This window comes from Arthrobacter sp. 8AJ, from assembly GCF_902506025.1.
Taxonomy (GTDB): Bacteria; Actinomycetota; Actinomycetes; order Actinomycetales; family Micrococcaceae; genus Arthrobacter.
Genome location: NZ_LR733289.1, coordinates 3,121,801 through 3,176,818, shown reverse-complemented (window position 1 = coordinate 3,176,818; position 55,018 = coordinate 3,121,801). Strand labels below are relative to the sequence as shown.

Genomic DNA, 55,018 nt, shown 5'->3' with positions numbered 1-55,018 from the left:
CCGGGTGCGGCGCCCCCTTCGCGCTGCTGGCGGGCGAGAGGCTGACGGTGGGAAACCCCACGGCAGGGCTCCGCTCCTACCTCGGCGTCCGCGGCGGGATCGGCGGCCCCGACGCGCTGGGGAGCCGGTCCACAGACACCATGTCCGGGATCGGGCCCGAACCGCTCCAGGCTGGAACCATCCTTCCCGTGCTCGCACCGAAGCCGGGCAGCATCGTGGGCCACCCCGAGTCGTCACCCCTTCCGGACCAGTCCGCGCCAACCGTGCTCCGCGTGGTGCCCGGACCCCGGCAGGACTGGTTCAGTGCCCAAACCCTGCAGGACTTCCTGGAACAGGACTGGACCGTCACGCCGCAGTCCAACCGGATCGGACTGCGCCTCAACGGCAACGCCCTCACTCGGAGCCGCGACGGTGAACTGGCCAGCGAAGGAACGGTCCGGGGCGCCATCCAGGTGCCGCCGGAAGGCCAGCCTGTCCTCTTCCTCTCCGACCACCCGGTGACGGGCGGATACCCGGTGATCGCCGTCGTCGTCCACGCGGACCTGGACAAAGCGGCCCAACTTCCCCCGGGCGCCGCCGTGCGGTTCACCGCTGCAGCACCCCCGGCAGAACTGCCCGAAACAGCTAAGGAAAGCCCCCATGCGTAAAGTCCTCATAGCCAACCGCGGCGAGATCGCCGTCCGGATCGCCCATGCCTGCGACGATGCAGGCCTGGAAAGCGTGGCCGTCTACGCCGACCCCGACGCCGACGCACTGCACGTCTCAGCAGCCACTGAGGCATACTCGCTGGCCGGATCCAGGCCCCAGGAAACCTACCTGGACATCGACAAGATCCTGGCCATTGCGGCCAAGAGCGGCGCCGACGCCGTCCACCCCGGCTACGGCTTCCTGTCCGAGAACGCAGGCTTTGCCCGGGCCGTGCTGAACGCCGGCCTGACCTGGATCGGCCCCTCCCCGGACACCATCCGCCTGCTGGGCGACAAGGTCAGCGCCCGCGAGGTGGCCGTCCGGGCCGGCGCCCCGCTGGCACCCGGCAGTGACGGGCCCGTGGACAGCGCCGACGAGGTCCGTGCCTTCGCCGAGCAGGTGGGCCTCCCCGTGGCCATCAAGGCTGCCTTCGGCGGCGGCGGACGCGGCCTCAAAGTCGTCCGGAACCTGGCCGATATCGAGGAAAGCTTCGACTCGGCGGTCCGCGAGTCCCTTGCAGCCTTTGGCCGCAGCGAGTGCTACGTGGAGAAATTCCTGGACCGCCCCCGCCACGTGGAGGCACAGGTCATCGCTGATACCCACGGCAACGTGGTGGTGGTGGGCACCCGAGACTGCTCGCTGCAGCGACGCCACCAGAAACTCGTGGAGGAGGCCCCCGCACCGTTCCTCACCCCCGACCAGCGGGCGGCCATCCACGCCTCGGCCAAGGCCATCTGCCGCGAAGCCGGCTACGTGGGCGCCGGCACGGTGGAGTACCTGCTGGACGGCAGCGGTTTCCTGAGCTTCCTGGAGGTGAACACCCGGCTGCAGGTGGAGCACCCCATCACGGAGGAGACCTCGGGCGTGGACCTGGTGGCAGCCCAGCTGGCCATCGCGGCGGGGGAGGAACTGCCCATCCGGGAGGACCCGGAACCGCGCGGCCACGCGTTCGAGTTCCGGATCAATGCCGAGGATCCGGGCCGCGGCTTCCTGCCGTCCCCGGGCGCCGTCACGGAGTTCGAAGTGCCCACCGGGCCCGGCATCCGCGTGGACGCCGGAGTCCGCGCCGGGTCCGTGGTGCCCGGGCAGTTCGACTCCCTGCTCGCCAAGCTGGTGGTCACCGGCGCGGACCGGCAGCAGGCCCTGCGCCGCGCCCGCCGCGCCCTGCGCGAGTTCCGCATCGGCGGCCTGGCCACCGTGCTGCCGTTCCACCGGGCCGTGGTGGAGGCCCCTGATTTCACCCGCACCGGCGGGCTGGACATCTACACCACCTGGATCGAAAGCGAATTCGCCACGGCTTTGGAGGCGGACCCTGCCTTCAGTCCCGCCGCCCCGGAGGAGCCCCGCCGCACCATCGGCATCGAGGTGGACGGCAAGCGCATGGAACTGGGGCTGCCCAAGGCGCTGCTGGATTCACTGCTCGACGGCGGCGGCCGCCGGGGTGCGGACGCCCCGCAGCAGAAGGCCGAGGAAGAAGCGGAACAGAACGACGGCGACCTGCTGGCCACCATGGCCGGCACCGTGGTCAAGTGGCTGGCCCAGCCCGGAGCCTCGGTCGAGGAAGGGGAAACGGTCCTGGTGCTCGAAGCCATGAAGATGGAGACCGCCGTCGCCGCCCACCGCGCCGGCACGCTGGGCAAGCAGTTCGCAGCGGCGGGGGACCCCGTGGCGCCAGGCCAGGTGCTCACCAGCATCGGGTGAGCGGGGACGCCGGCGCGCCGGCACAGGCCTGGGCCGATATCGTGGTCCCATGACGTTTGACGAGGTGCTGGCCGATCTCCAGGCCCAGGCCAGGACCACAAAGCACGCCGAAACGGGCCTCTGGGTGGCCGCCCAGCTCCGCAGCCGCATCGAGGCCGGCAAGCTGAAGCCCGGCTCCAAGCTCGCGGAGGAAGCCCTCCGCGAGGCCCTTGGCGTGTCCCGCAACACCCTGCGGGAAGCATTTACCGCGCTCCACGCCGAGCACATCGTCACCCGCATTCCCAACCGGGGCGTTTTCGTGGCCCACCCCACGGCGGACGACATCCGCGAAATCTACCGCGTCCGCCGCTTCCTGGAACCTGCGGCGGTGCTGTGGTCCGGCGAGACCTCCATCGAGCCGCTGCCGGCCATCATCAAGGCCGCCAGGGCCGCCGCCGCGGAAGGGGATATCCCCGGCATGGCCGGCGCCAACCAGCACTTCCACCGCGCCCTCGTTAACCGCGCCGGCAGCGAACGGCTCAACAGCCTCATGGACCAGGTCCTGGCCGAAATGCGCCTGGTGTTCCATTCCATGGCCGCCAACCCCGCATTCCACGAGCCGTACGTGGAGGACAACGCCAGGATCGTGGAGCTCATGGAAGCCGGCGACCGGGCCGCGGCAGCGGACTTCCTGTCCACCTACCTGGACCGAGCCGAAGCGCAGCTGCTCGCCGCCGTCGAACGCTGACCCAGGCCCTTACCGGGGAGGGGTTGCAGGATTGTTGAACAAAACGGTATGCTGTGGATCACACCGTTGTTCTGCAGCTCACTACATCCTGCAGCTCTGACGTAACCGGGGCTCCCGCCCCTCGGCGCCGCCCAACCACGCAACCGGGCACGGACGCGCCGGCCCCCACTTTCGCAGACCCGTCACGGGTCCCCTGGGAAGGGATAATCATGCTTGTACTCATCGGGGTGCTGCTGGTGATCGTTGGCTTCGCCATCCGCCTGAACCCCCTGATTGTCGTCACCGTCGCCGGCATCGTCACCGCACTGCTGGGCGGGATGAACCCCGCACAGATCCTCGACTCGTTCGGCACCGGCTTCGCCAGCAGCCGTTCGGTCACCATTTTCGTGGCGGTGCTGCCGGTGGTGGGCATCATCGAGTACTTCGGACTGCAGGAGCAGGCCAAGGTCCTCATCGGCCGCCTGGCCAAGCTGACGGCGGGCCGCGTCCTGATCGGCTACCTGGCCGTCCGCCAGATCACCGCCGCCGTGGGCCTGAACAGCATCGGCGGCCACGCCCAGACCGTCCGCCCGCTGGTGTTCCCCATGGCCGAGGGCGCCGCGCTGCGCCGCTACGGGCACGTTCCGGAAAAGATCAGCGAGAAGATCAAGGGCCACTCCGCCGGCGCTGACAACGTGGGCGTGTTCTTCGGCGAGGACGTCTTCGTGGCCGTGGGCTCCATCCTGCTGATCACCACGTTCGTGGACACCACGTACCACCTCCACCTGGAACCGCTCCAGCTGGCCCTCTGGGCCATCCCCACCGCCATCGCAGCCTTCCTCATCCACGGCTTCCGGCTCCTGCGCCTGGACAAGCAACTGGACAAGGAATACCGCGAATACGAGCTCACCGCCCAGAAGGAAACCGCAGGAGAAGCCAAATGATCAACGTTGAAGCCGTCTACTGGCTGATCGGCATTCTGTTCGTCGCCTGGGCATCGCTGATTGCCGCCGATGCCAACCACCCCCGCCGCTGGGGCAGCTCCGCCTTCTGGGGCCTGCTGGGCCTGTGCTTCTTCTACAGCACCTGGGTCCAGGCCGGCACCGCGCCCGGCTGGATCCTGGGCATCGCGGTCCTGATCCTGGTTGTCCTGGCCTCCACCGGCCTGCTGGGCCACGGCAAGCACCGCACCTCCACCGGCCCGCAGCGCGAGGCCTTCGCGAAGCGCTTCGGCAACAAGCTCTTCATCCCGGCCCTGACGCTGCCCCTGGTCACTGTCATCCTGGTCCTTGCGGCGCCAGTTCTGAACATCGGCGGCGCCCCGCTGCTGGACCCCAAGAACACCACGCTGGTAGCCCTGGCCATCGGCGCCGTGGCCGCCGTCGTCGTCGCCCTCCTGATCCTCAAGCCCAAGAACCCGGCCACACCCATTTTCGAAAGCCGCCGCATCCTCGAATCCATCGGCTGGGCCGCGCTGCTGCCGCAGATGCTCACCACGCTGGGCATCCTCTTCACCAAGGCCGGCGTGGGAACCGCCGTGGGCACCCTGGCCTCCGGGCTGCTGCCCAAGGGCTCGCTGATCGCAGGCGTGCTGGTCTACTGCATCGGCATGTTCCTCTTCACCGTGCTCATGGGCAACGGCTTCGCCGCCTTCCCCATCATGACCGCCGCCATCGGCTGGCCCGTGCTGGTGCAGACCTTCCACGGCGACCCCGCCATCATCTTCGCGATCGGCATGCTCGCCGGCTTCTGCGGCACGCTCTGCACCCCCATGGCCGCCAACTTCAACCTGGTGCCCTCCGCGCTGCTGGAAATGAAGAACAAGTACGGCGTCATCACGGCGCAGGTGGGCACGGCCATCCCGCTGCTGGCGGTCAACATCGCACTGATGTACTTCCTGGCCTTCCACTAAACCCCTTCGCAAAGGAGCACCATGGACAACGATCTTCGCGCACAGGCGGCACCGGATTACGCGGCCGTGGTGCTGGGCAACCTTTCCGAGCCCTTCCCGCACTCGGCCCACCACACCCAGGTGTCCGCCGACGACCGGCCCACCCCGGAGCAGATTCACCCCGCCTTCTACACCTCCTTCGACTGGCACTCCTGCGTGCACATGCACTGGCTGGGGGCCAGCCTGCTGGGCGGCACCCCCGGGTCACCTTCTGCCGGGGCTGCCCCGGCGGGAGCGTCCGACGGCGGCACGGCGGCCTGGGTGGACAGCTCCACCGAAGCGTCGCTCCGGGCGGCCCTGGGCGCCAACCTGACGCAGGCCAAGCTGGCGGTGGAACGGGACTACCTGGTGGCCAACCCGTCCTGGGAGCGGCCCTACGGGTGGGCGTGGCTGATGCGGCTGGCCGCCACATGTTCCGCGTCCTCCGATGCGCAGCTCCGGGAATGGGGCACCGCCCTGGAGCCGCTGGTGGACGCCGTGGCGGAGCTCAGCGTGGCGTGGATGGCCAAGGCCCAGTACCCGGTGCGGCACGGGCTGCACACCAACGCCGCGTTCGGCGTCGGCTACATGCTGGATGCCTTCCGGTCGCTGGGCCGGGCTGATGCTGCCGCGGCGTGCGAGGAAGCGGCCCGCACCTGGTTCGGGAACGACCGTGGCTGGCCGGGCGACTGGGAGCTCAGCGGCCAGGACTTCCTCTCCGCCGGGCTGAGCGAGGCGGACCTGATGCGCCGCGTCCTGACCGCCGACGAGTTCTCCGCCTGGTTCGCGGCGTTCCTCCCAGGCCTCTCCGCTGAGTCGCGGATCCTGCAGCCTGTCAGCGTCACGGACGAGACCGACGGCTACCTGGTGCACCTCCACGGGCTCAACCTGACCCGCGCCGGGCAGGTGGCCCGGATCATCGCCACGCTCCGGGAATCCTCCACGTCCGGGGCGTGCGCCTCGGCAGCTGTGCTCAACGAGGCCCTGGACCCGCTGTTGAAGGCCGGCCTCCGCGGGCTGGAGAGCGGCGACTTCATGTCCACGCACTGGCTGGCCAGCTTCGCCTGGGATGCGCTGGGCTCCGTGGCGGCGCTGGACTGACCATCCAGCAGGTGACCTGATGAACCAGTCACACTCGGTGTGAAAGGACGCGGCGGTGCCCATATGGGCGCCGCCGCGTTAGTCTTTTCCCACCACGCCCAGTGCGTGACCTGGGAGCAGCGGGCAGGGTCGTAATGAGCTGACCGTCCGCCCGCGAGCCCAGAGGAATCCCATGCGCCAGCACGCCAGCACCTGCACGCCAGACCCTGCAACGGCAGGGCAAACCGCCCTCAAGCCCAGGAGGAAGCGGACCAGGCATCCCCGGATCGCCGTGGGGGACAGGGTCCGCTTCGCCGAGGGAACCATCTCCGGCACCGGGGTGGTGGACGCCGTGACCTCCGACTATTCCGTTATCTGGGTATGGACGGACGAAGGCCAGGGCCGGCGGATGTTCCTGCAGGGGTACGGAAGCATCGTCACCGCAGTGGAGGCCTAATTCAGCTGTTCGGAGCGCGCGGCGCGCCGCCCGTCCGCTTGGAGGATGCCGTCCCGGACCCCCGCGCGGATCACGCCGTACAGGATGTAGAAGAAGACGGCTCCCACGAGGACAAACAGGACCAGCCCGGTAAAGTCACCCATTGTTTTCCTCCTCCGGCCAGTACGGCTGAACGGAAGCCGCTGCCTGACGCAGGGCCCCGCCGTCGAGCATCAACGACGTTTCCTCCAGGCCGAAGTCGGTCCATTGGCAAACCAGCCGGAGATCCCCGGCTGGGGGCAGCGGCCACAGCCAAAGGGTGCCGCTGCCGGAGAACTCCTCATCGCCCCCGCCGCCACCGCCGCCGTTCAGGGCGAGGACCGGAGGCTCCGGGTTGGTGCCCGGTTCCATCAGCCCGTAGGGAATTTGGCTGCCGGTGCTCGCTTTTGAACCGTCAGGAAATTCGACGCCGAACATCAGCCCGGTCTGCCGCTCGCTGCGCCCGCGAAAGCCCCTGCCGGGCTGGAAGAACAGCGGCTGCAAATCGTCCCAGTCCCTATCGGATTGATCGGTCCGGCGGAAGAGCCAGGACAGACTGAACAGGCACCCGGTAGAGAAGACTTCGGCGCCTTTGACCGCCACCACCATTCCCGGTGTCCGGCTCACGAACGTGCCCAGATGGACAACGGCAGGCAGTTCGTAGGCGGGTGCAGCCACCCAAGGGGGCGGGACGTGCCTGGTTGACCGCGGCCGGGGCGGCAGGGGAGGGACGGGAAAGTCCTGGAAGAAGGTCATGATGGTCCTTGGGTCCGCTGGCTGCGACCGACCAGCGGAACAAGCGGCTGCGCCGCCCTGGATCCCCCAATCCGTCCTTGCCCGGCCAGTCTAGCGGGATGCCTCAGGGCCGGGTGGCCTCCTCGAGGATTTCCAGCAGGTGGCGGTAGGAGTGGCCGGTCGCCTTGGACATCCCCAGCTCGCAGGTGCGGTTGGTGGAGGCATAGGCATCGAACTCCCGCTCGTTGATCTCGCCGGCCTGCCGGTTGGTGGCGGAGTCGGTGAGTTCAGGGTGGAGCAGGCCCCGGTCGCCGGCGAACGCGCAGCACCCCCAGTTGACCGGCACGAACACGTCATCCGTGACGGCCCCGGCGATGTCGAGCAGCGCGGGGTTGGTTCCCAGCTGGGTGGATGAGCACGTGGGGTGCAGGGCCATAGAACCCAGGGGAGCGGTTACCGTGAGCTGGCCCAGGACGTGCTGGTGGACGAACTCCACCGAGTCAACGAAGCGCAGTCCGGCATACCGTTCCCCGTCCGCGCCGGCAAGACGCTTCATGGTCTCCAGGCCTTCCGTGCAGGAAGCGGCATCGCACACCACGGGCAGCCTGCCGCGGCCGCTGGCCTCGTACAGCTGGTCCAGGACCTTGGCGGTCATGGCGTCGTAGCCCTGGGAGAAGCCCTTGGATTTCCACGGCGTGCCGCAGCACAGGCTCTGGATGCCTTCGGGGACGGTTATGCCCACTCCGGCACGTTCGCAGAGGTCCAGGAATGCCTGGGCTGAGCCCTTTCCCTTGCCTTCCGGTCCCTCCGCGGGGCCGAACATGGTGCCGATGCAGGCCGGGAAGAACACCGCCACGCTGCCTGGGTCCCGGCGTTCCCGGCGCCTGGAACCGCCGCCGGGCAGCACGTCGGCGTAGGCGGGCACCGCCTCCGGTCCCAACAGCGCACGGCCGACGGCGGTCGCGGCCTTTGGCAGCGGCGCCGGCATGGCCTTGGCTACAGTCAGGGCCAGGCCGCCGCCGGCGGTCACGGCGCCCCAGTTTTCGGCGGCCTTGTTCCAGCCGGCCGCGGCGACGGTGTTCGCATTTTCCTTGCGCAGCCGACGGACCAGGTCCCCGGTGTTGATCAGCACCGGGCAGGCGGTGACGCACATGCCGTCCGCAGCGCAGGTCTGCATGCCGTCGTAGTCATAGTCCTTGCGCAGGCTGCCGGCGAGGGCGTGGTCGCCGCGCTGCTCAGCGGCAGCAATGTCGCGCCGAAGCACGATGCGTTGGCGCGGAGTAAGCGTGATGTCCTTGCTGGGGCACACCGGTTCGCAGTACCCGCACTCGACACAGCGGTCCACCTCCTCCTCGACGGTGGGAGCCACCTTGAGGTTTTCGATGTAGGAGAGGGGGTCGTCGGCGAGCAGCACACCCGGGTTCAGGAGGTTGGCCGGGTCGATCAGCCGCTTGATCTCCTGCATGACTGCGTAGAGCTCGTCGCCATACTGGCGGCGGACGAAGGGGGCCATGATGCGGCCTGTCCCGTGCTCGGCCTTGAGTGAACCGCCCGCGCCGAGGACCAGGTCCACCATCTCGTCGGTGAAGGCCTGATAGCGCAGCAGTTGGTCCGGATCGTCGAAGCGCTCGTTGAGCATGAAGTGGACGTTTCCGTCTTTGGCGTGCCCGAAGATCACCGATTCCTTGTAGTGGTGCTCGTGGAAGAGCCGTGTCAGTTCGCCGCAGGTGCCGGCAAGGGCGGGAACCGGGACAACGATGTCCTCCAGCAGTGCGTTGGTTCCGGAGGGGCGGGCGCCTGCCACGGCCGTGTACAGGCCCTTGCGGACGTGCCACAGGGCAGCCCGGTCTTTCGGGTCGGAGGTCAGCGCGAAGGGTGTTGCAAGGTCCAGCGAGTCGAACAGCTGCTGCGAGCCTGCGCGCTTGCCGGACAGTTCGGCGGCGTCCGAGCCCTGGTGTTCCACCAGCAGCGCGGCGTGTCCTTGGACCGGCAGGGTACGGATCGCGGCGGGGGCGTCGGCGGCGGCCTGGGCCACCTTCAACGCTGCCGCGTCCATGAGTTCAATGGTGGCAAGGCCGGTGGACACCAGGTCCGGCAGGACTCCCATCGCCGCGTCGAGGGTGTTGAAGACCAGCAGACCGGTGGCAACGGCAGGTTTGACCTCGACGGTGCGGAAGACAGCCTCCGCCACGAAGCCGAGGGTTCCCTCGCTGCCGATCATCAGGTGCATCAGGATGTCCACGGGGCGTTCGTAATCCAGGAAGGAGTTCACGCCGTAGCCCATGGTGTTCTTCATCGAGAACAGTGAACGGATGATGCGGACGGACTGGTCGTTTCCCACCACCCGCCGGCGCAGCTTCAGGAGCCCCTCGTGGAGTTCCGGTTCCAGCTCGCGCAGCCGCCGGTCTGCGTCGGCGTCGGCGGTGTCGATGACCGTGCCCGAGGGCAGCACCAGCACCATTGATTCCAGCGTCCGGTAGGTGTTGAGCTCAGTGCCGCACGCCATTCCTGAGGAGTTGTTGGCGATGACACCGCACACGGTGCAGGCGATTTCGCTGGCGGGATCCGGGCCGAGCTTGCGTCCAAAGGGGGCAAGCCTGGCGTTGACGCTGCGCACCGTGGCGCCGGGCTGGACACGGACCCGGGCGCCGCCGTCGAGCACCTCAACGCCGCGGAAATGCTGGCGGGTGTTGATCAGCAGGCTGTCACTCAGGGCCTGACCGGACAGGCTCGTGCCACCGGAACGAAAGGTGGCGGGAAGCCCAAGCTCCCGGCTGCGCCGGAGCAGGGCGCCAACGTCGGCGGCATTGCGTGGGGTGGCCACCCCTTGCGGGACCAGGAGGTAGTGCGAGGCGTCATGTGCCATGGCATGGCGGTCCAGGTCCCGCGTGCTGACGGTATCCGGATCCAGCAGGTGGACGGGGGATTCGGCTCCTGCGGCTGTGGTTCTCATGCGTGGCTCCAAGAAATCAGGTAATGGGGTGGGGCGGGGTGGCGTCCCCGGCCCGCTGGTAGAACCATTCGATGTGTTCGCGCAGCAGGCGTGCGGCGAGTTCGCCGTCACGGGACTGGACGGCATCAAAGATTCCGTGGTGTTGGGTGCGCAGGGCTGCCAGGACCGCCGGCCAGTCCTCCATCGCGTCCATGGCTCCCTTGACGTAGCCCACGATCGAGCCGCTGAGGGACTCCATGATGGTGGCCATGACTTCGTTGCCTGCAAGCGAACTCAGCGCCACATGGAACCTGGCGTCCAGCTCGTGGAAGGTTGCCCGGTCCAGCTCGGGTTGGTCCATGGCCTCCAGCAGTTGGGCCGCCTGTTTCCGCTCCGCGTCGCCGCCTTCGCGCGCGGCACCGGCGCGGGCAGTCCACGTCTCCAGGAGGATACGGGTTTGGACGATGTCCTGGACCGGCAGCCGGTTGCTGGCTACATGCAGCCGGAGGGCGGAGGAGAGTCCGGCGGACGGATCGGAGACCACAATGGCACCGGAGGTGGGACCGGAGCCTACCGAGCTGCGGACCACGCCCATGGCGTCGAGGATACGGATGGCCTCGCGTACGGACGCCCTGGATATTCCATAGTTTTCCGCCAGGGTCCGTTCGCCCGGGAGCCGGTCTCCGACCTTGATTTTGCCGGCCCGCAGGTCCGCTTCAATGTCTTTCAGGAGCGCATCGTGGGTTCGACGTCGGGGGGCTGCTCCGGCTGCGGCGGGTGTCACGGGCGATCCTCTGGAGTGGTGGAGTGCGGGCCGGGAGGGCCCGCACCCCGGTTGTGCGCGGGTGGAGGGCTACGGGAGCATCCAGCCCAGGACTGGGGTGGATTGCAGGTAGACGATGGTGCACAGCACCAGAAGCAACCCCACGCTCCATCCGACTACCTTACGCAGAAGGACCGACTCCTGGCCGTCAAGGTTCACGGCGGTGGCGGCAATGGCGAGGTTCTGCGGGCTGATGAGCTTGCCCACCACACCGCCCGCCGTATTGCCGGCCACGAGCAGGTTCGGGTCGATGCCTGCATTCAGGCCGGCGGTCTGCTGCAGCTTGGCAAACAGTGCGTTCGCGGAGGTGTCCGAACCTGTCACGGCCGTGCCCAGCCAGCCGAGCACCGGGGAGAGGAACGCGAAGAAGCTTCCGGTGCCGGCCAGCCAGACACCGATCGAGACCGTCTGGCCCGAGTTGTTCATGACGTAGGCCAGGGCGAGCACCGTGATGATGGTCAGGCCGGCCCAGCGCATCTTGAAGATGGTCCGTCCGATTTCGGCCACGGCGTTGCCAACTGTCATGTGGAAGCGGCCGCCCTCATCGAAGCGGGCGTAGACGGCCGCGACGATCAACCCCGTGATCAGCAGGAGCGTGCCCGGGCTGGACAGCCACTGGAAGACGTAGACGGTGGAGGACAGCGGCTTGCCGTCGGCGCCCACCAGGGCGTCGTGCAGGACAGGCCATGGAACCTTGACATCGGTGGCGGCGAGGGCGGCCGGAAGGTCGACGCCGAGCTTCCACAGTTTGGCGATGCCGAACACCACGATGACCAGGAAGTAGGGAAACAGTGCCAGCCACGTGCGTGCCGGGGTGAGGCTTTCGCCGTCGGCCGCCTCTATGGTGGCGACGCTGCCGGACCGGGCGATTCGCGGACCCTGGCCTGCCGGCGTGGTGCCGGCCGCAGCGGCCTCCGCGGCGACGCCCAGCCGGTCACGCGCTGCTGTGGTGCCCCGGGGCTTCCAGAAGCGGAAGAACAGCACAGCCGCGCCCAGGCCCACCAGCGAGGCCATGATGTCGGTGAGTTCGTAGGAGAAGAAGTTCGAGCAGAGGAACTGCGCTGCGGCAAAGGAGAATCCGATGACCAGCGCGGCAGGCCAGCAGTCCTTCAAGCCCTTGCGTCCGTCCAGGATGAAGAGCAGGATCAGCGGGACGAAGGTTGCCAGCAACGGCGCCTGGCGGCCCACCATGGCACCAATGTCCGTGGCGTGCAGGCCCGTGAGTCCCGCAGCGGTGGTGATCGGGATGGCCATGGCACCAAAGGCGACCGGGGCGGTGTTTGCCACCAGCACGGCAGCAGCGGCGCGGAGCGGGGGCAGGCCCAGGGCCAGCAGCATGGTGGCGGTGATGGCCACCGGCGCACCAAAGCCGGCAAGGGCCTCGAGCAGCCCGCCGAAGCAGAACGCGATCAGGACGCCCTGCAGTCGGACGTCGCCCCCGCCGATGACGTCGAACACCCGCCGGAGGTCTTCAAACCGGCCGCTGAGCACCGTGACCTGGTAGAGCCAGACGGCCATGACCACGATCCACAGCACGGGGAAGGCGCCGAAGACCCCGCCCTGGGTGGCGGACAGAAGCGCCAGTCCGGCGGGCATCTTGAAAGCCAGGATGCCTACCGCCAGGGCCACCAGCAGGGCGAAGGCCCCGGCCACGTGGGCTTTGGTCCTGACGACGGCGAGAAGGACAAAGAAGGTCAGCAGCGGCAGCAGGCCGACGATGGCCGACCAGGCAACGCTGTTCAGCACCGGGTCTGTGCTGGGGGTGAAGTGGTCCACGAAGTTCCTCCACGATGAGGGCGATGGGGATGGCTTTGGTCAGACCACAATGGTCCGACCACGGAAGTGTAGCCCACTTTCGGCCAAAGTGTGAGCCGGTTCACCCTTCGCCGGTGGGGTTGTCAGTGGCCGCCATCACGTGGTCTACTGTGGTCAGACCATACCCTCACCCTTCCGGAAGGCCGTCATGAGAATTGCCTTGTTCGCCACCTGCATCGTGGACGCGATGTACCCGGCCACGGCGAAGGCCACCGTCAGGATCCTGGAGCGGCTGGGACACGAAGTGGTGTTCCCCGCCGGCCAGGCCTGCTGCGGCCAGATGCACGTCAACAGCGGCTACCTCAAAGAAGCCGTCCCGGTGGTCGCCAACCACGTGGCCGCATTCGATACCGCGGACTACGACGTCGCGGTCGCCCCGTCCGGGTCCTGCGTGGCCTCGGTGAAGCACCAGCACCCCATGGTGGCGCGCGCCTGCGGCGACGCTGCCCTGGAAGCCCGGGCCACCGCCGTCGGCACCAAAACCTACGAGCTGTCCGAACTCCTGGTGGACGTGCTGGGCGTGACCGACGCCGGGGCGCAGCTGGGTTCCTACTTCCCGCACCGGGTGACCTACCATCCCAGCTGCCACGGGATGCGGCTGCTGCGGCTCGGGGACAGGCAGTCCCGCCTGCTGCGGACCGTGCAGGGAATCGACCTTGCCGAGCTGCCCGAACAGGACCAGTGCTGCGGCTTCGGCGGCACGTTTTCCATGAAGAACGCCGATGTTTCGTCGGCCATGCTCCAGGACAAGGCAACCAACATCGAGTCCACGGGGGCCGAGCTGTGCACCGGCGGGGACGCCTCCTGCCTGATGCACATCGGCGGCGGACTTTCCCGCCAGGGCAGCTCCACCACCACCCTCCACCTGGCTGAAATCCTCGCCAGCACCTTGGAAGAACCGGCGTCCGTCACCGGCGAAGTCCGCGTCTCCACCGGAAAGGCCCTGCGATGACCACCTTCCTGGGAATGCCCTCCCTGCCCGCCTTCGGCTCGGGCAACCTGTTCGCCGGGGAGTCCTTCCCCACGGCGGCGCACCGTGAACTGGGCAACGCGCAGTTGCGCGCCAACCTTGGCCATGCCACCCACACCATCCGCGACAAGCGCCAGGCGGTGGTCTCCGAACTGCCTGACTGGGAACAGCTGCGTGATGCGGGGTCCGCCATCAAGCAGGCGGTGATGGCCAGGCTGCCCGAGCTCCTGGAGGAGTTTGAAACGAACTTCACCGCACGCGGCGGCGTGATCCACTGGGCACGCGACGCCGGGGAAGCCAACGAAATCGTGGCCGGACTGGTCCGGGACACCGGCGAAACCGAAGTGGTCAAGATCAAGTCCATGGCCACCCAGGAAATCGGGCTCAACGAGTACCTCGAGGAGCAGGGCATCGGGGCCTTCGAAACCGACCTCGCCGAGCTCATCGTCCAGCTGGACCACGACAAGCCCAGCCACATCCTGGTTCCCGCCATTCACAAGAACCGCACCGAAATCCGGGACATCTTCCTCCGCGAAATGCCCGGTGCCGATCCTGCGCTGACCGACGATCCCTCCGTCCTGGCCATGGCTGCCCGCGAGCACCTGCGCCGGAAGTTCCTCACGGCGAAGGTAGCCGTGTCCGGGGCCAACTTTGCCCTTGCCGATTCCGGCACCCTGGCAGTCGTGGAATCCGAAGGCAACGGCCGCATGTGCCTCACGCTTCCGGAAACGCTGATCACGGTGATGGGCATCGAGAAACTGCTGCCCACCTGGCAGGACCTGGAAGTGTTCATGCAGCTGCTCCCGCGTTCTTCCACCGGGGAACGGATGAACCCGTACACCTCCCTGTGGACCGGAGTAACGGAGGGCGACGGGCCGCAGAACGTGCACCTGGTGCTCCTGGACAACGGCCGCAGCGCCGCGCTCGCCGATGAAATGGGCCGCTCCGCCCTGCACTGCATCCGCTGCAGCGCCTGCATGAACGTCTGCCCGGTGTACGAGCGCACGGGCGGCCACGCCTACGGCTCCACCTACCCGGGCCCCATCGGCGCGATTCTTTCCCCGCTGCTCACCGGCATACAGGCGGAAGAAAACAACTCCCTGCCGTACGCCTCCTCCCTGTGCGGTGCCTGCTACGATGCCTGCCCCGTCAAGATCAACATCCCGGACATCCTGGTGCACCTGCGCAGCGTGGATGTGGACAGCAAACGCGGCAAGAAGAAGGTCCCCAGCCAGATGGACGTGGGCATGAAAGCCGCATCCTGGGCTTTGTCCTCCGGCAAACGGCTGGGCCTGGTGGAGAAGGGGCTGCCGCTGGGCCGCCTCGCCGCGGGGCCGGACAGGAAGATCACCAAGCTGCCCGGCATCGCCGCCGGATGGACCCAAAGCCGCGACATCCCGGCGCCCCCGGCACAGTCATTCCGGGACTGGTGGGCCAAGGAACACCGGAACGCCGGCGACGCTCCCGGCACACCGGAAGCCGGTCCGTCCCGCACGCCGTCCCCAGACACAAAGGAAACCCCGCAATGACCGCACGCGACGACATCCTCTCCCGGATCAGGGCCGCATTGCAGGACAGCCCGCAGGCGCCGCAGATTCCGCGGGACTACCGGGCAGCATCAGACCTGGACACGGACGCACTCATCGAGCTCCTGGTGGACCGGCTGGTGGACTACAAGGCGCAGGTGGCGGTGGTTCCGGAAACGGAGGTGCCCGCACGGATTGCCTCGCTCCTTGACGGGGCGCGCAGCTTCGTCGTGCCCGAAGGGTTCGACGCCGGGTGGCTGGCAGCGACCGGCAGCGGGTCCGGCCGCCGCGTCGACTCTCCGGCGGCACCGCTCAGCGTCGCCGAGCTCGATGGCATCGACGCCGTGGTGACCGGCAGCGCCGTGGCCGTCGCCGAAACGGGAACCATCATCCTGGACGGCAGCGCCAACCAGGGCCGCCGCGCCATCAGCCTGGTCCCGGACCACCATATCTGCGTGGTGAAGGCCGCCGATATTACCGGGATCCTGCCCGAGGCGCTGGGCCGGATCGACGGGACCCGGCCCATCACGATGATCAGCGGACCGAGTGCCACCAGCGACATCGAGCTTGAGCGCGTGGAAGGCGTCCATGGCCCGCGCAGGCTGGACGTCATCATTGCCCGCTAGAGTCATCCCATGACCACTGCTGCTCTACGGCCTGTCTACTTCCTGTCGGACAGCACCGGCATCACCGCGGAAACCCTGGGGAATACGCTGCTGACGCAGTTCCCCGTGGACAACTTCGACCGCGTCACCATCCCCTTCATCACCACGGCTGAACAGGCCCGGTCCGTAGTGCGGACCATTGACGGCCTGGCTGCCAGTGGGCCGCAGCCGCTGGTCTTTTCCACCGCCGTCAGCAGCGAGATACGGCAGATCCTGGCCGGCTGCAAGGGTGTCATCGTGGACCTGATCGGTACGCACGTGGGGGTCCTGGAACAGGCGCTGGGGGCACCGGCCAGCGGCGAACCGGGCCGGGCGCACGGGCTGGGGAACGCCGCGCGCTACCAGTCCCGGATGGCCGCGGTGGAGTACGCGATGGAGCACGACGACGGGCAGAGCCTGCGTGCGCTGGAGAAGGCCCAGGTGATCCTGGTGGCCCCGTCCCGGTGCGGCAAGACGCCCACCACCATGTACCTGGCGCTGCAGCACGGGATCTTCGCCGCAAACTTTCCGCTGGTGGATGAAGACTTCCAGCACGACGGACTGCCCAAGCCGTTGCGGCCTTTCGTGTCGAAGTGTTTCGGCCTGTCCTCCAACCCGCTGCGCCTCAGCCAGATCCGCACCGAACGGCGGCCCAGCTCCCCGTATGCGTCCCTGCGGCAGTGCGGTTTTGAGCTGCGCAGCGCCGAACAGCTGTATGTCTCGCACCGCATTCCGTACCTGAACTCGGCCACCGTCTCCGTGGAGGAGATGGCGGCCACCATCCTGCAGCGGATGAACCTCAAGCACTAGCCCGGAATTTCACAAACGTGGCGTAGCGCACATCATGTGGAAAGTCCGCTGCAGACCTGAAACTGTTAGCTGGATCTTTCTTCCGGCCGGCACTACCGTGCGCGGCCGGCGATGCCTACGCCACCCTCTGCAAAGGAGCAGTAACTATGACGACAGACGTTCTGTGGTTCTCTGAACTCGGACTCAAGGACCTGGACAAGGTGGGCGGCAAGAACGCCTCCCTGGGCGAGATGGTGCAGAACCTGACCTCTGCCGGCGTCCAGGTTCCGGACGGGTTCGCCACCACGGCGGACGCGTACCGCAGGTTCCTGTCCGATTCCGGCCTGGACCAGAAGATTGCCGACCGGCTGGTGGGGCTGGACACCGATGACGTGACGGCCCTGGCCGCCGCCGGCCAGGAAATCCGCTCCCTGGTCCGCGATACCCCCTTCCTGCCGGACTTCGAGGCGCAGGTCCGCGAGGCGTACCAGCAGCTGGTGGACAAGCACGCCGGCTCCGCCGACCTGTCCTGGGCCGTCCGGTCCAGCGCCACCGCGGAGGACCTCCCCGATGCCTCCTTCGCCGGGCAGCAGGAAACCTTCCTGAACGTCCGCGGGATCGATAACATCCTGCAGGCCATCAAGGACGTCTTCGCCTCGCTCTACAACGACCGCGCCATCGCCTACCGCGTGCACCACAAGTTCGAGCACGCCGAGGTGGCACTCTCCGCCGGCATCCAGCGCATGGTGCGTTCCGACGTCGGTGCGTCCGGTGTCATGTTCACCATGGACACGGAGTCTGGCTTCCAGGACGCCGTGTTCGTCACCTCCTCCTACGGGCTGGGCGAAGCCGTGGTGCAAGGTGCCGTGAACCCGGACGAGTTCTACGTCTACAAGCCCGCCCTGGAGGCCGGCCGCCCGGCGATCCTCAAGCGCGGCCTGGGCGAGAAGGCCTTGCAGATGACGTACACCAACAGCAGCGAGATCGGCCGCACCATCGATTTCGTCCCCGTCGAGGACTCCCTGCGCGCGCGCTTCAGCCTGACTGACGACGACGTGGAGCAGCTTGCACGGCACGCCGTCGCCATCGAGAAGCACTACGGCCGTCCCATGGACATTGAGTGGGGCAAGGACGGGACCGACGGCGGCCTGTACATCCTGCAGGCACGCCCGGAAACCGTGCAGTCACGCCGTGCCCCCGGCAGCATGAGCCGGTTCCGCCTGAACGACAGCGGGCCCGTGCTGGTGGAGGGCCGCGCCATCGGCCAGCGGATCGGCGCCGGCAAGGTCCGGATCCTCACCTCCATCGACCAGATGGCCTCCTTCCAGACCGGCGACGTCCTGGTGGCTGATATGACGGACCCCGACTGGGAACCCATCATGAAGCGGGCCTCCGCCATCGTCACGAACCGCGGCGGACGTACCTGCCACGCTGCCATCATCGCCCGCGAACTGGGGATTCCCGCCGTCGTGGGCACCGGCAACGCCACTGACTCGCTGTCCGACGGCCAGGAGGTCACTGTCTCCTGCGCCGACGGCGAGACCGGCACCATCTACCAGGGCCTGCTGGACTTCAGTGTTGAGGAAACCGGCATCACCCAGATGCCTGAGGCGCCGGTGAAGGTCATGATGAACGTCGGCACCCCGGAGCAGGCGTTCACCTTCGCCCAGCTTCCCAACCACGGCGTGGGCCTGGCACGGCTGGAGTTCATCATCAACCGCCAGATCGGCATCCACCCCAAGGCCCTGCTGAACCTGGACAGCCAGCCGGAGGACGTGGCTGCCGAGATCCGTGAGCGGATCAGCGCCTACGACAGCCCCCGCGACTACTACATCAAGCGGCTGGCCGAAGGCGTGGCCACCATCGCCGCCGCGTTCGCGCCGGAGCCGGTGATCGTGCGCATGTCCGACTTCAAGTCGAACGAGTACGCCAACCTGATCGGCGGACCGGCCTACGAGCCGCACGAAGAGAACCCGATGATCGGCTTCCGCGGCGCGTCCCGGTACCTGGAGCCGTCTTTCCGGGACTGCTTCGACCTCGAGTGCGAGGCCCTGTCCTTTGTCCGCAACGAGATGGGCCTGACCAACGTCAAGCTGATGATCCCGTTCGTGCGGACCCTGGACGAGGCGCAGGGCGTCATCGAACTGCTCGCTGAGAACGGCCTGCGCCGCGGCGAAAACGGCCTCGAAGTGATCATGATGTGCGAGCTGCCGTCCAACGCGCTGCTGGCCGACGAGTTCCTGGAGTACTTTGACGGCTTCTCCATTGGCTCCAACGACATGACCCAGCTGACCCTGGGCCTGGACCGCGACTCGGCCATCGTGGCCAACAGCTTCGATGAGCGGGACGCGGCCGTCAAGAAGCTGCTCAGCATGGCCATCAAGGCCTGCCGCGCCCGCGGAAAGTACGTGGGCATCTGCGGCCAGGGCCCCAGCGACCACCCGGACTTCGCCGAGTGGCTGGTGAAGGAAGGCGTCAACTCCGTCTCGCTGAACCCGGACACCGTGGTGGACACCTGGATCCGGCTCGCCGGGGCGTCGGAGGAGACGCCGAACGTCGCCGCGGCTGCCGGCGTATAGCGGGTGGCCCCTTACCCCTGGGCCGGCTCGGGCAGCAGCCCGAGCTGGCCCAGGAGTTCCATCTGGTCGAAGTAGGCGTGGTGCGAGGTAATCACGCCGTCCTTCACCGCAGTGACGTCGCAGCTCCTGACCCTGAGCTGCCGTCCGGTGGGCGGCAGCGTTCCGCCGGTGGGCAGGCCCAGCTGCCCGGTGTTCGTGCCCACCACAAAGCCTTCGGCGACGGCCACGTCTCCGGCCTCGTGCGTGGCTGTTCGTTCGTACCTGACGTCAGGCATGGCTTCCCAGAAGTGCGAGTAATAGTCCGCGATGGCTTGTTGGCCGGTGATCGCGTCGTGGTCCGGGGTGCGGACCACGGCGTCCACGGCGTAGCAGCCCGCCAGTGTTTCCCTGTCTTTTGCGTCCATGGCCGCCATCAGCCGGTCCATGACGTCGCGTGCCTGTCCCATTACAGCCTCCATTGATGTGTCGGCGCCGGGCCCGGTGCCCGGCGTCATAAACGGAATTTACGACGGCGGAATGCACCGCTGCGATCCCCTCGCCGGGGGTTTCGGGGCACACCGGAAACCCCCAAATTAGGGGATTGCCGCGCTGGCCGCCGGGACGATACTGGAGGTATGTGGGAGGAGCGCGCGGAGCGTGCCCGGCGTGACATCGCCGCCATGGCCGCAGGCGGGATGGACCTGGCCGACCTCTACGCGGCGGCGCTGGCCATCGTGCAGCGGGAGGTGCCGTTCGAGCAGGGCTGCTGGGCCGCCGTCGACCCCGACTCCATGGTGATGACCTCCATCACCAACTGGCAGCCGTGGCCCGTGGCCAGCCATCAGTTCGAGGAATATTTCCTGCGTTTTGCCCAGTCCGAGTACACCGGCCGGGAGCCGAACACGTTCGTGGAACTGCTGCGGCGTCCCCGCCCGATCGCCAGGATTTCGGACGCGCCGCACCGGGAGGTGGTGCGCAGTGTCCGGATCAACGATCTGCTCAAGCCCCTGGGCCTGGAACATGAGCTGCGTGCCGCGTTCCGGGTGGACGATGCGTGCTGGGGAGTGGGCAGCATCTTCCGGGAAGGCGGCCGCGACTTCACCGACCGGGAGGTGGAATTCCTGGGCGCGGTGTCCGCCACCCTGGCTGCGGCGACCAGGGCGGCCGTCCGCGTGGCGCACCCAGCCTGGCCCGCCGCCGTCGGGCCCGTCATTGTCCTGGCCGGGCTGCACGGGGACCTGCGTGCAGCCACGCCCGCGGCTGCGTCCTGGTTGGCCGCGGTGGAGGACGCGGCGCCCGGCCGCTTCAGCCAAACGCTCCTGGGGGTGGTGGCGCAGGCGCACGCCGCAGCATCCGGGACGGCCCGGGCGAGGATGCGCGGCGCCGGGAACAGCTGGGTGGTGCTGCAGGCCAGCCGGTTGATCACCGGCGATGACCCGGAGCAGATGGTGGTGACCGTGGAACCTGCCACCACCCATGAACTCGCCAGCCTGCTGCTGATGGCGTACGGCGTCACGGCACGGGAGCGGGACGTCTGCCTGGAGGTGTTGTCGGGCGGTTCCACCGCGGAGATCGCCGGGCACCTGTTCATCTCCCCGCATACCGTGCACGACCACCTGAAATCGGTCTTCGAAAAAGTGGGCGTCGGGAGCCGGGGCGAGCTGGTGGCCCGGCTCGTGGCGTGAGGGAAGGGAGGACGCATGCATGCGCTGGCGGATTCCATGCGCAGGCACCCGTTGCCGTGGTACTCCGCCGTGACCTTCCTCCTGTCCTGGGGAGCCATCGTGGCGGCCGTGTGGATGGTCACCGGCGGCCTGTCGCCCACACCCGAACAGTTCCAGCGCACCATCCCCGCCACCGTGCCGGCCATGCTGCTGGGGCCCGCGGTGGCAGGCCTGGTCCTGACAGGAATCGTGTCGGGACGGGAAGGGTACCGGGAGCTTTGGGCGCGGCTGCTGATCTGGCGGGTCGAGGGGCGCTGGTACCTTTTCGCCCTGCTGGCCGCTCCGGTGACGCTGGCCGCACCCGTGCTGGTGCTCTGGATATCGTCCCTGGATTATGCCCCGCGGATTGCCACGGAGCCGGACAGGGTTGGAACACTCGTCACGGGATTGGTCCTGGGGCTGGTGGCCGGGCTCTTCGAGGAGATCGGGTGGACCGGGTTCGCCATTCCCAGGGCCAGGCAGCGCTACAGCGTTCTCTGGACGGGAGTCCTGGTGGGGGTGCTGTGGGGCGCCTGGCACTTCTTCGTGAACTACTGGGGTGGTGGCGGGACGAACGGCGGCGTGCCGCTGGCGGTCTTCATGCCGCTGTGGGTTGCCGGTGTCCTGGTTGGCCAGCTGACGGCCTACCGGGTGCTCATGGTCTGGGTCTACGAGCACACGGGGAGCGTGTTCGTGGCGGCGGTGATGCACGCCAGCCTGGCGGCATTCCAGTTCATCCTCAACCCCCTGGCACCGGGAGTTCCCCAGCAGGTCTACCCGTGGGGGCAGGCGGCCACCATGTGGCTGCTGGTAGCCGCCGTGGCACTGACCAGCCGGGGCGAGATGACGGGTCCGCGGCGGTTCCTGCCGATCCACGTCCGGTCCCGGCACCGGCCGCCGCGGCGGCGGAGGTAGCCTACGGGGTCCGGCGGGTGGTGGCGGGAAGATGCTGCGCGGGATCGAACCGGTCGAAGGACGAGGCGCCAATCACGAAGATGCCGCGCTGGGGGATCCAGAAATCACCCAGCCTGGTCTGCACGGTGAGTGGCTGCGGGGTGCCGAGGTCCTCACCGCCGAGGGTTGCCGTGCTGCGGGAGATGAACCACATGCGCCGGGGTTTGGCCCGGAAGCCCTGTTTATTGGGAACACTGCCCGTCAGTCCGAGGTGTCCAGCGCTGAGCATGGGGCCTGCGGCGGAACCCATCGACTTCAGGAATGCCTTGTTGGACAAAAGCTTGTTGGGCAGCGCCGTCATCACCGCGCTCATGGCAGCGGTGATGGGCGTCGATCCGAGTTCCACGTCCCAGGTGAGGTCCACTTCCTGGCCGATGGTCACAGTGAAGGATGTGTCGCCGGTCCAGTCGACGCCGACGTCGCACTGGACGGCATCGGTGAGGCCGGCGCTGAAATAGCGGGCGCAGGAGACATCCGGTGCTGCATTCGCGTAGATGGTCCAGGAGCCGGAGGGCCTGCGCAGCCAGACCGAGGTGTAGCCCGGGCCCACGCTGGTCACGGGGAAGCGCCGCATGGCCAGGACGTGGCCGGTGCTGAACGTCAGCCCCATCACGCCGTATCCGGAGAACCGTTCGTCGTCGCCGGGAGTGAGCGTGGCCTGGTGTTCCGCTTCGAGGGCCCGCGTCCGGATGGTCTTCATGGCTATTCGCCTCCCCATGGATGGTGGGCTGAGTTTACGCCCGGCCCCGCGCGGCTACAACGGAATGTGCTGACAGACCGGCCGGTTCATCCCGCGTGCGCCTCCGCCATGATCTGCTCGCGCAGGATGTCCGCATGGCCGCAGTGCTGGGCCAGTTCGCGAAGCATATGGAGGTAGACCCAGCGCAGCGGCACAGGCCCCCGCCGGTTTCCTGTCACCACGTCATCCAGGCCCAGGGGAGCAGCCGCAGCACGGGAAGCGGCGCAGGCTTCCCGGTGGGCTTCCCGGACTGAGCCGATGGTGTCGCGGTCGTCCAGGATGAATGACTCGTCCGGCGTGGCGGGAATGCCGATCTCGCGGCGCCGGCGTCCCGTGAAGGCCTCATCGAACCAGACCTTTTCCACGAACGTGGCATGCTTCACCAGGCCCAGCAGGGTGGTGCGGGACGGGACCAGCCGGCGCCGTGCCTGCTCCTCGGTCAGTCCGTCCAGGCACGCGTCCAGCGCGGCCCGGTGCTCGTCCAGGAAGTACTCGAACTGGACGCGCTCAGGCTCGTTGATGACGTCGTCCATGGAGTGGGAGTGGGAGGCCATACGCAGACCCTACCAAGCAGGGGGATGCCGCCGTGGCCCGACTAATCGGCGCTTTAGTTGTGCCTCGCCCATAGCTGCAGCCACACGAGCAGGCGTGTCTCGGGATCGTCGAGCTCGATGCCGAAGAGCGTCTTCACCCTGGACAAGCGGTAGCGGACTGTATTGACGTGCACCTTCAATGCATTGGCCGTTTCCATGGCGTTGCCGCCGCAGCTCAGGTAGGCCCGGATGGTCTCCTCAAAGGATTTCCTGTGCTGTTCGTCGTACTCTGCAATCCTCATGGCGTGCACTCCGGGCAGCTGCCCGGCCGCGGTCAACGAGGATACAATCCGGCGCAGCTGCAGGCGCGAGCCCAGCGATTCATCGTCGGCCACCACTTGGTCCGAGTCCGGGTCGATCTGTCCTTCCGCAACGGTGCGGACCAATTCGGACAAGACCATCTCGGCATTGATCCGGGACTCTGCAAGCCGGTTTACGGTAGCCGCGCTGCCCAGTGCGGCCAGGACGGGGCGGCCGAGGGCCCGCCGCGCATTCCTGACAATGGCCAGGATGGCGCCGCGCTGAAAGTGCCAGTCGGAATCGGTTCCCTGTGGAAGTACGACATACACAATGTTGTCCGAGAGGCCGCAGACCGCGGAAGGCAGCCGGATCGCGCAGGCGGTTCGGATGGTGTCGAAGAGGCGGAGGCGTGACTGCAGTGTTTGGGCAGCGACTGCGTCCGCGGGCCACGCCGTGAGCGCCGCCACCCGGATGGAGTCCGCGGAGATACCGAGCCGGATAGCTGCCAGCTCGGCGCGTTTGGGTTCGAACAGCAGCGGCTGCACCATATCCAACTGCCGCGTGAGGTTCGAAACGTAAGTGGTGCGCTTGTGCAGGATATGGAGTGCAGCCACATTCGCCGCTTCCCGCAGGATCCGGGCTGCATCCTTATTCTGGTGACCGGCCCGTTCCAGGAGCCAGAGAGATCCCAGCACGCCCGCTCCCGCGCGGATGGATATGGCGGTGCGGCGCAGCTCCGGGTCTTCGGTCTTCACGTCCACCACATCGCTTGCAGCATGGACGCGCCGGTAGTCCCTGTCGGTCTCGGGCGAGCGCGGTACCTGCAGGCGCAGGATGGAACTGCGGCGGGTCTCATCGATGGGCTGGTCCGGGAGTGTTGAATAGGCAAGGATGGTTTGGTCGGGATCCACAATGGCCACGGCCCCTCCTGCCTGCGCGGCCACTGTATTGGCGAGATCGAAGAGATCGCCGGGACGGATGTCCACCAGTGTCCGTCCCGACTGGCGGTGCGGTATGACGGCCGCATCCATGATCTCTGCCAGCTGGTTCCATGGCACTGAATCCGAGGCCCGGAAGAGCGCCATTCCCGTTTCGCGGGCGGCTGCCCGGAGCACTGTGTCCGGTTTTCCATTGGTCTTGTAAACGATTCCCACATAGCCGGCGTCGGCGAGGTCCTGGACCTTGGCCCGCAGGCGCTTTCCGGACAACGAGAGGCCGATGGCCAGTGCAACAGCCCCGGGGTACTTCGCGGGCGGGGCCATGGAGTCGTACAGGACTGAGCCCGCCACCGCCTGCTGGTCATTTGCAGGCATCTCCACCAGGCTCACAATCTCCGAATCCGTGGAGCGTGCCACGTCTGAAAGTGTGGGCAGGGAGAGGGGCTCGACGGCGGGCACTCCGACAGAGCCGAAAGAGGCACCTTGGTAGTTTGTGCTAATCCGATGACTCCTGACTTGTGAGTTTCTCCATAGTCGCACAGTCCGCGGCTTCCTACGCTGAAGTCAACGAACGCAACGCACGCAGTGGAAGGCCGTCATTGAAAATCGGCGAAGCCAAGGAGCTCATCCAGGTCAAAGCACCCGTATTCTCCCGGCGGCGCCGCGTACTTGCCAACGCATACAACGTGGAGGAGTACCGGAAGTCCGCGCGCAAAGTCCTGCCCGCCGGAATCTTCGACTACCTCGACGGCGGGTCAGAGGACGAGGTGACACTACGCCGCAATCGCGCTGTATTCGACTCCTGGGCCCTCATGCCCAGCTGGGGGCCGGTCGAGGGACCTGATACCAGTACAGCCCTGCTTGGCAGGACCAGCGCCCTGCCACTGACGCTGACCCCCACCGGTGCCACCCGTTTGTTTCACCCCGAGGGGGAGGCAGCCGTCGCGGCGGCAGCCGACCGTGCCCACATCCCTTACGGACTCGCCGGGCTAAGCACCGTGGCTATGGAGACCATTGCCCGAAGCCACCCAGGCCTGGACCGCTGGTTCAACTTTGGGCTCGGCTCGGAGCCGAAGGCCGCGAAAGACAAACTGGCACGCTGCGAAGCTGCGGGATTCACCACACTGATTGTCGGCGTCGACACCCGTGCACTCGGTGCAAGGGAACGCGACCTCCACAACGGCTTTACCGCTCCGCCCGCCTTGACCCTTTCGACTATTGCCGACATTGCCCGACGCCCATCCTGGTGGGTCAACTTCCTGAGGTCAGAAGGCATCAGCTTCCCCAATCTGGATCCGCACAGTGCTGCCGCCACCTCCATGGTCACCCCATCCATGTGGCAGCACATCCTGGGCCATTCGGACGCATCCAGCGGCTGGAAGGAACTCGAGGAACTGCGTCAGGCCTGGCAGGGCAAGATCGTACTCAAAGGCTGCGTCAACCCATCCGACGTCGACAAGGCAGCCCGGATCGGGCTGGACGCCGTGCAGCTGAGCAACCACGGCGGCCGCCAGTTGGACCACATGCTGAGCCCCATGGACGTCCTCCAGGAATCGCGGCAGCGGGTGGGTGACTCGCTGGAAATCTACGTGGATTCGGGAATCCGGCGGGGCAGCGACATCCTCAAGGCACTGGCGCTCGGAGCAGACGCCTGCTCCATCGGCCGCGCCTACCTCTACGGTCTGGTCGCTGCCGGCTCTCCTGGAGTAGGCCGCATCATTGACATCCTCGCGGACGAACTCAGGCGTACCATGACGCTGGTAGGTGTTTCCAGCGTCCCTGAGCTGAAAGCCAGGGGTGGGGAGATCCTCCGGGACCTCCGTTCTTCCGGCGAAATTCTTGAGACAACGAAGTCAGGCAACAACTAAAGAAGATCCCTGAAAGCTAAGGAAGCCATGCGCACCAGATACGTACTCCCCGTCCTTACCGTAGCCTCGGCACTCGCGCTCTCCGGATGCGTGGACAACAGCCAGCCGGCCGCCACCGGGCCCGCCTCGGCGAGCGGCACCGCCGCCGCCGTCGACGTCAAAAAGAACGACTCCATCGCGGCGTCCCTGCCGGAAAAGATCAAAAGTGCCGGAGTCCTGAACGTCGGCATGGCCAACAACTACCCGCCCAACGAGTTCAAGGACGACAACGGGGCACCGGCGGGCTGGTCGGTTGACCTCACCAATGCACTGGGCAAGGTGATGGGCCTGAAGGTCAATTTCGACATAGGCACGTTCGATAACATCCTGCCCGCGGTGCGTGCAGGCAAAGACGACATGGGTATGTCCTCATTTACCGACACGAAAGAACGTGAGAAGCAGGTGGACTTCCTCAATTACTACTCGGCCGGCATCCAGTGGGCGGCCCCCAAAGGTAAGACCGTGGACCCTAACAACGCGTGCGGACTGAAGGTGGCTGTCCAGGCAACAACTTATGAGGACACCGACGAAGTGCCCAAGAAGTCGAAGGCCTGCACCGACGCGGGGAAGCCTGCAATCCAGATCTTCAAATTTGACGCGCAGGACCAGGCGACCAATGCACTGGCGGTGGGGCAGGTGGATGCGATGAGCGCTGACTCGCCCGTCACCCTCTACGCGATCTCCAAGACCAAGGACAAGCTGCAGACGGCGGGGGACGCATTTGAGGTGGCTCCTTACGGCATCCCCGTTGCGAAGGGCAGCGACTTCACTCCGGTCCTCCAGAAGGCGCTCCAGTCGCTGATCGATGACGGCACGTACACCAAGATCCTGTCCAAGTGGGGAGTGGAAGCCGGCGGAGTAAAGACGGCTGCCCTCAACGTGGCATCCAAGGGGTAAGAGAACATGAGCAGGGCGGAATCCGACGGGATGATTGAGGCGGAACATGGAAGGGGCCCGCGCGGCGGCAGTGGCAGCGGGCTCGCCGCGGGCGATGCTCCGCCCGAGACCATCGTCGCGATTCCGCTCCGCCACCCCTGGCGGATCCTGATTGCCGTCGTCCTGGTGCTCGGGCTGGCAGTCTTTGTGCTGGACGCGGCACAGCGACCGGACTACGGCTGGCCGGAAGTGGGCAAATACATTTTTGACCGCCGGATCAGCCAGGCTGCGTGGGTGACATTGTCGCTGACCATCTACGCCATGATCGGCGCGATCGTCATCGGCCTTGTACTGGCCATCATGCGGCTGTCACCCAATCCGGTGCTCAAGAATATCGCCTGGCTGTACATCTGGATCTTCCGCGGCACACCTGTGTACGTGCAGCTGGTCTTCTGGGGCCTGGTCTCCCTCATCTACCCGGTGTTCACGCTGGGCATTCCATTCATGGACCCGTGGGTCACCATCCCGAACGGGATCTTCACCAACCTCTTCATCACCGCCGTCATTGGGCTCGGCCTGAACGAGGCCGCGTACATGTCCGAGATCGTCCGTGCAGGACTCTTGTCCGTGGACCGCGGCCAGGAGGAGGCCGCCACGGCGCTGGCCCTGTCCTGGGGCCAGACCATGAGGTTCGTCGTGGTCCCGCAGGCCATGAAGATCATCATTCCGCCCACCGGTAACGAAGTAATTTCCATGTTGAAGACCACCTCGCTGGTGGCCGCCATCCCCTTGAGCATCGACCTGTATGGCGTGTCCCGCGGGATCTCCGCCGTTACCTTCACCCCGGTCCCACTGCTGATCGTGGCGTCGCTCTGGTACCTGCTTTTCACGTCAGTCCTGATGGTGGGGCAGCACTTCATCGAGAAGAGGTTTTCCCGCGGCACCGGCCGGGCGGACTTGGGCAGGCGGTCACCGACGTCGGATACGGCACAAGCCGCAGGCCCGGCGGCAGCCCCCGGAGCGGTGCTTCCGGGAGAGCCAGGCGCACCGCTTGGCAATGACTTTGGAGGTAAGGGATGACGGGCGTGCCGATGGTGCTTGCCGAGAAGGTTTCCAAGAATTTCGGCACAAACAAGGTCCTGCGGGGTATCAGCCTGGAGGTGGCCCGCGGCCAGGTGCTGTGCATTGTGGGGCCGAGCGGATCGGGCAAGTCGACGTTCCTGCGCTGCATCAACCATCTGGAACGAGTGGACGGCGGCCGGCTTTCGATCGACGGCGAGCTGGTGGGCTACCGCCAGAAGGGTGGCAAGCTCTACGAGCTCAAGCTCTCGGAAGCGGCCTTCCAGCGTCGCGAAATCGGGATGGTATTCCAGCGTTTCAATCTCTTTCCACACCTGACGGCCATGGAGAACATCACCCTGGCTCCCATCCGGGTGAAAGGCCTCTCCAAGGCCAAAGCCACCGCCCGGGCAAAAGAGCTGCTGGAACGGGTGGGGCTGGGGGACAAGGGGGACGCTTACCCGGCCCACCTGTCCGGCGGACAGCAGCAACGCGTGGCCATCGCCCGTGCCCTTGCCATGGATCCCAAGCTGATGCTCTTTGACGAGCCCACGAGTGCCCTTGACCCGGAATTGGTGGGGGAGGTGCTTGAGGTCATGAAGGAATTGGCCAGGAGCGGCATGACCATGGTGGTGGTGACCCACGAGATGGGGTTCGCCCGTGAGGTCGCGGACACGCTGGTCTTCATGGATGAAGGCGTGGTGGTGGAGGCCGGGCCGCCGCGGGAGGTTCTCAGTAATCCCCGGCACCAACGGACCCAGGAGTTCCTTTCCAAAGTGCTGTAACTTCTGGCGTCACGCCCGCGGGGCCGGGGGCCGCCGGTGCCGGTGGTGGAGTTCGTAGTGGTCGAACACGTCGGAGGACGTGTCTCCCACATGGCCGAACTTTCCGCGCAGCACTTCTGCCAGGTCATCCAGGGCCGCGTAGAGCATCCGCCCGGCAAACCGCAGTTCAGGGTTGTCGCTGGCCTGGGCTTCCGAGGCCAGCTGATGGGCGTAGGCAAGGGTGGCCGGCAGCGATCCCCGCTGTTCCACCTCGTGGAAGTAGTAGGTCTCGTGGAAGGACAGGAGATCGATGCTCACGGACGCCACGTTTTCGGCCATCGCCTCCAGCAGTCCCGCCGCATGACCGGCTTCCAGCGCCGCGATGCCGGAGGTTCCCGCCGCTTCCCGGAACAGGTTGAGCCGGTGGGCAAGGGCACGCCGCCGGCTCAGCGCCGGGTAGGTCTGCAGGATCCAGGAAACCGTGGCGGTGAGCAGGCCAAAACCTGCCACGGCCTGGAACGCCATCACCAGCCGGAGGACCGGATGGATGGCCACGATCTCACCGAAACCGGCGGTGGACAGGGCCACCAGCGAAATGTAGAGCGCCTCGGCGAAGTCGGCCTGCCGGGGGATGTCGTTCGAATAGGAGAAGCCGGCCGGCAGGTGGGGGAGGTACAGGAGCGCCCAGCCCACGGCAGCCAGGGTGGCCCAGGCAGCGATGACTGCAGCCATGGCCAGCGGTGCGGCGACTGATGAGGCGCCGCCCCTGAGTTTCCTGGACAGCAGCCAGAACCCGCGCATGATGGTCCGTCCCACGGGGCCCGAGCCATGCGGGTAGAGCAAGGTGTGGAAGACGTCGGCGATCATCAGCAGAATCAGCGCCGCGCCAACTGCCGTCAAAAGCACGCCCTCGAAGTTCATGCCTCATCTTAAGTGCCGCAGAGTGCGGGTCCGCTGGCTAGGCTGGCGCCATGGACTTTCGACTTCGCCAGGCCAGCCCGGAAGACGCCGAGGCGGTGGTGCTCATGCAGACACTGGCGCACGAGGAGTGCTACCCGCACCTGCTCTCGCCGGCCTTCTTCGAGCGACGCCGGGCCGGCATCCCGGAACGGGTGGAGCGGCGACGGGCGTTCCTGGACACCCGGGAGCCGCGGATCCTCGCCTTCGACGACGACAACCAGCTGGTGGGCTACGCGGACGCCGGCCCCGGGCGGGAGGACGACGCTCCTGAAGCGCTGGAGCTTTACTCGATCTACACCCTCCGGCGCACCTATGGGAGCGGCCTGGGGGCAGCACTGGTGCGTGCCGCCGTCGGCTCCGGTCCGGGGTACTTGTGGGTGCTGGAAAATAACCCGCGCGCGCTTGCCTTCTACCTGAAACAGGGATTCCGGCCCGACGGGAAACGCAACACCCTGCCGCCCGAATGGGAGGCACTTCCCGAACTCCGGCTGGTCCGGAGGGCCAAGGAGGCAACGGAGCGTTGAGGAGGGCCTATGCCTACTTCGCCGCGCTGGTGGGCCTCATCTGCGTGGCGTTCGTCCTTGCCATGCTCTTCCTCCCGCTGAACCGGACCGTCCGCAGCGATGTGCTGCAGGGCTTCCTGATCGGCTTTGGCCTGGCTTTCGTCACCGCCCAGGTGTACTCCAGGGTCAAAGCCGTCCGGGTGAACGGGTGGATCACCATGCCCGGCCTGGGCGATCCCGGCAACGGCGTGCTGCTGCGCGCTGCCTGCGCCCAGCTGTTCCCGGGCCCGGTGAACACACCGGAAGAAGCGGTCTACTGGTGGGCCAATTCTGACGCCTCGGGCGCCCCGCTGACCGGCCGGCACCAGTACGTCCTCCGGTTCCCGCCCGGCGGACTGCCGCCCACCAACGCCTTTTGGTCACTCACGATGGGCGACGCCCGGAACCGCTTCGTGGCCAACCCCCTCCACAGGTACAGCGTGAGCGACAGGTCCGGACTGGTCCCCGGCCCGGACGGCTCTGTTGAGGTCTGCATCCAGGCCACCCCTCCGGCAGGCCGCGAACGCAACTGGCTGCCCGCCCCGGACGGAAAGTTCATCCTCTGGCTGCGTGTCTACGAGCCCGGCCCTGCGGTCCTGGACGGAAGCTATGTGGTTCCGGCAGTGGCCAGGGCGGGAGGCGGGACGCCATGAGGCTGGAACACCTGTTCATCTTCTTCACGGTCATGGCGGCCACGTGGTTCGCTGCCACCTATTTTTGGCCCCGCATGCTCCTCTCCGTGTTCAAGCGGGCCATCGTGGTCAAGGGCTTCGGCGAAGGTCCCATTCCCGTCAACACCCTGTACATCCAGTCGCAGGCGCTCTTCGCAGACCCGCTCAATATGCCGGCGGGCACCTCCCGAGTGGCGTCGGCCGGCGTCAACCGGGACACCCTCCTGACGTTGGGTTGGCTGGACCTCTCGAAAGGTCCGCTGGTGCTCCACGTGCCGGACATGGGAGGGCGCTACTACAGCGTGCAGTTCACCAACCCCTCGAACAACACCAATTTCGCCTACGTCGGCAAGCGCACCATCGGAACAGGGGCAGGGGACTTCCTCATCACTGGGCCTGGATGGTCCGGTGATGTTCCGGGCGGGATGGGTCATATCGCTTCTCCACGCCGCTCGGTGCTCCTCATCGGCCGCGTACTGGTCTACGACGACGGCGACCTGCCAGCCGCGCACAGGCTCTCGACGCAGCTTCGCCTAGCGCCCCTGCCGTAACTTCGGGAGGGCACAGCGGACGACGGCGGCACGGGGCCGGGTGCCACAGCTGACTTTGGCGCGGCCAGGGCCCTGGTGCGCCCCCGGGCTACAGCGCGGCGGCGAGCGTGCGGCCCGCGGTAAGGCCGGTGAAGATGCAGCCGCCCAGGAAGGTGCCTTCGAGCGCGTTGTACCCGTGGGCGCCGCCGCCGCCAAAGCCGGCCGCTTCCCCGGCAGCATAAAGCCCGGGAATGGGAACGCCGTCCCGTCCCAGTGCCTGGCCTGTGAGGTCCGTCTGGATTCCGCCCAAGGTTTTCCGGGTGACCACGTGCAGCCGCACGGCGATCAGCGGCCCGGCTTTCGGGTCCAGGATCCGGTGCGGCTTCACGGTGCGGAAAAGCCGGTCTCCCAGGTAGCGCCGGCTGTTCCGGATGCCGGCCACCTGGACGTCCTTGGAATAGGGGTTGCGGATCTCGGCGTCGCGCTCCTCGATCTGCCGCCGGAGGTGTCCGTGGTCCAGCAGCGGCTGGTCCGTCAGGGCGTTCATCCCGCGGACCAGGTCCGCCAGGTTGTCCGCCACCACAAAGTCAGCGCCATGCTCCTTGAACGCCTCGATGGGGCCGGACGCGCCCCGGCCCAGCCGGGTCCTCAGCAGGAGCTTGAGGTCCCGGTTGGTGATGTCCGGATTCTGCTCGGAGCCTGAAAGGGCGAACTCCTTTTCGATGATGCGCTGGTTGAGGATGAACCAGGAATGATCGAACTGCTGGATCCCAGGAGTGGTTCGGAGCAGGCCGAGGGTGCCCAGGGTGTCGTAGCCGGGCAGGCCGGGGGCGGGGAGCCGGCGGCCCAGGGCATCGAACCAGAGCGACGACGGCCCGGGCAGGATCCGGATGGCATGGTCCGGCCAGATGGGGTTCCAGTTCCGGATGCCCTCCGTGTAGTGCCACATCCGGTCGCGGTTCACCAGCCTGACGCCGGACTGGTCGGCGATGTCCAGCATCCGCCCGTCCACATGCTGCGGGACGCCGGTGACCATCTTCCGCGGCGGCGTCCCCAGCCGATCGGGCCACCAGCGGCGCACCTGCCCGTGGTTGCCGCCGATCCCGCCGGACGCGATCACCACAGCCTGCGCCCGCAGCTCGAACTCGCCGGCCACGTCGCGGTTGGAGGAGACGCCACGCGGGGAGGCATCCGGTGCCAGCACTGCGCCCCGCACCCCGGTGACCGTGCCGCCGTCGTACGTTAAACCGTCCACCCGGTGCCGGAAGAAAAACCTGACGCCGCCCGCCGCGGCAGCCGCGCGGGCCTTGTCTGCGAAGGGCTCGGACACCCCGGTGCCGGTGCCCCAGGGGACATGGAATCGGGGGACCGAGTTGCCGTGGCCGCCTGCCCTGCCGTCGCCGCGCTCCGCCCAGCCCACCAGCGGGGTGAACCGGATGCCCTGCTGCTGCAGCCAGGCGCGCTTCTCTCCGGCGGCGAACTCCACGTACGCGCGCCCCCACCGGGCCGCCCATTCGTCCTCCGGGTGCGGGCCGGAAAGCCGGTCCCACTGCGCCGAGCCCTGCCAGTCCTGCCATGCCAGCTCAAAGGAATCCTTTACGCCCAGCCGGCGCTGCATCGGGGTGTCCACCAGGAACAGGCCGCCCAGCGACCAGAACGCCTGCCCGCCCAGGTTGGCCGCGTTCTCCTGGTCCACGATGGCCACCCGCCGTCCGGCGCGGACCAGCTCGTTGGCGGCCACGAGCCCTGCCAGCCCGCCGCCGATGATGATGACGTCCGCGTCCATGCGATCCCCGCCCTGCCTGACGATAAGTGAGAGTCCAGCATCAACCTACAGCAGGTTTGAAGCTCTCCTTCATGGTTGGTGGGAGAATGGAGCCAGGACATCTGTCACGGCGCCGGCCCGGCTCCGGCAGGTCCCACCCAGTACTTCAGGAGGGGATCCTGATGGACCCCACCACCGTCATTGCGGTTGTTGTCGTCATCCTGCTGCTCATCGTGGCGAGGATGTCCATCCGGATTGTGCGCCAATACGAGAAGGGTGTGCTCTTCCGGCTTGGCCGGGTGGTCGGCGTGCGGGAGCCCGGGCTGCGGCTGATCGTCCCGGTCATCGACCGGCTGCCGCTGGTCAGCCTGCGGATCGTCACCATGCCCATCCAGTCCCAGGGCATCATCACCCAGGACAACGTGAGCGTGGATGTTTCAGCGGTGGCCTACTACCGCGTGGTGGACGCCGTGAAGTCCATTGTCGCCATCGAAAACGTTGCCGCGGCCATCGACCAGATCGCCCAGACCACCCTGCGGAAAGTCGTGGGCCAGCACACCCTGGACCAGACCCTGTCCGAGACCGCGCGGATCAACGCTGACATCCGGCAAATCCTCGACGTGCTCAGCGTCGAGTGGGGCGTGGAGGTCACGCTGGTTGAGCTGAAGGATATCCAGCTGCCCGAAAGCATGAAGCGCGCCATGGCCCGCCAGGCTGAAGCTGAACGTGAGAAGAGGGCCAAGATCATCGCCGCCGAAGGCGAGGCCATCGCCGCCACGGCGCTCGGCGACGCGTCGGACACCATGATGGCCCACCCGCTGGCCCTGCAGCTCAGGAACCTGCAGTCCCTCGTGGAAATCGGCGTGGACAAGAACACCACCGTGGTGTTCCCCGCGCCGCTCATGAGCACCATCGGCGAACTGTCGGCTTTCCTGGCCCGGGAGGGCCAGGCGGCCTCCGCCGGTAAACCGCCCATCAAGGCCGCCTGACCGCCGCTCGCCGTAAAATCCCCGCCGTTCGGCGCGCCAACAGTACGTTTGCTGATGATTTGCATGATGATTGCCCAAGGCAAGGGGCCTGGGCTCGTCAAGGTCTTTCGCCTCTGGATCGATCAGACATCGACGTCTTCGACAAGCAAAGGGAATCAACCATGGGCTTCCTGGACCGTGACCACTCCATCGCCCCGCCGGGCTTCAACCGCTGGCTGGTCCCGCCGGCGGCGCTCGCCGTCCACTTGTGCATCGGGCAGGCGTACGCCACCAGCGTGTACAAGACCGCGCTGGTGAAGCACTTCGGTGCCAGCCTGACCGAGGTGGGCGTGATCTTCTCCATCGCCATCGTCATGCTGGGCCTTTCCGCCGCGGTCATGGGCACCTGGGTGGACACCAACGGCCCGCGCAAGGCGATGTTCACGTCCGCGATGTTCTGGGCGGGCGGCTTCCTCATCGGTTCGGTGGGCATCTTCACCCGGCAGCTCTGGCTGGTCTACCTGGGCTACGGCGTGGTGGGCGGCATCGGACTGGGCATCGGGTACATCTCGCCGGTGTCCACGCTGATCAAGTGGTTCCCGGACCGGCCGGGTCTGGCCACCGGCATGGCGATCATGGGCTTCGGCGGCGGCGCACTGATCGCCAGCCCGGTATCCCAGGCACTGCTCAAGGCCTACGATCCCAACTCCGGCGCCCAGGGCTGGGTTGCCAGCGGTGATGCCGTGGGCAAGCTCTTCCTGACCCTCGCCGTCGTCTATCTCGCCTACATGCTGTTCGGCGCGTTTACCGTCCGGGTGCCCGCCGACGGGTGGCGCCCCGCCGGGTTCGACCCCTCCAAGGTCAAGGCGGCCAAGCTGGTGACCACAGAGAACGTCTCGGCCAAAAACGCCATCAAGACGCGCCAGTTCTGGCTGGTGTGGGTGGCGCTATTCTGCAACGTCACGGCCGGCATCGGCATCCTGGAGCAGGCCGCGCCCATGATCCAGGACTTCTTCCGGCAGTCCGACGGCAAGTCCCTGGTGAGCGCCGGCGTGGCCGCAGGTTTCGTGGGGCTGCTGTCCATCGGCAACATGTCCGGCCGGTTCGCCTGGTCCGCCACCTCCGACGTTACGGGCCGCAAGCGGATCTACATGGTGTACCTGGGCGTGGGGGCCGTGCTGTACACGGTGCTGGCGCTGGCCGGGTCCAGTGCCACGGCCCTTTACGTGGTGCTCGCCTTCGTCATCATCTCGTTCTATGGGGGCGGCTTTGCCACCGTTCCGGCCTACCTGCGGGACCTGTTCGGGACGTTCCAGGTGGGCGCCATCCACGGCCGGCTGCTGACCGCGTGGTCCGCCGCCGGTGTGGCCGGGCCACTGATCGTCAACAGCATCCTGGATGCGCAGGGCAAGCCCGGCCAGCTGAATGCGGTGTCCTACCAGCCGGCGCTGCTGACCATGGTGGCGCTGCTGGTGATCGGCTTTGTGGCCAACCTGCTGGTCAAGCCCGTCGACGCACGGTTCCACGAATCCCGCCCCGAGCGGCACGAATCCACCATGGAGGCCTGAAATGAGCAGCACCGCACACACCCACGGCGCACACGAGCCGGTCAAGAAGTCCACCGGCAGGCTGGTCCTGGCCTGGGTCCTGGTGGGGATCCCGCTGGCCTATGGCGTCTTCCAGACGCTGACCCAGGTGGCCGCCCTGTTCGGTTGAGTTCTTGAACCCTGGTGTCACGCTGGCCCGGTTTTGGCGGCCGAACCGCGGTGGTTGCCCGTTGCTTCCCTCGCGTGGCGCTGAAAACCGGGCCAGTCTGTGCGCCCGGGCGTCACGCAGAGCAGGGTTTTGGCGGGAGCGGACGACGGCGGCCCCGGTTTTCCGGGGGTTCGCCGCCGTCCGTTCCCCTAAAGCGTGCCGTCCGTGACGCGGGTGCCGGCGGTCAGGCCGCGGCAGGCTTCATGAGCCGCCGCCGCAGGATGGTTGCCGTCACCCAGGTGACCAGGCTGCAGGCCGCGGCGCCCCAGAGGATGTCCGTCATGGCCACCAGCGCGGTAAAGTCCTTCAGCACGGCGAACCCGGTCAGCGCCCAGGTGGCGTAGGTGAAGAACCCGAACAGCGCAGCGCCGGTGACCCGCTGCCGCAGCGTAGCACGGGAGTCGTTGGGCCGGATGCCGTAGTGCACCATTCCCGCCACGAAGATGACATAGAACAGCACCGCGCCAGGCAGGTTGGCCGTGCCCCCCAGCAAGTGGCCGATCTGGCTCCGGTAGAGCGGGTTGGCCACCAGCAGGATCCACACCACATCCAGCACGGCGAAAATCAGGGCGCTGACAACGTAGGCGGTCAGCCAGTTCTTGGTGCGGGGGCTCATGGCGGGCTCCTTGGCTCGGGTGCGGTTCGCGTGCGGCTCGGGTGCGGTTCAGGAGTGGTTCGCAGCCACAGCCGGGTGTGGACTGCCCGGATCCGCATTCTTGCAGGAGTGAAGCCGGCGACCGTGCCGGTTCCACCCCATACAGGATGGCCGCCGCTCCGAACACTTAGTGGACAAGGCCACCAGGGCTGAGTTGTTGTTGGATATAGCCGTGCCCGGAGAGGCGCGGACGGGTACCGGCCGTGCAGCAGCGCGCGGCGGACCAGGGGAAAGGAATCTGTCCGTGAACGAAAAGAGCCGCAAGGCCCTCATCAGCACCATCATCGCCGTGGTGGTGGCGGTGCTCATCGCCCTCGCCGGAAGCCAAGGCGGGTCCAGGATCGGCGGGTTCCCTGTGTTCGCACTGGCGGTCGCCATTGCCTTCGTGATCCAGTGGCTGGTTTTCATCCCGTCCTACAAGGCGCAGACGGAGAAGTTCTACGACCTCACCGGCGCCCTGACCTACATCTCCATCACGGTGTTCCTGGTGCTGGCGTCCCCCGGCGTGGATGCCCGCGGCATGCTGCTGGCGGCCATGGTGGTGCTGTGGGCCGCGCGGCTGGGCAGCTTCCTGTTCCTGCGGATCAGCAAGCACGGCAAGGACGACCGCTTTGACGAACTCAAGCCGGACTTCTTCCGCTTCCTGAACACCTGGACCATCCAGGGCCTGTGGGTGGTGCTCACCGCGGCGCTCGCGTGGGTGGCCATCACGTCGGACAAGAAGGTGGGCCTGGACTGGTTTTTCTGGGCCGGCCTGCTGGTGTGGCTCGTGGGCATCACCATCGAGACCGCGGCGGACCTGCAGAAGAACCGGTTCAAGGACGATCCCGCCAACAAGGGCCGCTTCATCAGCACCGGCCTGTGGTCCAAGTCCCGCCACCCCAACTACTTCGGCGAGATCACGCTGTGGGTGGGTGTCGCCATCATCGCCCTTCCAGTCCTGCAGGGCTGGCAGTGGGCGGCGCTGGTCTCCCCGGTGTTCGTTGCCCTGCTGCTGATCAAGGGAAGCGGCGTGCCGCCTTTGGAGAAGAAAGCGGACAAGAAGTGGGGCGGCCAGGCCGACTACGAGGAGTACAAGAGGAACACTCCGGTGCTGGTGCCCAAGCTGAGGTAGGGCTCTACCGCAGCATGATCTACGACGGCGGCATCCGGAACCGGGTGCCGTCGTCGGCCGTTGATCAGTTACGATTTAACCCATCAAGGGGAGTACTCCCGTCTGTGAGTGGCCCGTCAATACGGATGCAGCGAAGCATCCCGGGCCACCGGCTCCGGTTCCCACCGGGCGGAGGAGACCTTGGCGTACATGTCAACGCCTACCCTTTGGAGTACCCGCCATGCAGGTAACACCCCTCATCTGGATCATCACCATCGCCGTGACCATCCTGTTCTTCGTTTACGAGTTCTTCGCCCACGTCCGCAAACCCCACGAACCGTCCATCGGTGAGTCCGCCCGCTGGTCGGCGTTCTACATTGGACTCGCGCTCGTCTTCGGCGCCGGGATCGGGGTGGTCTCCGGCTGGACGTACGGCGGCGAGTACTTCGCCGGCTACCTCACCGAAAAAGCCCTGTCCGTGGACAACCTGTTCGTCTTCCTCATCGTGATGACCGGGTTCGCAGTTCCCAAGAAGTACCAGCAGAAGGTGCTGATGGTGGGCATCATCATCGCCCTCATCCTCCGCGGCGGGTTCATCGCCATAGGCGCCACCCTGATCGAAAACTTCTCCTGGGTGTTCTACATCTTCGGCGCCCTGCTGCTCTTCCTCGCGTACCGGCAGGCGTTCGGCGGCCACGACGCCAACCCGGCTGACGGCAAATTCATGAAACTGGTCCGCCGTGTCCTGCCGGTCACCCCGGACTACCACCGGGACCGGCTCACCGTGAAGCTGGACGGCAAGCGGTTCGTGACGCCGATGATGCTCACCATCATCGCGATCGGGTTCGTGGACCTGATCTTCGCCGTTGACTCGATTCCCGCGATCTACGGCCTGACCAGCGAGGCGTACATCGTCTTCACGGCCAACGCCTTCGCCCTCATGGGCTTGCGGCAGCTGTTCTTCCTTATCGGCGGACTGCTGGAGCGCCTCGTCTACCTCGCCCAGGGCCTCGCCGTCATCCTCGCGTTCATCGGCGTCAAGCTGGTCTTCCACGCCCTGCATGTCAACGAGCTCCCCTTCATCAACGGCGGCCAGCCGCTCCTCTGGGTGCCCGAGATCCCCATCTGGTTCTCCCTGCTGTTCATCGGCGCCACCATCCTCGTGGCCACGGTGGCCAGCCTGGCCAAGACCCGCGGCGGGACCGGGGGCGGACATGCAGTCACAGGTAACGTTGATGCCCGCGCAGGCGAGGACTCGGATACGCCGGCTGGGGCCCGCTAGCCGCCGGCCGGCTCGCAGGGCAGGACGTACGACGGCGGCACTCCAGGCGGGTGCTGCCGTCGCCCTGATGACAGGCAACCGAGCGAGTGGGGAGGATTTACGTGCCGGAGGGCAGGGGTCTGCAATCCCTTTTCAACGCGGCTTGTCCAGTGAGATGGTTTCCATGTGCTCCGGGACGCGGACCCTCCAACCGAGCTGACGTTTGATCCTGGCCCGGAGGGCATCAGAGGCATCCGGCTCTCCGTGGGTGATTCCTGGGAAGGCACTGGCCGGGCCGGGCGGTGGGTTCAGGTGGTGCAGATCGAAACCCAGGAAATTTTCGGCGGAATGGCACTGCCCCCTGTTGGAGGAGCGGGTCCGGTCCTAAACTTAAAGCGCCTGCAGGTAACCATCAGATGACGCCGGGTTGTTCAGGACATGAGAATGTCCGAGCCTTCTCTTAGCGAGATCGCGAAGGTACCTGCAGGTTTTGTGTGTGTGGAGACTGCCGGCCGCTGGGAAGTTTGGCTCTTGCGCCATCGGTAAACCAGGAGTAGCACTGTCAATACGTTCTGTTCGTCATAACGGCATCAAAACAGTCGAAGCCCCTTCAGTATTGCTGGTGGGGCTTCCCCGTTGACTGACATAGTGTGCCGTAATTGGAGGCCCCGGGTCGTGCCCAACCGCAGGGTTGGCGCAGGAGTCGGGAAGGATTGCCCGACTTCCGCCGGAACCGACCAGCTGGGAGGATCGCCGCCGCTAAGCTCTTGCGTGGCGTCAGCGGTAGTGGGGGGCTGACGCACCAAACTTTTCCTGAACACATCCTCGGGAATCTCCGTGTCCGGCCACACGTTCCTGCCTGAAGCGACGCCGGCTTTCGGCACCCGCTGGGCAGCTCCGCTGTATGCCGGCAGCCCGGGGTGCCGCGCAGGGCGAAAGGGTGACGGGGACGGCGTGGCCTGCCCGGTGGAGCTTCCGCTATACCGCGTTTGGCGTTGCCTGGGGAGGGGCGTCCTTGTTCAGCGCCAGACCGGCGATGATCGCGCCGGCCAGCAGGAGTATGAACGGCGTTTGGAGAATCGGGACCAGGAGCGCGAAGCCCGGGGGCGGTTCGGGCCGTTCATGCCTTCCCCGGACGGTCCGCAGATGGCAGATTGTTCCTTGGCGCCGGGATAGCCGGACACGAAAAAATACGCTTAGGGGGCACCATGGCTCACGCCGAGAACCAGATCACCATCAGCCGTTCGCCCGACGAGGTATATGCGTTCCTGGCCGACGGGCTGAACAACACGGCCTGGCGCGCAGGCGTTCAGTCGATCTCGCTGAAGAGCGGCACTCCCGGAATGCTTGGCGCGGTGTACAGGCAGACGCTGAGCGGACCCGGCGGCCGGCCCATCGACGGCGACTACGAGATCACCGCCGCCGAACCCGGCAGGCTCCTCGGCTTCCAGGTGGTGGCCGGTCCTGCCCGCCCGTCCGGCGCCTACCACCTCGGGCCATCCGACGGCGGGACAACGGTCCGCTTCACCCTGGACCTGCACCCCAAGGGACTGATGAAACTCGTCGGGCCGATGGTCCAGCGCACCATGGACCAGGAGGTAGCCCAGCTGGCACAGCTCAAAACAGTCCTCGAGGCGCGGTAGGCGCAGTAGGAGGCCGGCACCCAAGCCAATGCCTTTGCGGGACGAGCACGCAGGGGAGGACTCCCCATCCCGCGCCCTGTCATTTCATCCAATCGGTGTGCTTATATGGGCCTGCGTTGCAGCGCGCCAGCTGCATCGAGCCACCCACCACGTTGGAGAAATCATGAAGGTCCCGCAGGGCAAATTGAAATTCAAAGGCTTATCGGCGCTTGTCGCCGTCGCACTGACCGCCGGGGCATCCCTGGTGGCGGCGGTTCCTGCCGACGCCGCGAACCTGTGCGGCACGGGCTACACCTATATCGGGTCGCACCCCATCACCGTGCCCAGCTACAGCAAGGACTACCGGTACGGAAAGCCGGGTACCAAAACCGGGTCCATTGACGTCTACTGGAACTCCACAGCACGCAAGAACTGCTCAGTGGCCTACGCCTATGGCCCCACCTACGGGGTAAGGATGTACCGCGAGAACATGATCGGCAGGTACCCTTCCTACGGCCCGGACGATGTTTCGCATGACTACTACTCCTACTATGCGGGACCGGTCTACACGGACACCCAACCGGTCGGTGGCCAGTGCATCACACTGGACGCGAGCTTCGGGCCTAACTCGACCGACAAATTCAGCTGGGGAGCAGCGTTCTACAGCCCGGTGCACTGCTGAGCCATTGAATGACGACGGCGGCATCCACGGCTGGGTGCCGCCGCTGCTGTTTGGTGCCCTAGCGTGAGGCAGTCACACTGGAGGCTGCACCCCCCCAACGAAAGCAGGACCCCGTGATCACTCTCCAGCAGGACGCCGACGGTTTCGTCCGCATGAACCGCCACTACCCGGCCAGTGTCCGGATCCGGATTGCCTTCAACGATGGCAGCACCGGCGAGTTTTCCGGCCGGGTCCTCAACAACGCCTACGACGCCGCGCTCGCCGAGTTCCGCGCCCAGAACGGCCTCGACGCGAAGGGCTTCAACCGGACTCCGGCAGGCCGGACCAACTCCGGCAACAAACTGGACTTCGTTCCTGTGAACCCGGGCATGGGGGAGTAGCCGGAGCGACAAACCTGCGGGTGGTCACACGGCAAGGGCATCGGCATGCCGGTGAGCAACCTTCCACTGCCCGCCCTCGCGCCGGTAGACCTGCGTGGCCCGGAGCGTGAGGCCGGTGGGCTCGCCGTCCCGTCGGAATGAGATGCGTTCGATGCCGGCGGTGTAGGCCATGTCTCCTATGACATCGCATGCCTGCAACTCGAACTCGTACGATGTGCAGTTGGAAAAGCTGTTTTCCAGGAACCTGAAGATTTGCTCTACTTCTGCCAGCCCGTAGGCGTTGCGGAAGGCCCCCAGGATGCTCACCGGCTCACATTGCGACCAGATGGCGCGCCGGGGGTCCGCGTCGCCGTTGTGCAGGGCGACTTCCGCGTCGTGCAGGGTCGTTTTGACCCACTGAATGAAGTCTTTGCGGTCACTCATGGCGTCAAGGTACCCGTGCCGTGCGGGCCCGGCAAGGGGGAAAGCACCGGTGCAGTAACCGGTGGTTACGCCTGCCCGGCGCTGTCCTGGTGGGCCGTCACCACAAAGTGTTCCACCCGCCGGTCCGGAACCAGCCAGATCAGAGCGACGATGGTGAAGACCGCGACTCCCAGCAGCGGCTGAACGAAGGTGAGGGCGATGCCGGTGAGGTAGATCAGCGGCGAGGCCTTGCCCTTCCAGTCCTTGCCTACGGCCTGGGCCAGGGCCCCATCCTTGCCCTGCACGGCGATCAGCCGCCGCTCCAGGATGAAGTAGGCGATCGCGGCGCACAAAAGGTTGACGCCGTACAGCAGCACAGGAACCTGCAGGAAACCGGACTCGTCCATCCACCTGGTGGTGAACGGGAACAGGGACAGCCAGAACAGCAGGTGGAGGTTGGCCCAGAGGATGCCGCCGCTCACCCGGCTGGCGAGGTGGATCATGTGGTGGTGGTTGTTCCAGTAGATCCCCACATACACGAAGCTCAGGAGATAGGTGAAGATCGTGGGCAGGATGGCGGCGACGCCTGCCCACGTGGGTTCCTCGGGCGTGTGCAGTTCCAGCACCATGATGGTGATGATGATCGCCAGTACGCCGTCACTGAAAGCCTCAAGCCGGTTTTTATTCACCCGAACATCATGCACGCAAAGTCACGTGGACAGGGGCCTCACACGACGATGGTGACCGTGCCCGCGTCGCCGTCCACGCTCACCTTCTGTCCACCGGCCAGCCGCTGCGTCGCCACCCCCGTGCCCAGGACGGCCGGGATGCCGTACTCGCGGGCCACGATGGAGCTGTGGCTCAGCGGGCCACCCACATCGGTGACCACAGCGGAGGCCATCGCGAACAACGGCGTCCAGGCCGGAGTGGTCATGCGGGCTACCAGCACTTCGCCGGGCTGCATCAGGCCGAAGTCCTCGGGACCGCGCAGCACGCGGGCAGGCGCAGTCACCCGGCCGGAACTCGCACCCGCGCCCTTGATCACGTCGCCGGACTGGCGCTGCGATCCCGCCGGCATCATCGAGCCGAAGGCCTTCTCCATCCACGCTTTTTGCGGCAGCATCTGCGGGGCTTCGGCCTTCGCCTGGCCGCGCCACAGTATCCTGCGTTCCTCGACGGCGGCGGCCCGGACCGGCCGCGACGCACCGGCCAGGGAAACATTGGCCTCCACGTCCGCCAGCCCAAACTCCACCGCACTCTGAAGTTCCTGGAAGCGCAGCCAGAACACGTCGTCGGGTGCGGCGATGACACCGGAGAGCACCAGGCGCCGGCCGAGTTCCCGCAGTATCCGCCGCAGCAGCGGCCAGGCGAGTCCGACGTCGGCCAGGGCATCCTCACGCACCGGCGCTGTCTCCTGCGCCCATTTCAGCACCCGGAGAAAGAGGGCCCGGCGCCGCGGGCCCAGGCGCGACGCCACCTCCCGGGTCAGTGCCCCCGCCGCTCGGTCAGCAGCCGCTGCCGCTCATGCGGGTCGGTGCCCTGCCCGCGCAGGTAGAACTTCACCGTTTCCAGCTGCGCGGACGGGTTGTCCGCCGGCACGGGGGTGGCGAAGTCCAGGTTGTAGACCGCGTGCCCGTAGAGGTCCAGATGTTCCTGGAAGGTGAACCGCCATTCCTGCCACAACACGTCCTCCACGCCCTCCGGCGTGGAACCTGTCCGCAGGCACTCGGCGAGTTCCGGCGTCGGCCGTTCAAGCAATGCCTTTACCAGGGAAGGATCGCTGCGCGCCCAGCCCGCGAGGTCGTATAGGGACTTTTCCGCCCGGATGGGCTCGCTGTCAAAGCCCAGTAGGAACTCCTGAGCCGCGGGATCGCCTTCGCGCCGGACAGCCTTGTAGCAGGCCCGGAAGGACAGTTCGCTCATGTCGGCCATCGGGATGATGGACTGCACGGCGGTGTAGTACACGGTTCCCGCGTCCAGGAGGGCCCGCACGCCCGCCAGCAGCTCCTCTCCCGAAAGCTCCGTTGGTGGCTTCGCTGACCAGTCCTTGATGATGCGTTCGTAGCGCGGATGCGAGTAGTCGCGCCAGCCCGCGACGCCCATATGCGCCTTGCCGCCGAACAGTGCCCCCATGGCCGGCACCGTCCTGCCCGTCATCCGCAGCATGGGCCAGGTGCGGTAGTAGTAATAGGCGTAGCCGTTGACGGTGGGGAAGCGGACGTCGCCCTCGCGGAGGGAGCCCGGCCCCAGCGCCTGGTTCATCAGGGCGGACAGCGAGCGGGACACCGAGCCGTCGACGAGGTCGGCGAAAAGCGGGGTGAGCGGTTCCGGCATCTGCTCCACGATGCTCGCCCGGAAGTAGAGGCCCTTGGGGTAGGGGACAGGCCATTCCGTGGGGACGTCCGCCGCGGGTTCGGGCAGCGCGGTGATGGGCCGGGACTGGAGCAGGAAGAACGTGCCGTCCGCCCTGGCCCACTCGATGTCCTGCGGGGCCCCGAAGTGGTCAGCGATCCGCTGTCCGTGGGCGGCGAGCTCGGCCGCCGCGGCATCGTCCAGGACCGGCGCACGACGGCGGTCTTCCGCCACCTTTTCCTCAGCCGTCCCGTCCTCCGTCAAGACCGTCATGACCTCCTTGTCGGCTGTCTGCCGCGTGAGGACTGTGCCCGTGTGGGCGTCCACGGTCAGGTCGTCGGTGGTGACCTGACCGCTGACCACGGCCTCGCCCAGGCCCCACGCGGCGCTGATCACCGTCTGGTCGCGGCGGCCGTTCGCGGGGTTGGCCGTGAACATCACCCCGGCTGCCTCGGCCTCCACCATCTGCTGGATTACGACGGCGAGACGCACCTGGCCGGGCAGCACGCCTTCGCGGGCACGGTAGGCCATGGCGCGCGCCGTCCAGAGGGAGGCCCAGCAGTTGATGACGGCCTTGGCCAGGGCGTCCAGGCCGCGGATGTTGAGGTAGCTTTCCTGCTGCCCGGCGAAACTGGCGGAGGCGAGGTCCTCGGCCGTGGCGGAGGAGCGGACCGACACGGCGGTGTCCCCGCCGCCGAGGGGTTCATACGCTGACTCAAGTTCGGCCTGGATGGCGGCAGGCATGGAGCCTTTGCGGAACAGGGTCCGGATCAGCGCCGACGCATGCTCATACTCCTGCGGCGACGCATCAGGTGGCAGAGCGGCCAACTCCTGAATGGCCGCCCCGAGGTTGTTCCCGGCGGTGAAATCAGCGTACGCGGCGGTGGTGAGGACCACCCCCGGCGGGACCGGCAGCCCGGCCCGGATGAGGCCGCCCAGGCCCACGGCCTTTCCACCCGCCCCGGCGATGTCGCTCCGGTCCACGTCGCCCAGGTCCATCACGTAGGTCATGACGATGCCCCCTTACTGTCGATCGCCGTCGGCCGTTTCCAAAGCACTGCCGCCAGGACCGCAACCCATAGCAGGAACGCCCCGATGCTGATGCGCTCGCCGACGCCCAAGACGAGGTTCGGTCCCGGTGCTGCCATGAACGCGACCATACCCATGAGGGCTGACAGTGCGAGCGAGACGATCGAGTAGGCGCGCATCCGGCCGTGGAATCCTGCCTCGACAAAGCACATGGCGGCGACCATGAGGCCGAGCTGCACGTTGGTGGCCACGATGTGCGCCGGGATGGACGTGTCGTCGCCGAGGCGCAGCGGGAAAAGTGCGCCCATGATGTTCCAGAGCCCGTAGGCGGTGAGCAGACCGGCGCCGATGCGCAGGGCCCTGTGCCCGCGGACCGAGGTCCAGACGCCCAGTCCGAACGCGTTGAACAGGACCGTGTAGAGCCAGGTGAGCGGGGCCACGACCTGGTAGCCGGGGGAGCCGACGGCCAACAGTTCGCTCACCATCTGTTCGGTGCGCCGGTAGCCGGCCCATTGGGACGCCGCAATGCCGTCGGTGAACACCACGTAGAGCAGTGATGACAGCGGCCCGGCCGCGAGGAGGGCGATGCGCAGGGTTTCCTTGCCGCGGCTTTCGAACGGCACAGCCGGTCTTTGTCCGGGGAGTCGTCCTCCTGCAATTGACATCTTGGAATGTCCTCAGAGCCCGCACTCCAGCAACCGGTAGGCGCAGGGCACGCGGGCGGAAGCCTGGACGCCTACCTGTTCCAGCGTCTGCCCAGCGCGGATGCATGCCTAGGGCCGAACGGCCTTGGGGGCTGCGGTAGGGCAGGAACGCTGACCCCTATTCCTGTTATTGGGTATCCGGGAATCTTGACTGCACCGGCCCCCGGGAATACGTTCCGCCTTATCGGCGCCGGTCCCGGTAAACCACGGAATGAGGCGCCGGCGGACAGGCCAGGAGGAAAGACCATGCCGAAGTATCTGTTTGAAGCAACGTACGTGGGCCAGGGCATCAAGGGGCTCATGCAGGAAGGCGGTACCGCGCGGCGTGACGCCCTGACGGAAGCCCTGAAGTCTGTGGGAGGCACGCTGGAAAGCTTCTACTACGCCTTTGGGTACTACGACGTCCTGGGCGTTTTTGAGATTCCGGACGATGCCAGCGCCGCAGCGCTGTCACTGCTGATCAATTCGTCGGGGACCGTCAACGTCCGGCTGAAGCCGCTCCTTACCGTGGAGGACCTCGACGCGGCCGCCAAGAAGACCCCGTCCTACCGGGCGCCGGGACAGTAGGGGAGTGACGCGCCTGGGCCGGCGGGCCGCCGTCGGAAATTACGACGGCGGCCTCCCGCCGCGTGGGGCGAATTACTGCGGACACTGCCTGGCGGCGAGAAGCGCGAGATCGTAGATCAGCTGCTGGACTTCGCGCTCGCGGCCGCTGACCCTTGGGACCGGCGTCTGGGAGGGCGCGGTTGCTTTGCGCGGTGGTGCCGGAACGGGGCGGTGCGCTGCGGAATTACTTGGACTGCCGGGTCCCGCGTTGCGGGCTCCGTCAGTGATATTGCCTTGAAATGCGTCCGTCGTGAGCAAGATATTTCCCCCTGGTCGAACCTGTGACCACCTTAGGAAGCGGCATTCGCATTCGGAAGGGCTTTTGTCCATTGAGGGGATTTATTGCCTCAATCTTGATCGAAACCTGTAGTAGGGGAGCGGCAGTCAGGAAAGCCATGTCCTGCTGTTACGCGTTGCCTGCACCTTGCCCGGTGTCCTCCCACAGGACATCCAGGTTGTGGAAGATCACGGGCCCGTCGCACAGCTCGGCCATCCGGGCAGCGAACTCGGACGTCTCCGGACGGCCGGAGTTCTCCATGGCCGAGTCAAAGGAATCGAAGTCCACGATCGTGAAGTAGTGCCCGGGATGGTCCCGGTCAGCGGTGGCAATGATGTGGCGGAAGGTGGGCGGAGTGGTTCCCTCGGTTTGGGAGGGGCGGCCCAGCTCTTCGATCTCCTTGATGCGGGAGGATGTGAATTCGATGATCTGCACAAACCCGGCCATGATGGCTCCTCGACGGCGGTGGACGCTGATGCGCATCACGGTAGACCCGGTGGCGGCCTGCGCACAGGGGGAAAATTACCCTACTTCCCCCGCCGAAAGCGTGCCGCGCGGCAGATCAATCGGCCAGCGACGAGGAGCGGCGGGCCCTGGGCAGGGGACCCGCCGCTGCCCATCAGCGGTTGGCGCCCAGTGCCGCCCAGGCCTTGGTCCGGCGTTCGGCAAGATCCCTGCGGGCCGCCAGGGCATCAGCCAGGCTGACAGCGGCAAACCGGGTCGCCGTTCCGGGCGCCGCCCGGGCCACCAGGTCCATGTCAGCGCTGATCACGGTGCCCACCATCGCGTAGCCGCCGCCGGAGACGGCATCGCGGTGCAGGATGATCGGCTGGGTGCCACCGGGAATCTGGATGGATCCCACGGCATACCCCGCATCCACGATGTTGGAAGGGTCCGAGCCGGCGCCGAACGGCTGTTCGCGCTCCTTCCATTTCACCCCCGGTCCGGAGTAGCGCAGACCCATCCGGTCGGCCACGGGAGTCACTTTCCACTCCTCGTTGAGGAGATTGCCCAGGCCTTCCTCGGTCAGGCGGTGGTCGTACAACCCCAGCACAATCCGGACTTCCTGCTCCTTGGCGAAAACAGGCCGGAATTCATCCGGGACGCTTTCGGCCTGGGGGAGTCTTCCCCCGTTGAGGGGAGCGCCCACGGGGACAACGTCGCCCGCTTCAAGCTTGCGGCCCTTGAATCCGCCGATGGCGCCCAGGCTGTACGTGGACCGGCTGCCCAGCACCTCCGGGACGTCGATGCCGCCCTGGACCGCGATGTAGTAGCGGGTGCCGCCCTGGATCACGCCGAAGGAAAGCTGGTCCCCGGCCTTCAGCAGCAGGCGGCTCCACTGGGTCCGCGGCTCCCCGTTGACCTTCACCTCCACAGGGGCGCCGGTGACGGCGATGACGGCGTCGCTGTCGGTGGTCAGCACCGGGCCCAGGTAGGTGCACTCCAGGACCGCTTCGCGTGCGGTGTTTCCCACCAGGGCGTTTCCCAGCTCGGCGGAGTACTGGTCCATGGAACCGCTTTGCGGGATGCCCACGTTGTAGTGGCCCGTGCGCCCCTGGTCCTGGACCGTGGTGGCCAGGCCCGGGTTTCCAATTTCAAATGCCATTGAGGGCCTCCATGAGTTCACGGTTGTAGCCTTCCGGGTCGGCCAGCGCCCTGGACAGCTCGAACGTCACCGGCGCCTGCCGGTAGCGGAAGGTGCCGGCGGAGATCTCCGCCTGGATGGCGTTGTATTCCGCCTCCGTGACCGGTTTGAACTTCACGATGTCCCCGGGGCGGAAGAACACCATGAAGTCCTTGAAGTCCGCCAGGGCCTGGCCGGGGTCGAAGATGGGGGCGGCGGCCAAGCCGAACATCTGGTAACCGCCGGCCCCCCGGACGGAATAGATGCAGCCGAAGCATCCGCCGTGCCCCACGGTCAGCTTGGGGGTGTCCGTCCGCGGGCTCAGGTACTTGGGGACCTCCAGCTGCTTCTCGCGGTCCACCAGCTGGAACAGGAACGGCAGCCCGGCCACGAAGCCCACCATGGACACCAGCCACGGCTGTTCGTGGTGCCGCTGGATGAACTCCGCGGCGTCCTTGAGGTGGTTGACCTTGGCCGCGTAGTCGATGTCGCTGCCTTCGGGCTCCTGGTGGAACCCTTCGCGGAACCGCTCTGCCACTTCCGCGGTGAACGGGTCCTCGTACCAGACCGGGACTTCAACGATCCGGGTCTCCAGTGCGCGTTCCTGGTGGGACGTCAGGTCCCGCTCGATGTCGCGCACAGCAGTTTCCAGCTCTTCGGGAGGCAGGACGTCGGGGTCGAAGCGCACCAGCAGGGAAGCGTTGGCCGGGCAGATGTCCACGATTCCCGGGAGCCCGGCGTCGGACAACCTGCCGGCGATGGACATGACCTTGAAGTTCGCGGGCAGGCTCATCGCTTCGGAGACTTCCACGAACAGGAATTCGTCCCCGCCCCAGGTGTAGCGCGCACCCGGGAGGACGGCGGCTTCGGTGGTCATTTTGCCCCCATGAGGTCGGCTGCGGTTTCAATGAACTTGGAGTGGTGGCTGACCTCGGCGAATTCGGGCCGCGCCAGCAGTGCCAGGTGGACGGGGACGGTGGTCTTGACCCCTTCAATGTGTGTTGCCTCCAGCGCCGCCACGGTGGCCGCGATGGCGGCATCCCGGTCCGGGGCGTGGACGGCCAGCTTGGCCAGGAGGGAGTCGTAGTACGGGCTCACCACCGAACCTGCTTCCACCCCGGTGTCCACCCGGATCCCCTCACCCGAGGGCCAGTCCAGGGACCGGATGGTTCCCGGGCTGGGGAAGAAGTGGTGGCTGGGGTCTTCCGCGTTGATGCGGCATTCGATGGCGTGGCCGCTGAAGTGCACGTCGTCCTGGGAAATGGACATGGCTCCGGTGGAGGCAATCAGCAGCTGCTCGCGGACCAGGTCCACGCCGGTGATCTGCTCGGTGATGGGGTGCTCCACCTGGATGCGGGTGTTCATTTCAATGAATGCGGCCTCGTGGTTGACGGAGTCGTACAGGAACTCCACGGTGCCCACTCCGTGGTAGCCGCACTGGCGGGCAAGGGCCACGGAGGATTCCCTGATGGTGGCGCGGACGGAGTCAGGAAGGTTGGGGGCGGGGGCTTCCTCCAGCACTTTCTGGGATCGGCGCTGCATGGAACAGTCGCGGTCGCCGAGGTGGATGAAGTTGGTCCCGTCGCCCAGGACCTGCACCTCCACGTGGCGGGCGTGCTCCACGAACCGTTCCAGGTAGACGGTGGCGTCGCCGAAGACGGCGGCGGCCTCGCCCCGGGCCATCTCGATGGTTTCCAGGAGCTCGCTTTCGTCGTGCACGAACCGGATGCCCCGGCCGCCGCCGCCGGCGGACGCCTTCACCACCAGCGGGTAGCCGATGGCACGGGCAATGTCGACGGCGTCGGCTTCCGGATCCAGGGGACCGTCAGACCCCTTGAGCACGGGGACGCCGGCGTTGGCTGCCGCCTCCCGGGCCAGGGACTTGTTGCCCATCATGGCGATGGTGTCCGCGTTCGGTCCCACCCAGGTGAGGCCGGCGTCTGCCACCTTCCGGGCGAAGCCGGCGTTCTCCGAGAGGAAACCGTAGCCCGGGTGCACGGCGTCGCACCCCTGCTCGATTGCCGCGGCGACCAGGGCGTCCTGGTTCAGGTAGCTGGCGGTTGCCTGGGCCGGGCCCACCACCACGTAGTGGTCGGCTGTCCGGGCTGCCAGCGATTCCGCGTCGGGCTCGCTGACCCCCAGGACGGTTTCGATGCCCATGTCGCGGGCGGTCCGGGCGATCCGCACGGCGATCTCGCCGCGGTTTGCGATGAACAGTTTCATGGGCTGCCTTTATCCTTCCCGGATGACGACGATGGAGTCGCCCGGGTTGACCATGTCGCCTTCGTTGACTTCAAAGGATTCCAGGGTCCCGGCGACGTCGGACTGGATCTCGGTGAACTGCTTCATTATTTCCACGATGCCGATGGTCTGGCCGACTTCGATGGTGTCGCCTTCATTGGCGAACGGGGGTTTGCCCGGCCCGGGCTTGCGGTAGAAGACTCCGGGAAGGGGTGAAACGATCGTGGCCATGTGCTGCTCGCTTTCAGGAGTGGGTGGATCGGGATGAGTCGAGTGCCTTGCGGACGGCGGAGGCGACGGCGACGGCGTTGGGTGCATCCGAGTGGACGCAGATGCTTTGGAAGGCGATGTTCAGGGGAGTGCCGTCGACGGCGGGCACGGGCCCGCCTGCCACCGCCCGGCTGACGCGTTCCGCGGCGGCGTCCGGGTCGGTGGGTGCGGGGCGTCGCTGGATGAGGAGCTCGCCGCCGGGGCCGTAGTTGAGGTCCACGTAGAGCTCCGCAACGAAATCCACGCCCATGGCGCGGCACACGGATTCATGGGCGGTCCCGGCCAGGCCGTAGAACGGAACACCGAACTGCTTGGCTGTTCCGGCCGCCGCCTGCATGAGGTCTTCGTCGCCGGCGAGCATGCCGTAGAGCGCGCCGTGGGGTTTGATGTGGTTCAGGGACATCCCGTTCTTGGCCAGGAAGGCGGTCAGCGCCCCGGTCTGGTACAGGATGATGGACTCGACCTCCTCGGGGGTGAGCACCATGCGGCGGCGGCCGAACCCCATGGGATCGGGGAGCCCGGGATGGGCGCCCACGGCCACGCCGTGTTCGGCGGCAAGGGCCACCGTCCGGTTCATGACGTCCGGGTCCCCGGCGTGGTAGCCGCAGGCCACGTTGGCGACGTCGATGATTTCCATGAGTGCGGCGTCGTTGCCGAACTCGTGCAGGCCGAAACCTTCACCCATGTCCGAATTCAGGAGCACCTGGGCAGGCGTGGTTTGCGTCACGTTTTTTTGCATGCAGGCAACGGTACAGAGGCGGGGACCCGGCCGGAATTGGGCGGATCGCCGAATGTGGCCACGCGGATTATGCTTTTTGCACTAACCAGGAGGGCCTGCCATGCGTGTTGCCGATCTCGCCGCGGATTCCGCGCTGAACATCCGCCTTGCCGTGCCGGGAAGTCCGGGACGCCTGGCCCGGCCCATCGCCTGGTGCGCCCCCACGGAGCACATGGACCCCACGCCCTTCCTCAGCGTCAACGCGCTGCTGCTCACCAATGGGATGGGCCTGAACGTCAAGGACTACCGGATCTGGGATGCCTACGTGGAGCGGCTGATGTCCGTGCCCGTCTCGGGTCTGGTCTTCGGCCTGGGCGCAGCGCACCGGGAACTGCCGCCGGGGCTGGTGAAGGCCTGCGAAGCGCATGGCCTTCCGTTGCTTGAACTGCCTCCGGAGGTGCCGTTCATCCAGGTGATGCGGCACGTGGATCAACTTATCGCCGCCGAACGCTATGCCGAGCTGCGCGCGGGGTGGGACCTGGCGGATGAGTGCACCAGGCTGGCGGCGGGCGGCCACTCGTTGGCGCAGGTCCTGGAACGGGTGGCCACCACCATCCGGGCGCGGGTGGCGGTCCTGGACCACAACGGGTTTGAACTCATGGCGGCAGGTACGGCCGGGGGCGGGACGGCCCGGACCATCCTGAGCCTGCCCAGCGGCGGAATCCTCCGGTTCAGGCTGGCTATCGAGGGAATCAAGAGCAGCCTGGTGCTGCAGCCGCTGCTGGGGCCGGTGGCTGCGGTGATTGCCATGCAGCTGAGCTACACCCTGGGGTCCCGGTCGCCCCTGCATTCGCGGGAAGCTGCCCGGTTGATCGAGGCGCTCTACGAGGCCCGGGGGACTCCGGCGCCGGCCCTGCGGCGCTACGCGGCGGAGGCCGGGTTCGAGCCGGACAGGGAGTGGGGAGTCGTGCTGATCGGCGGTGCGGGCGAGGTTGCGCCGGCCAAGCTGCGGACCATCGCCTGGCGGGTGCGGGTGGGCCTGCAGGCTGAATTCGGGACCGTGCGGTTCATGGAGGAGGCCGGCCTGACGACGGTGCTGGTGCAGCGCGGGGAAGCGGGGATGGAGCTCATGGAAGCCGTCCAAAAGTCCTTCCAGGACGCGCCGGAACTGTCCGCCGTCGTCTCCGGGTGCGGGAACCTGGACGAACTGCCGCTGGTGCTCCAGCTGGCCCGCCGCCGTGTGGGCGAGCCGGGGCTCCATCAGGCGCCGGTCGCTGACCTGGCCGGCGTGGTGGAAGGCCTGCCCGGCGCCGGGCTGGTGGCCATGTCCCGGCGCCTCCTGGCCCCGTTGATGTCCGACGGCGGCACGGCCTTGCGCGAAACGCTTGAGGCATATTTGCGGTACAGCGGGAATACCCGTGAAACCTGTAGGGAGCTCTTCATCCACCGCAACACCCTGACGTACAGGTTGCGCAAGATCGAGGAGCTTCTCCGGGTTGACCTGGATGACGGCGAAGTGCGGGCCACCTGCCTGCTGGCACTGCGGATCGTCGCCGCCGGAACCTAGTTGGCGGCCATCTCGGCGGGCGCCCTGGCGGCGCTGCTTTCGCGGACGAACAAGGTGGGTTCCAGCTGTACGGGTTCGGGTTTTTCGCCCCTGAGTACGGCCTGGATGAGCTGCACCGCCGTCCGTCCAATGTCCGCCATGGGGGAGTGGACCGAGGTCAGCGGAATGGGAAGTTCGGCGGCCAGGGAGGTGTCGTTGTAGCCCACCACCGCCACGTCCTGTCCTACGGTGAGGCCGTGGGAGCGCAGGGCTCCCATCGCGCCGATGGCGGCGAAATCGTTGACCGCGAAGATTGCGGTGGGGCGCGGCCTGCCGCTGGCGAGGATCTTGTCCCCGGCTTCCCGGCCGCCGGCGGTATCGAATTTGGACCACACGACGTCGTCGTCGGAGATGGTGCCGCCCAGGGACCGCCAGCGGTCCAGGAACCCGGCGGTGCGGTCGACGGCGGTGCTTGCGTAGGGCTCGCCGGCAATGACCGCCACCTGCCGGTGGCCCATTTCCCAGAGGTGGCTGGCCACGAGTTCGCCGCCCACGACGTCGTCGCAGGTAGCGGACGGGTAGCCCGTCACCCGGCGGTTCATCAGGACGAACGGGACCTTCCGGTCCGTCAGCTCCTGCAGGAGGCCGCCGTCAAGATGGGCGTCGCCAATGATCAGGCCGTCCACCCGCCGGGCCAGCATGAGGTCGATCTTCCGCCGTTGTTCGTCCGGGTCATCGCGGGAGTTCATCACGAACGCGGAGTAGCCCACCTCGGCCGACGCCTCGTCGATGCCCTCGTACATGATGGCCAGGACCAGGTCCGAAAGCCGGGGGACGATGACCCCCAGCAGCTTGGTCCGCCGGGTGCGAAGGCTGGCGGCCTGCGGGTCGGGGGAGTAGCCCAGCTTGCGGGCCAGTTCACGGACGCGCTCGGCGGTGGCCGCCGAGGCCGCTCCCTTGGCCACGTCGGAACCGGAATGCAGGACCCTGGAGACAGTGGACGGATGGACGCCCAGCTCCCGAGCCAAATCCTTCAGCGTGACCGTCCGGCCGCCGTCGGCCTTTTCTTTCATGTCCCTCTCCTGCCCACCGGGGCCACTGTAGCCCAGGTCTGCCCGGGCTGCCCGGAAGGGCGCCAAGGTAACCCTTGACGTGACCCGCTTCACATCCTATAGTCGTTCATCAGCGCTACCCAAACGTTTGGGTAGACCACCCTAAAAC

56 protein-coding genes (1 of these 56 cut by a window edge) are annotated in these 55,018 nt (G+C 66.9%); 31 read left to right on the top strand and 25 right to left on the bottom strand.

Features of this window, described 5'->3' with window-relative positions; translation table 11 throughout:
- From BACI349Y_RS14715 to BACI349Y_RS14685, 7 genes are all read left to right on the top strand, one after another.
- Positions 1–647, top strand: the 3' end of a protein-coding gene (locus tag BACI349Y_RS14715) for a 5-oxoprolinase/urea amidolyase family protein (protein ID WP_159632749.1). The gene continues 1,030 nt to the left of window position 1, outside the view; the window shows 647 of its 1,677 coding nt (coding positions 1,031–1,677); its start codon lies off the left edge, out of view; its stop codon occupies positions 645–647.
- A complete protein-coding gene (locus BACI349Y_RS14710) occupies positions 640–2,388 on the top strand; it encodes an acetyl/propionyl/methylcrotonyl-CoA carboxylase subunit alpha (protein WP_159632748.1) in 1,749 nt (582 codons plus the stop codon). Before BACI349Y_RS14715 ends, BACI349Y_RS14710 begins: the two co-directional genes overlap by 8 nt.
- Positions 2,389–2,437: 49 nt before the next feature.
- Positions 2,438–3,115, top strand: coding sequence for a GntR family transcriptional regulator (locus tag BACI349Y_RS14705; RefSeq protein ID WP_159632747.1), 678 nt, complete (start codon positions 2,438–2,440; stop codon positions 3,113–3,115).
- A gap of 209 nt (positions 3,116–3,324) precedes the next feature.
- A complete protein-coding gene (locus BACI349Y_RS14700; protein ID WP_159632746.1) occupies positions 3,325–4,038 on the top strand; it encodes a DUF969 domain-containing protein in 714 nt (237 codons plus the stop codon).
- The gene (locus tag BACI349Y_RS14695) at positions 4,035–5,006 is read left to right on the top strand and encodes a DUF979 domain-containing protein (RefSeq protein WP_159632745.1); all 972 of its coding nucleotides are present in this window, start codon (positions 4,035–4,037) and stop codon (positions 5,004–5,006) included. Before BACI349Y_RS14700 ends, BACI349Y_RS14695 begins: the two co-directional genes overlap by 4 nt.
- Positions 5,007–5,027: 21 nt before the next feature.
- On the top strand, positions 5,028–6,125 hold the full coding sequence (locus BACI349Y_RS14690; RefSeq protein ID WP_159632744.1) for a DUF2891 family protein: 1,098 nt from the start codon (positions 5,028–5,030) through the stop codon (positions 6,123–6,125).
- Positions 6,126–6,297: 172 nt separating this feature from the next.
- Positions 6,298–6,561, top strand: a complete 264-nt coding sequence (locus BACI349Y_RS14685; protein WP_159632743.1) for a hypothetical protein — start codon at positions 6,298–6,300, stop codon at positions 6,559–6,561.
- Here BACI349Y_RS14685 and BACI349Y_RS14680 read toward each other — a convergent pair.
- The 5 genes from BACI349Y_RS14680 to BACI349Y_RS14660 all read right to left on the bottom strand — a co-directional run bounded on the left by BACI349Y_RS14680 (position 6,558) and on the right by BACI349Y_RS14660 (position 12,845).
- A complete protein-coding gene (locus tag BACI349Y_RS14680; RefSeq protein WP_201302453.1) occupies positions 6,558–6,704 on the bottom strand; it encodes a hypothetical protein in 147 nt (48 codons plus the stop codon). The two genes, BACI349Y_RS14685 and BACI349Y_RS14680, sit on opposite strands and share 4 nt — an antisense overlap.
- Positions 6,697–7,257 carry a hypothetical protein gene (locus BACI349Y_RS14675; protein ID WP_224025244.1) on the bottom strand — a complete coding sequence of 187 codons (561 nt, stop codon included), beginning with the start codon at positions 7,255–7,257 and terminating at the stop codon, positions 6,697–6,699. The genes BACI349Y_RS14680 and BACI349Y_RS14675 overlap by 8 nt, the downstream gene beginning before the upstream one ends.
- Before the next feature lie 181 nt (positions 7,258–7,438).
- A complete protein-coding gene (locus tag BACI349Y_RS14670) occupies positions 7,439–10,267 on the bottom strand; it encodes an FAD-binding and (Fe-S)-binding domain-containing protein (protein ID WP_159632742.1) in 2,829 nt (942 codons plus the stop codon).
- A gap of 16 nt (positions 10,268–10,283) precedes the next feature.
- On the bottom strand, positions 10,284–11,030 hold the full coding sequence (locus BACI349Y_RS14665; protein WP_159632741.1) for a FadR/GntR family transcriptional regulator: 747 nt from the start codon (positions 11,028–11,030) through the stop codon (positions 10,284–10,286).
- Between the two features lie 69 nt (positions 11,031–11,099).
- Complete coding sequence (locus tag BACI349Y_RS14660) at positions 11,100–12,845, bottom strand: L-lactate permease (RefSeq protein ID WP_159632740.1); 1,746 nt, start codon at positions 12,843–12,845, stop codon at positions 11,100–11,102.
- 187 nt (positions 12,846–13,032) lie between these two features.
- Here BACI349Y_RS14660 and BACI349Y_RS14655 point away from each other — a divergent pair, with 187 nt between their 5' ends.
- From BACI349Y_RS14655 to ppsA, 5 genes are all read left to right on the top strand, one after another.
- Positions 13,033–13,836: a (Fe-S)-binding protein gene (locus BACI349Y_RS14655; protein WP_159632739.1), complete on the top strand. Its 804-nt coding sequence runs from the start codon at positions 13,033–13,035 to the stop codon at positions 13,834–13,836.
- Positions 13,833–15,383 carry a LutB/LldF family L-lactate oxidation iron-sulfur protein gene (locus BACI349Y_RS14650; protein ID WP_159632738.1) on the top strand — a complete coding sequence of 517 codons (1,551 nt, stop codon included), beginning with the start codon at positions 13,833–13,835 and terminating at the stop codon, positions 15,381–15,383. Before BACI349Y_RS14655 ends, BACI349Y_RS14650 begins: the two co-directional genes overlap by 4 nt.
- Positions 15,380–16,006 (top strand): LutC/YkgG family protein, encoded by a 627-nt coding sequence (locus BACI349Y_RS14645; RefSeq protein ID WP_159632737.1) that lies wholly within the window; start codon positions 15,380–15,382, stop codon positions 16,004–16,006. Before BACI349Y_RS14650 ends, BACI349Y_RS14645 begins: the two co-directional genes overlap by 4 nt.
- 9 nt (positions 16,007–16,015) lie before the next feature.
- Positions 16,016–16,834, top strand: a complete 819-nt coding sequence (locus BACI349Y_RS14640) for a pyruvate, water dikinase regulatory protein (protein ID WP_159632736.1) — start codon at positions 16,016–16,018, stop codon at positions 16,832–16,834.
- A 146-nt stretch (positions 16,835–16,980) separates the two neighbouring features.
- Positions 16,981–19,392 (top strand): phosphoenolpyruvate synthase, encoded by a 2,412-nt coding sequence (gene ppsA, locus BACI349Y_RS14635; RefSeq protein ID WP_159632735.1) that lies wholly within the window; start codon positions 16,981–16,983, stop codon positions 19,390–19,392.
- Positions 19,393–19,403: 11 nt separating this feature from the next.
- Here the strand turns inward: ppsA and BACI349Y_RS14630 are convergent, their stop codons facing one another.
- Entirely contained in the window at positions 19,404–19,838 is a 435-nt protein-coding gene (locus BACI349Y_RS14630) for a nuclear transport factor 2 family protein (protein ID WP_159632734.1), read from the bottom strand.
- A gap of 168 nt (positions 19,839–20,006) precedes the next feature.
- On the opposite strand from BACI349Y_RS14630, the gene BACI349Y_RS14625 reads away from it, so the two are divergent.
- On the top strand, positions 20,007–21,056 hold the full coding sequence (locus BACI349Y_RS14625) for a helix-turn-helix transcriptional regulator (protein WP_159632733.1): 1,050 nt from the start codon (positions 20,007–20,009) through the stop codon (positions 21,054–21,056).
- Positions 21,057–21,071: 15 nt separating this feature from the next.
- Positions 21,072–21,989, top strand: coding sequence for a CPBP family intramembrane glutamic endopeptidase (locus tag BACI349Y_RS14620; protein ID WP_159632732.1), 918 nt, complete (start codon positions 21,072–21,074; stop codon positions 21,987–21,989).
- Position 21,990: 1 nt separating this feature from the next.
- Here the strand turns inward: BACI349Y_RS14620 and BACI349Y_RS14615 are convergent, their stop codons facing one another.
- The 3 genes from BACI349Y_RS14615 to BACI349Y_RS14605 form a co-directional block, all read right to left on the bottom strand.
- Positions 21,991–22,728: a hypothetical protein gene (locus BACI349Y_RS14615; RefSeq protein WP_159632731.1), complete on the bottom strand. Its 738-nt coding sequence runs from the start codon at positions 22,726–22,728 to the stop codon at positions 21,991–21,993.
- Between the two features lie 86 nt (positions 22,729–22,814).
- Positions 22,815–23,321 carry a DinB family protein gene (locus BACI349Y_RS14610; protein ID WP_159632730.1) on the bottom strand — a complete coding sequence of 169 codons (507 nt, stop codon included), beginning with the start codon at positions 23,319–23,321 and terminating at the stop codon, positions 22,815–22,817.
- A gap of 53 nt (positions 23,322–23,374) precedes the next feature.
- Positions 23,375–24,955 carry a PucR family transcriptional regulator gene (locus BACI349Y_RS14605; protein ID WP_159632729.1) on the bottom strand — a complete coding sequence of 527 codons (1,581 nt, stop codon included), beginning with the start codon at positions 24,953–24,955 and terminating at the stop codon, positions 23,375–23,377.
- Positions 24,956–25,137: 182 nt separating this feature from the next.
- Here BACI349Y_RS14605 and BACI349Y_RS14600 point away from each other — a divergent pair, with 182 nt between their 5' ends.
- From BACI349Y_RS14600 to BACI349Y_RS14585, 4 genes are read left to right on the top strand one after another with little or no spacing between them, the layout of a single operon-like run.
- On the top strand, positions 25,138–26,406 hold the full coding sequence (locus BACI349Y_RS14600) for an alpha-hydroxy acid oxidase (RefSeq protein ID WP_159632728.1): 1,269 nt from the start codon (positions 25,138–25,140) through the stop codon (positions 26,404–26,406).
- A 27-nt stretch (positions 26,407–26,433) separates the two neighbouring features.
- A complete protein-coding gene (locus BACI349Y_RS14595) occupies positions 26,434–27,342 on the top strand; it encodes an ABC transporter substrate-binding protein (protein ID WP_159632727.1) in 909 nt (302 codons plus the stop codon).
- Positions 27,343–27,348: 6 nt separating this feature from the next.
- Complete coding sequence (locus BACI349Y_RS14590) at positions 27,349–28,401, top strand: amino acid ABC transporter permease (RefSeq protein ID WP_159632726.1); 1,053 nt, start codon at positions 27,349–27,351, stop codon at positions 28,399–28,401.
- Complete coding sequence (locus BACI349Y_RS14585; RefSeq protein WP_328699862.1) at positions 28,398–29,165, top strand: amino acid ABC transporter ATP-binding protein; 768 nt, start codon at positions 28,398–28,400, stop codon at positions 29,163–29,165. The genes BACI349Y_RS14590 and BACI349Y_RS14585 overlap by 4 nt, the downstream gene beginning before the upstream one ends.
- A gap of 9 nt (positions 29,166–29,174) precedes the next feature.
- Here BACI349Y_RS14585 and BACI349Y_RS14580 read toward each other — a convergent pair whose 3' ends face one another.
- On the bottom strand, positions 29,175–30,065 hold the full coding sequence (locus tag BACI349Y_RS14580) for a potassium channel family protein (protein WP_159632725.1): 891 nt from the start codon (positions 30,063–30,065) through the stop codon (positions 29,175–29,177).
- Between the two features lie 50 nt (positions 30,066–30,115).
- Here BACI349Y_RS14580 and BACI349Y_RS14575 point away from each other — a divergent pair, with 50 nt between their 5' ends.
- The 3 genes from BACI349Y_RS14575 to BACI349Y_RS14565 are packed head-to-tail and all read left to right on the top strand — an operon-like array spanning position 30,116 to position 31,868.
- Entirely contained in the window at positions 30,116–30,628 is a 513-nt protein-coding gene (locus BACI349Y_RS14575; RefSeq protein WP_159632724.1) for a GNAT family N-acetyltransferase, read from the top strand.
- Positions 30,625–31,299 carry a DUF1214 domain-containing protein gene (locus BACI349Y_RS14570; RefSeq protein WP_201302451.1) on the top strand — a complete coding sequence of 225 codons (675 nt, stop codon included), beginning with the start codon at positions 30,625–30,627 and terminating at the stop codon, positions 31,297–31,299. Before BACI349Y_RS14575 ends, BACI349Y_RS14570 begins: the two co-directional genes overlap by 4 nt.
- Positions 31,296–31,868, top strand: a complete 573-nt coding sequence (locus BACI349Y_RS14565) for a DUF1254 domain-containing protein (RefSeq protein ID WP_159632722.1) — start codon at positions 31,296–31,298, stop codon at positions 31,866–31,868. The genes BACI349Y_RS14570 and BACI349Y_RS14565 overlap by 4 nt, the downstream gene beginning before the upstream one ends.
- Positions 31,869–31,956: 88 nt before the next feature.
- Here BACI349Y_RS14565 and BACI349Y_RS14560 read toward each other — a convergent pair whose 3' ends face one another.
- Complete coding sequence (locus BACI349Y_RS14560; protein ID WP_159632721.1) at positions 31,957–33,633, bottom strand: FAD-binding dehydrogenase; 1,677 nt, start codon at positions 33,631–33,633, stop codon at positions 31,957–31,959.
- Positions 33,634–33,794: 161 nt separating this feature from the next.
- Between BACI349Y_RS14560 and BACI349Y_RS14555 the strand changes: the two genes are divergently transcribed.
- The 3 genes from BACI349Y_RS14555 to BACI349Y_RS14545 all read left to right on the top strand — a co-directional run bounded on the left by BACI349Y_RS14555 (position 33,795) and on the right by BACI349Y_RS14545 (position 36,296).
- A complete protein-coding gene (locus BACI349Y_RS14555; RefSeq protein WP_159632720.1) occupies positions 33,795–34,601 on the top strand; it encodes an SPFH domain-containing protein in 807 nt (268 codons plus the stop codon).
- 161 nt (positions 34,602–34,762) lie between these two features.
- Positions 34,763–36,148 carry an OFA family MFS transporter gene (locus BACI349Y_RS14550; protein ID WP_159632719.1) on the top strand — a complete coding sequence of 462 codons (1,386 nt, stop codon included), beginning with the start codon at positions 34,763–34,765 and terminating at the stop codon, positions 36,146–36,148.
- Position 36,149: 1 nt separating this feature from the next.
- Positions 36,150–36,296: an MFS transporter small subunit gene (locus BACI349Y_RS14545; protein WP_201302450.1), complete on the top strand. Its 147-nt coding sequence runs from the start codon at positions 36,150–36,152 to the stop codon at positions 36,294–36,296.
- A 223-nt stretch (positions 36,297–36,519) separates the two neighbouring features.
- On the opposite strand, the gene BACI349Y_RS14540 is transcribed toward BACI349Y_RS14545, so the two are convergent.
- Positions 36,520–36,951, bottom strand: a complete 432-nt coding sequence (locus BACI349Y_RS14540) for a DUF2177 family protein (protein ID WP_159632718.1) — start codon at positions 36,949–36,951, stop codon at positions 36,520–36,522.
- 283 nt (positions 36,952–37,234) lie between these two features.
- Here BACI349Y_RS14540 and BACI349Y_RS14535 point away from each other — a divergent pair, with 283 nt between their 5' ends.
- A complete protein-coding gene (locus BACI349Y_RS14535) occupies positions 37,235–38,104 on the top strand; it encodes a DUF1295 domain-containing protein (protein ID WP_159632717.1) in 870 nt (289 codons plus the stop codon).
- A gap of 220 nt (positions 38,105–38,324) precedes the next feature.
- On the top strand, positions 38,325–39,365 hold the full coding sequence (locus BACI349Y_RS14530) for a TerC family protein (RefSeq protein WP_159632716.1): 1,041 nt from the start codon (positions 38,325–38,327) through the stop codon (positions 39,363–39,365).
- A 132-nt stretch (positions 39,366–39,497) separates the two neighbouring features.
- Here the strand turns inward: BACI349Y_RS14530 and BACI349Y_RS14525 are convergent, their stop codons facing one another.
- Positions 39,498–39,617 carry an MBL fold metallo-hydrolase RNA specificity domain-containing protein gene (locus tag BACI349Y_RS14525; RefSeq protein WP_442858426.1) on the bottom strand — a complete coding sequence of 40 codons (120 nt, stop codon included), beginning with the start codon at positions 39,615–39,617 and terminating at the stop codon, positions 39,498–39,500.
- A 935-nt stretch (positions 39,618–40,552) separates the two neighbouring features.
- On the opposite strand from BACI349Y_RS14525, the gene BACI349Y_RS14520 reads away from it, so the two are divergent.
- The 3 genes from BACI349Y_RS14520 to BACI349Y_RS14510 all read left to right on the top strand — a co-directional run bounded on the left by BACI349Y_RS14520 (position 40,553) and on the right by BACI349Y_RS14510 (position 42,028).
- On the top strand, positions 40,553–40,987 hold the full coding sequence (locus BACI349Y_RS14520; RefSeq protein ID WP_159632715.1) for an SRPBCC family protein: 435 nt from the start codon (positions 40,553–40,555) through the stop codon (positions 40,985–40,987).
- A gap of 163 nt (positions 40,988–41,150) precedes the next feature.
- The gene (locus tag BACI349Y_RS14515) at positions 41,151–41,648 is read left to right on the top strand and encodes a hypothetical protein (RefSeq protein WP_159632714.1); all 498 of its coding nucleotides are present in this window, start codon (positions 41,151–41,153) and stop codon (positions 41,646–41,648) included.
- Between the two features lie 113 nt (positions 41,649–41,761).
- Complete coding sequence (locus BACI349Y_RS14510; RefSeq protein WP_159632713.1) at positions 41,762–42,028, top strand: hypothetical protein; 267 nt, start codon at positions 41,762–41,764, stop codon at positions 42,026–42,028.
- A gap of 24 nt (positions 42,029–42,052) precedes the next feature.
- On the opposite strand, the gene BACI349Y_RS14505 is transcribed toward BACI349Y_RS14510, so the two are convergent.
- The 5 genes from BACI349Y_RS14505 to BACI349Y_RS14490 all read right to left on the bottom strand — a co-directional run bounded on the left by BACI349Y_RS14505 (position 42,053) and on the right by BACI349Y_RS14490 (position 46,434).
- Positions 42,053–42,451, bottom strand: coding sequence for a YybH family protein (locus BACI349Y_RS14505; RefSeq protein ID WP_159632712.1), 399 nt, complete (start codon positions 42,449–42,451; stop codon positions 42,053–42,055).
- A 65-nt stretch (positions 42,452–42,516) separates the two neighbouring features.
- Entirely contained in the window at positions 42,517–43,119 is a 603-nt protein-coding gene (locus tag BACI349Y_RS14500) for a TMEM175 family protein (protein ID WP_159632711.1), read from the bottom strand.
- 38 nt (positions 43,120–43,157) lie between these two features.
- Positions 43,158–43,832, bottom strand: a complete 675-nt coding sequence (locus BACI349Y_RS20330; RefSeq protein ID WP_236560848.1) for a PEP-utilizing enzyme — start codon at positions 43,830–43,832, stop codon at positions 43,158–43,160.
- A gap of 83 nt (positions 43,833–43,915) precedes the next feature.
- Positions 43,916–45,793: a PEP/pyruvate-binding domain-containing protein gene (locus BACI349Y_RS14495; protein ID WP_236560846.1), complete on the bottom strand. Its 1,878-nt coding sequence runs from the start codon at positions 45,791–45,793 to the stop codon at positions 43,916–43,918.
- A complete protein-coding gene (locus tag BACI349Y_RS14490; protein ID WP_236560845.1) occupies positions 45,790–46,434 on the bottom strand; it encodes a DUF998 domain-containing protein in 645 nt (214 codons plus the stop codon). The genes BACI349Y_RS14495 and BACI349Y_RS14490 overlap by 4 nt, the downstream gene beginning before the upstream one ends.
- A gap of 327 nt (positions 46,435–46,761) precedes the next feature.
- Here BACI349Y_RS14490 and BACI349Y_RS14485 point away from each other — a divergent pair, with 327 nt between their 5' ends.
- Positions 46,762–47,082, top strand: a complete 321-nt coding sequence (locus BACI349Y_RS14485; RefSeq protein WP_159632709.1) for a GYD domain-containing protein — start codon at positions 46,762–46,764, stop codon at positions 47,080–47,082.
- Between the two features lie 445 nt (positions 47,083–47,527).
- Here BACI349Y_RS14485 and BACI349Y_RS14480 read toward each other — a convergent pair whose 3' ends face one another.
- The 6 genes from BACI349Y_RS14480 to pxpA all read right to left on the bottom strand — a co-directional run bounded on the left by BACI349Y_RS14480 (position 47,528) and on the right by pxpA (position 52,260).
- Positions 47,528–47,845 carry a hypothetical protein gene (locus BACI349Y_RS14480; RefSeq protein ID WP_159632708.1) on the bottom strand — a complete coding sequence of 106 codons (318 nt, stop codon included), beginning with the start codon at positions 47,843–47,845 and terminating at the stop codon, positions 47,528–47,530.
- A 172-nt stretch (positions 47,846–48,017) separates the two neighbouring features.
- Positions 48,018–49,004 (bottom strand): biotin-dependent carboxyltransferase family protein, encoded by a 987-nt coding sequence (locus BACI349Y_RS14475; RefSeq protein WP_159632707.1) that lies wholly within the window; start codon positions 49,002–49,004, stop codon positions 48,018–48,020.
- On the bottom strand, positions 48,994–49,899 hold the full coding sequence (locus BACI349Y_RS14470) for a 5-oxoprolinase subunit B family protein (RefSeq protein WP_159632706.1): 906 nt from the start codon (positions 49,897–49,899) through the stop codon (positions 48,994–48,996). The genes BACI349Y_RS14475 and BACI349Y_RS14470 overlap by 11 nt, the downstream gene beginning before the upstream one ends.
- Positions 49,896–51,245: an acetyl-CoA carboxylase biotin carboxylase subunit gene (locus BACI349Y_RS14465; protein ID WP_159632705.1), complete on the bottom strand. Its 1,350-nt coding sequence runs from the start codon at positions 51,243–51,245 to the stop codon at positions 49,896–49,898. The genes BACI349Y_RS14470 and BACI349Y_RS14465 overlap by 4 nt, the downstream gene beginning before the upstream one ends.
- A gap of 9 nt (positions 51,246–51,254) precedes the next feature.
- Positions 51,255–51,494 carry an acetyl-CoA carboxylase gene (locus BACI349Y_RS14460; RefSeq protein ID WP_018770516.1) on the bottom strand — a complete coding sequence of 80 codons (240 nt, stop codon included), beginning with the start codon at positions 51,492–51,494 and terminating at the stop codon, positions 51,255–51,257.
- A 13-nt stretch (positions 51,495–51,507) separates the two neighbouring features.
- A complete protein-coding gene (gene pxpA / locus BACI349Y_RS14455; protein WP_328699861.1) occupies positions 51,508–52,260 on the bottom strand; it encodes a 5-oxoprolinase subunit PxpA in 753 nt (250 codons plus the stop codon).
- A gap of 112 nt (positions 52,261–52,372) precedes the next feature.
- On the opposite strand from pxpA, the gene BACI349Y_RS14450 reads away from it, so the two are divergent.
- Positions 52,373–53,818, top strand: a complete 1,446-nt coding sequence (locus tag BACI349Y_RS14450; RefSeq protein ID WP_159632703.1) for a PucR family transcriptional regulator — start codon at positions 52,373–52,375, stop codon at positions 53,816–53,818.
- Here the strand turns inward: BACI349Y_RS14450 and BACI349Y_RS14445 are convergent.
- On the bottom strand, positions 53,815–54,870 hold the full coding sequence (locus BACI349Y_RS14445) for a LacI family DNA-binding transcriptional regulator (RefSeq protein WP_159632702.1): 1,056 nt from the start codon (positions 54,868–54,870) through the stop codon (positions 53,815–53,817). The two genes, BACI349Y_RS14450 and BACI349Y_RS14445, sit on opposite strands and share 4 nt — an antisense overlap.
- Positions 54,871–55,018: the final 148 nt, after the last annotated feature.

What these genes read in the sequence shown, in the direction of transcription:
- BACI349Y_RS14495 (WP_236560846.1), bottom strand. Translation starts at nt 45,793, where the DNA reads ATGACCTACGTGATGGACCTGGGCGACGTGGACCGGAGCGACATCGCC.
- BACI349Y_RS14585 (WP_328699862.1), top strand. Translation starts at nt 28,398, where the DNA reads ATGACGGGCGTGCCGATGGTGCTTGCCGAGAAGGTTTCCAAGAATTTC.
- BACI349Y_RS14655 (WP_159632739.1), top strand. Translation starts at nt 13,033, where the DNA reads ATGAGAATTGCCTTGTTCGCCACCTGCATCGTGGACGCGATGTACCCG.
- BACI349Y_RS14645 (WP_159632737.1), top strand. Translation starts at nt 15,380, where the DNA reads ATGACCGCACGCGACGACATCCTCTCCCGGATCAGGGCCGCATTGCAG.
- BACI349Y_RS14575 (WP_159632724.1), top strand. Translation starts at nt 30,116, where the DNA reads ATGGACTTTCGACTTCGCCAGGCCAGCCCGGAAGACGCCGAGGCGGTG.
- BACI349Y_RS14625 (WP_159632733.1), top strand. Translation starts at nt 20,007, where the DNA reads ATGTGGGAGGAGCGCGCGGAGCGTGCCCGGCGTGACATCGCCGCCATG.
- ppsA (WP_159632735.1), top strand. Translation starts at nt 16,981, where the DNA reads ATGACGACAGACGTTCTGTGGTTCTCTGAACTCGGACTCAAGGACCTG.
- BACI349Y_RS14485 (WP_159632709.1), top strand. Translation starts at nt 46,762, where the DNA reads ATGCCGAAGTATCTGTTTGAAGCAACGTACGTGGGCCAGGGCATCAAG.
- BACI349Y_RS14450 (WP_159632703.1), top strand. Translation starts at nt 52,373, where the DNA reads ATGCGTGTTGCCGATCTCGCCGCGGATTCCGCGCTGAACATCCGCCTT.
- BACI349Y_RS14650 (WP_159632738.1), top strand. Translation starts at nt 13,833, where the DNA reads ATGACCACCTTCCTGGGAATGCCCTCCCTGCCCGCCTTCGGCTCGGGC.
- BACI349Y_RS14695 (WP_159632745.1), top strand. Translation starts at nt 4,035, where the DNA reads ATGATCAACGTTGAAGCCGTCTACTGGCTGATCGGCATTCTGTTCGTC.
- BACI349Y_RS14540 (WP_159632718.1), bottom strand. Translation starts at nt 36,951, where the DNA reads ATGAGCCCCCGCACCAAGAACTGGCTGACCGCCTACGTTGTCAGCGCC.
- BACI349Y_RS14595 (WP_159632727.1), top strand. Translation starts at nt 26,434, where the DNA reads ATGCGCACCAGATACGTACTCCCCGTCCTTACCGTAGCCTCGGCACTC.
- BACI349Y_RS14470 (WP_159632706.1), bottom strand. Translation starts at nt 49,899, where the DNA reads ATGACCACCGAAGCCGCCGTCCTCCCGGGTGCGCGCTACACCTGGGGC.
- BACI349Y_RS14530 (WP_159632716.1), top strand. Translation starts at nt 38,325, where the DNA reads ATGCAGGTAACACCCCTCATCTGGATCATCACCATCGCCGTGACCATC.
- BACI349Y_RS14550 (WP_159632719.1), top strand. Translation starts at nt 34,763, where the DNA reads ATGGGCTTCCTGGACCGTGACCACTCCATCGCCCCGCCGGGCTTCAAC.
- BACI349Y_RS14685 (WP_159632743.1), top strand. Translation starts at nt 6,298, where the DNA reads ATGCGCCAGCACGCCAGCACCTGCACGCCAGACCCTGCAACGGCAGGG.
- BACI349Y_RS14615 (WP_159632731.1), bottom strand. Translation starts at nt 22,728, where the DNA reads ATGAAGACCATCCGGACGCGGGCCCTCGAAGCGGAACACCAGGCCACG.
- BACI349Y_RS14700 (WP_159632746.1), top strand. Translation starts at nt 3,325, where the DNA reads ATGCTTGTACTCATCGGGGTGCTGCTGGTGATCGTTGGCTTCGCCATC.
- BACI349Y_RS14460 (WP_018770516.1), bottom strand. Translation starts at nt 51,494, where the DNA reads ATGGCCACGATCGTTTCACCCCTTCCCGGAGTCTTCTACCGCAAGCCC.
- BACI349Y_RS14610 (WP_159632730.1), bottom strand. Translation starts at nt 23,321, where the DNA reads ATGGCCTCCCACTCCCACTCCATGGACGACGTCATCAACGAGCCTGAG.
- BACI349Y_RS14630 (WP_159632734.1), bottom strand. Translation starts at nt 19,838, where the DNA reads ATGGGACAGGCACGCGACGTCATGGACCGGCTGATGGCGGCCATGGAC.
- BACI349Y_RS14590 (WP_159632726.1), top strand. Translation starts at nt 27,349, where the DNA reads ATGAGCAGGGCGGAATCCGACGGGATGATTGAGGCGGAACATGGAAGG.
- BACI349Y_RS14545 (WP_201302450.1), top strand. Translation starts at nt 36,150, where the DNA reads ATGAGCAGCACCGCACACACCCACGGCGCACACGAGCCGGTCAAGAAG.
- BACI349Y_RS14670 (WP_159632742.1), bottom strand. Translation starts at nt 10,267, where the DNA reads ATGAGAACCACAGCCGCAGGAGCCGAATCCCCCGTCCACCTGCTGGAT.
- BACI349Y_RS14515 (WP_159632714.1), top strand. Translation starts at nt 41,151, where the DNA reads ATGAAGGTCCCGCAGGGCAAATTGAAATTCAAAGGCTTATCGGCGCTT.
- BACI349Y_RS14465 (WP_159632705.1), bottom strand. Translation starts at nt 51,245, where the DNA reads ATGAAACTGTTCATCGCAAACCGCGGCGAGATCGCCGTGCGGATCGCC.
- BACI349Y_RS14640 (WP_159632736.1), top strand. Translation starts at nt 16,016, where the DNA reads ATGACCACTGCTGCTCTACGGCCTGTCTACTTCCTGTCGGACAGCACC.
- BACI349Y_RS14690 (WP_159632744.1), top strand. Translation starts at nt 5,028, where the DNA reads ATGGACAACGATCTTCGCGCACAGGCGGCACCGGATTACGCGGCCGTG.
- BACI349Y_RS14555 (WP_159632720.1), top strand. Translation starts at nt 33,795, where the DNA reads ATGGACCCCACCACCGTCATTGCGGTTGTTGTCGTCATCCTGCTGCTC.
- BACI349Y_RS14710 (WP_159632748.1), top strand. Translation starts at nt 640, where the DNA reads ATGCGTAAAGTCCTCATAGCCAACCGCGGCGAGATCGCCGTCCGGATC.
- BACI349Y_RS14620 (WP_159632732.1), top strand. Translation starts at nt 21,072, where the DNA reads ATGCATGCGCTGGCGGATTCCATGCGCAGGCACCCGTTGCCGTGGTAC.
- BACI349Y_RS14520 (WP_159632715.1), top strand. Translation starts at nt 40,553, where the DNA reads ATGGCTCACGCCGAGAACCAGATCACCATCAGCCGTTCGCCCGACGAG.
- BACI349Y_RS14505 (WP_159632712.1), bottom strand. Translation starts at nt 42,451, where the DNA reads ATGAGTGACCGCAAAGACTTCATTCAGTGGGTCAAAACGACCCTGCAC.
- BACI349Y_RS14705 (WP_159632747.1), top strand. Translation starts at nt 2,438, where the DNA reads ATGACGTTTGACGAGGTGCTGGCCGATCTCCAGGCCCAGGCCAGGACC.
- BACI349Y_RS14475 (WP_159632707.1), bottom strand. Translation starts at nt 49,004, where the DNA reads ATGGCATTTGAAATTGGAAACCCGGGCCTGGCCACCACGGTCCAGGAC.
- BACI349Y_RS14480 (WP_159632708.1), bottom strand. Translation starts at nt 47,845, where the DNA reads ATGGCCGGGTTTGTGCAGATCATCGAATTCACATCCTCCCGCATCAAG.
- BACI349Y_RS14565 (WP_159632722.1), top strand. Translation starts at nt 31,296, where the DNA reads ATGAGGCTGGAACACCTGTTCATCTTCTTCACGGTCATGGCGGCCACG.
- BACI349Y_RS14580 (WP_159632725.1), bottom strand. Translation starts at nt 30,065, where the DNA reads ATGAACTTCGAGGGCGTGCTTTTGACGGCAGTTGGCGCGGCGCTGATT.
- BACI349Y_RS14445 (WP_159632702.1), bottom strand. Translation starts at nt 54,870, where the DNA reads ATGAAAGAAAAGGCCGACGGCGGCCGGACGGTCACGCTGAAGGATTTG.
- BACI349Y_RS14560 (WP_159632721.1), bottom strand. Translation starts at nt 33,633, where the DNA reads ATGGACGCGGACGTCATCATCATCGGCGGCGGGCTGGCAGGGCTCGTG.
- BACI349Y_RS14680 (WP_201302453.1), bottom strand. Translation starts at nt 6,704, where the DNA reads ATGGGTGACTTTACCGGGCTGGTCCTGTTTGTCCTCGTGGGAGCCGTC.